Below are 57,671 nucleotides of genomic sequence, written 5' to 3'. Positions count from 1 at the left end.
TAGCAATGGGAGGATCAACTAACACAATTTTACATTTATTAGCAGCAGCCCAAGAAGGAAAAGTCAATTTTAAAATGTCTGATATTAATGATTTATCTAAAAAAATACCTCATATTTGTAAAGTTTCACCAAGTACTTCACTGTATCATATAGAAGATGTTCATCGCGCAGGTGGTGTTATGGGTATTTTAGGAGAATTAAATCGTTCTCATTTATTACATAAAAAAACAAGAAATATTTTACAACTTAATTTAGAAGAAACATTAAATGAATATGATATTTTTTCCACAAAAAATCTTGATGTAATCAATATGTTTCGAGCAGGACCAGGTGGAATTCGTACAATAAAAGCATATTCTCAAGATTTTAGATGGGACGAATTAGATTATGATCGTAAAAAAGGTTGTATTCGTTCTTGTAAATACGCTTATAATCAAGATGGAGGATTAGCTGTTTTATATGGAAATTTAGCAAAAAATGGTTGTATAATAAAAACTGCTGGAATCGATAAAAAAAACCATATCTTTTCTGGAACTGCTAAAGTATATGAGAGTCAAGAAGAAGCAGTACATGCTATTTTAAATAAAAAAATTCTTTCAGGTGATATTATTGTTATTCGCTATGAAGGTCCTAAGGGAGGACCAGGAATGCAAGAAATGTTATATCCAACTACATATTTAAAATCTATGAATTTAGATAAAACATGTGCGTTAATTACTGATGGTAGATTTTCCGGAGGTACATCAGGAATTTCTATAGGACATATTTCACCTGAAGCTGCAAATAAAGGTTTAATTGCTTTAGTAAAAAATGGTGATGTTATTGATATTAATATTCCTCAAAGAACTATTCATTTAAATATTACAGAAAAAGAACTATCTGACCGTATTTTTCACGAAGAATCAAAAGGATCTCTAGCCTATAAACCTTCTAATCGTAAAAGATATGTTTCTTCTGCTTTAAAAGCGTATGCTTTCTTTTGTACTAGTGCCGATAAAGGAGCAGTTAGAGATGATAAAAAAATATCTAATATTTAAAATAGTACTACAAAAATAAAAAATACATATTCAGAATATAGGAATTTTTATTATGAATTATTTTAACACATTAAATTTTAGTCAAAAAATTAATCAAATAAATAAATGTCGTTTTATGAAGAAAGAAGAATTTAATAAAAAAAATGATTTTTTAAAAAATAAAAATATAGTCATTGTTGGTTGTGGTTCTCAAGGATTAAATCAAGGATTGAATATGAGAGATTCAGGATTAAACATTTCTTATGCATTAAAAAAAAATAGTATTTTAAAAAAAAATCAATCTTGGATCAATGCTACTCAAAATAATTTTAAAGTAGATGATTACGAATCACTAATACCGAATGCCGACTTAGTAATTAATTTAACTCCTGATAAACAACATAGCAATGTAATAAAAAAATTACAAAAATTAATGAAAAAAAATTCTTTTTTAGGATATTCACATGGCTTTAATATTGTAGAATTCGGAGAAAAAATAAGAAAAGATATCACTGTTATTATGGTTGCTCCAAAATGTCCTGGAACAGAAGTTCGTGAAGAATATAAACGAGGTTTTGGAGTCCCTACATTAATTGCTGTTCACCATGAAAATGATATTAATAAAATGGGATTAGAAATAGCAAAAGCATGGGCCTTTTCTATTGGGGGACATCGTGCAGGTGTTCTTGAATCATCATTTATTGCTGAAGTTAAATCAGATTTAATGGGTGAACAAACAATTTTATGTGGAATGCTTCAAACTTCTTCATTATTATGTTATGAAAAATTAATTATAGAAAAATGTAATCCAGCATATGCAGCAAAATTAATACAATATGGATGGGAAACTATTACAGAATCTCTTAAACATGGTGGTATTACTTTAATGATGGATCGATTATCTAATTCATCAAAAATCAGAGCTTATAAACTTTCTGAAAAAATTAAAAAAATATTATCACCACTTTTTCAAAAACATATGGACGATATTATTTCAGGAGAATTTTCTAACGAAATGATAAAAGATTGGGAAAATAACGATAAAAAACTATTAAATTGGCGATATAATACAAAAAATACATCTTTTGAAAAAGCTCCTTATTATGAAGGAAAAATATCAGAACAAGAATATTATGATCATGGTATATTAATGATTGCAATATTAAAATCTGGAATTGAATTATCTTTTGAAAAAATGATTCAAACAGGTATTATAGAAGAATCTGCTTATTACGAATCTTTACATGAACTACCTTTAATTGCTAATACTATTGCAAGAAAAAGACTATATGAAATGAATAAAGTTATTTCAGATACTGCTGAATATGGTAGTTATCTTTTTTCTGAGGTTGCATATCCTATTTTACAAAAATTTATATCAACTCTTGAAAAGAACGATCTTGGTTCTTCATTACCAGATCAATCAATAGATAATATTGAACTGTATAAAATAAATCAAAAAATAAGAAATCATCCGATAGAAATTATTGGACATAAGCTAAGAAGTTATATGAGCAAAATGAAAGCTATCACAGTTGCACAATAAAAATTAGAAAATATAATTTTTATTTATAAATTTAAAAAATAACTCATTAATGAAATTCTAATATTTTATGTCTCTAAATCTTACTCAAAAAAATGCTATTGAATTCACTAATGGTCCCTGTTTAATATTAGCAGGGGCTGGTTCTGGAAAAACAAAAGTTATTATCAATAAAATTATATATTTAATTAACGAATGTGAATATGAACCTCAAAATATTGCAGCAGTCACTTTTACTAACAAAGCTGCTTATGAAATGAGAATTCGTTTATCAAAAAATTTAAATGTCTCAAAAATAAAAAAAATAATTATTTCTACTTTTCATTCGTTAGGTTTAGAAATTATCAAAAAAGAAATTAATTCATTAGAATTAAATGATAATTTTACTTTATTAGATGCAAAAGACCAAATAATTTTATTAAAAAAAATATGTAAAAAAGAAATTAAAAACAATACTCAATCATTAAAAAAATTAAATTTTATGATTTCTTATTGGAAAAATAAATTTCTTACTCCTTTAAAAGTTAAATTATCTGTAAAATCTATTGAAGAAAAAGAGTTTGCATCTATTTATGAAGAATATAATAATTATCTTCATCAAGCTAATATATTAGATTTTGACGATTTAATTTGCATACCAACATTACTATTGAGAGAAAATAAAAAAACTAGAATAAATTGGCAAAAAAAAATTTCTTATTTATTAGTAGATGAATATCAAGATACAAATAATAGTCAGTATGAACTCATTAAAATGCTTACTAGTTCTAATTCTAATTTTACATTAGTTGGAGATGATGACCAATCTATTTATTCATGGAGAGGAGCAAGTTCTCAGAATATTTTTTTATTAAAAAAAGATTTTCCTAGTTTAAAGATTATAACAATGGAACATAATTATCGATCCTCAGGTAGAATATTAAAAGCGGCTAATACTCTTATCTCTAACAATATACATTATTTAGAAAAAAAATTATTCTCTAAACTTAAATATGGAAATTTTATCAACGTTTTAATAGGTAGAAATGAAGAAAATGAAGCTGAAAAAATAGCAAAAAAAATCATTTCTCAAAATGCTAAAAAAAAGACAACATACCAAGATTATGCTATTTTATACCGTGGTAATTATCAATCTCGCATCCTTGAAAAAGTGCTAATGAAAGAGAATATACCATATAATATTTCTGAAAAATCATCATTTTTTTCCCATTCTGAAATTAAAGATTTATTAAGTTATCTTCGTGTTATTATTAATCCAGATGATAATTATGCATTTATGAGAATTATTAATGTTCCTTCTCGTCAGATAGGAAAAATTACATTAAAAAAATTAGAAGAATGGGCAATTAAAAAAAATAAAAGTATTTTTCAAATATGCAATGATGTAGAAATAAAAAAATTTTTAAAAGAGAAAACTATAAATAGAATAAAAAATTTTATTTTTAAAATAGAAAAATTTTCTCAATGGTCTTATTTACGACCAGATAATATTTTAGATGATGTTATTTATGATATTAGGTATGAAACATGGTTATCTAAAGTCTTAAAAGAATCTAATAAAATTAAAAATAGTATAAATAATATTCATACTTTATCAAAATGGTTGAAAAATATGATTAAAGGAGATAATTTTGAAAAACCCATGACTTTATCCCAAATTGTTACAAGAATGACAATTTGTGATATTTCAGAAAATAATATAAGAGAAGAAGAAAAAAATCGAGTACAGTTAATGACTTTACACGCTTCTAAAGGATTAGAATTTTCTTCTGTCTTTATCGTTGGTATGTGTGAAGGAATTTTACCTAATCAGAAAAGTATTAATAATAACAATATAGAAGAAGAAAGGCGATTAACTTACGTTGGAATAACCCGTGCAAAAAAACAGTTATTTTTTACTTACTGTGCTAAACGTATTCAATATGGGCAAATATTAAATATGCTACCTAGTAGATTTTTATTTGAATTACCTCAAGAAGATCTAAAATGGGATAAAAATTTTTTTTTAGATCAATCAATTAAAAAAATAGAAGCAATTAAATTTAAAATATATCATTTAAAAAAAATATTAAAAAAAAATAAAAATGAGAATAATTTTAAATAAAATTTTTTAAATTTAGTTTTAAAAAATTCTTAAAAATGATATTATTATGTTATATACTTTAAAATTATAAAAATTTAAATTTTATTTATTTAAAATTTCTTACGACTGAGTAAATATATCAAAATGAATAAAATAATTGAACTAACCGATCAAAATTTTGAAGAAAAAGTTTTAAAATCAAAAAGTTTTGTTTTAGTTGATTTTTGGGCTCAATGGTGTAATCCTTGTAAAATTTTAGCACCGATTTTAGAAGAAATATCAAAAGAATATTCTGATAAAATTATTATTGGTAAATTAAATATTGAAGAAAACCCGAATACGGCTCCAGTATATTCTATCAGAAGTATTCCCACATTATTATTATTTCAAAATAGTGAAGTTCTTGGTACTAAAGTTGGAGCAGTTTCTAAGTTACAACTTAAAGAATTTTTAGATGAAAATATTAACTCAAATTAATAAAATAGTTAATTAAACACACTAAAAATTTAATTCTATTTAAAATTTATTAGTAAATTTTAAAATTCTGTCATAATTTTATTTCGAGATATACCCCGATTTTACTAAGAACCCACCATTATGAACCTTACCGCACTTAAAAATATGCCAGTTTCTGAATTAATTACTCTTGGTGAAAAAATGGGGTTGGAAAATTTAGCGCGTATGCGTAAACAAGATATTATTTTTGCCATCCTTAAACAACATGCAAAAAGTGGAGAAGATATATTTGGAGACGGTGTTTTAGAAATATTACAAGATGGATTTGGCTTTCTACGTTCTGCAGACAGTTCTTATTTAGCTGGTCCTGATGATATTTATGTTTCACCGAGTCAAATTCGTAGATTTAATCTACGTACAGGTGATACTATTGCTGGAAAAATAAGACCTCCTAAAGAAGGAGAAAGATATTTTGCTTTACTTAAAGTCAATGAAGTAAATTATGATAAACCTGAAAATGCTAGAAGCAAAATATTATTTGAAAATCTAACCCCATTACATGCTAATTCTAGACTACGAATGGAACGTGGAAACGGATCCACTGAAGATTTAACAGCAAGAGTGTTAGATTTAGCATCACCTATTGGACGAGGACAAAGAGGGTTAATTGTAGCTCCTCCAAAAGCTGGAAAAACAATATTACTTCAAAATATAGCACAAAGCATTGCTTATAATCATCCAGATTGTGTTTTAATGGTATTATTAATTGATGAAAGACCAGAAGAAGTAACTGAAATGCAAAGATTAGTCAAAGGAGAGGTAGTTGCATCTACCTTTGATGAACCTGCATCAAGACATGTTCAAGTTGCTGAAATGGTTATTGAAAAAGCAAAAAGATTAGTAGAACATAAAAAAGACGTAATTATTTTACTCGACTCTATTACTCGTTTAGCAAGAGCATATAATACAGTGGTACCAGCATCTGGAAAAGTTTTAACAGGAGGTGTTGATGCTAATGCTTTACATAGACCTAAACGATTTTTTGGTGCTGCACGCAATGTAGAAGAAGGAGGAAGTTTAACAATTATTGCAACTGCATTAGTAGATACTGGTTCTAAAATGGATGAAGTAATTTACGAAGAATTCAAAGGAACAGGTAATATGGAACTTCCATTATCTAGAAAAATTGCAGAAAAACGTGTTTTTCCAGCCATTGATTACAATCGATCAGGAACTAGAAAAGAAGAATTATTAACTTTGCCAGATGAACTTCAAAAAATGTGGATTTTAAGAAAAATTATTCACCCTATGAGTGAAATAGATGCAATGGAATTTTTACTTAATAAACTTTCTATGACTAAAACAAATGATGAATTTTTTGATATGATGAAACGTTCTTAAATTTCAAATATTTTAATATAAAAAAATAAAATATTTCACAATAATAATATTCATTATATAAAAATTTTTCAAAAAAAAAGCTGGACAATCAGGATTATTAATTTTAAAATCTAATTTGTTTTTGTATTAATGCGCTCGTAGCTCATTTGGATAGAGCGCTATCTTCCGAAGGTAGAGGTATCAGGTTCAAATCCTGTCGAGCGCACTTATTATTTCTTATAGAGAAAATTTTTAAATTGGTGGCTATAGCTCAGTTGGTAGAGTTCTGGATTGTGATTCCAGTGGTCATGGGTTCGAACCCCATTAGCCACCCCAAAAAAATATAATAAAAATTTTTTATTAAAAACGGCGAATAGCGCAGCTTGGTAGCGCAACTGGTTTGGGACCAGTAGGTCAGAGGTTCAAATCCTCTTTCGCCGACCAAAAATTAAATTACGCAATTTATTTCCTTAATTATTTTAAGAAAACATTCATTATTAGCATATTTTGAAACTATTACATCTTTCCAACCTAATTTTTTTGCTATTTTTAATAATCTTGTACCAACAACAAAAATTTTACATTTAAATAGCCATTTAATTTGATCAATATTAGTGATTGTATTTTTTAATTGATATAAAGATTCACTATTCGTTACTACTAAAGTATCTATTTTATATAAACGCCATTTTTTTACCTCTACATCAATATCTAAATTTTTAAAAACTCTTTTATAGCATTCAATTAAACAAATTTTAAAACCTTCTTTTTTTAATTTTTTTTCTATTAATTTTCGTCCATTTTCTCCTTGTAACAAGACTAATCTATCATTTTTATCTTCGTTTTTATATAATATTTTTAATAAATTTTCACTGTTTTCTATTTTTGTAGGAAAAATAATTTTTTTTTAATATATTTATAAAGAAAAAAAGCAGTACTTTTTCCAATAGCATAATATTTCGCATCTACAGGCCATTTTAAATTATTATTTATTAAATATAAATTTGTATAATAAATAGATTTTTTAGAAAAAATAAGAATAATTTTTGATCGATACAGTTCGTTAATTTTTTTTGATAAACTTCTTGAACTAAAACTTGGATAAAAATCAAATAAAGAAAAATGCCAAGAAGGTATACCAATTTTATTTAAATCATTTACCAATTCTTCTCCTGTAGGAGAGGGGCGTATTACTAATATATTCATATACAATAATATTGTTTAACATGAAGATTACTGAGAATATTTTTAGCTCCGTTATTAATTAACTCATCAGCAAGTGAGTGTCCCATTTTTTCTCCTGTATTATACCAACCTATTCTTTCTCCTTTTAATATTATTTTTCCATTTGGAGAACCTACTAATCCTCTCAACCAAATTTTATTTTTTTTTAAAATAGCATAGCTTCCAATTGGAATTTGACATCCTGATTCTAATTTTCTACAAAAAGCTCGTTCTGCATTTATTTCAATGAAAGTATTTATATGATTAAGGTGAGATAAAAAAAATAAAACTTTTTTATCATGCAATCTAGATTGAATGCCAATAGCACCTTGACCACATGAAGGCAGAGACAATTCTGCAGGTATAATTTGAGTAATTCTATTTTTTAAACTCAATCGATTTAATCCCTCAGTAGCAAGAATAATGGCATCATATTTACCTTGATCTAATTTAGCTATTCTTGTTTCTATATTGCCTCTTAAAGGAGAAATAATTAAATCTGGTCGATAAGTAATTAATTGACATTGTCTTCTTAAACTAGATGTTCCAACTATAGCACCTTTAGGTAATTGATTTATCGATTGATAATTATTAGATACCAGTGAATCTAATGCATTTCCTCTTTTGCATATACTAACTAAACATAATTCTTTTGTAATATTTACTGGAAGATCTTTCATAGAATGAATTGCAATATCTGCTTTATTTTCAAGTAGAGCACGTTCTAATTCTTTAATAAATAATCCCTTTCCTCCAATTTTTGAAAGAGATTTATTTAAAATATTGTCTCCGTGAGTAACAATAGGTACAAGTTTTATATTTAAATCTGGACATAAAGATAGTATTTTTTTTTGAACATATTTAGTTTGCTCTAAAGCTAGGGGGCTTCTTCTAGTAGCAATTCTCAATGTTTTATTTTGCATATCAGGATTCATATTAATATGGATGAATTTTTTACAATTTTATGAAATACAAAATATTATCATTTTTTTTATATTTATATATAAAATTTTTATATTCAACACATATTGTTTTTTGGACAAAATTGTTCTTTATTAAATTGACTAGAAAATGAATTTTCAAATATTTCCCAAAAATTTTTATTAGTACGATTGCAGATCCATTGATCATTTTTATAATTAAAATGATATCCATTTATTGTTGTTGCTAACCAAATTTGTTTTAATAATTCTTGTTTGTTAATTATGATTACATTTTTATTTTCAAAGGTAATAGTCATAACATAATCTTGAATTTCGTAATCAAAATCAATTTTATCATCATATAAATTTAAATTATCTTCTATTTTCAAAAACAAATCATTTACTAATAGATAAAAATTGTTATTCTCTTTTATATCAGTTGTTTTTTTTTTCATAAAAAATCCTTAATTTAATTTTAATTAAAACAAACTATAAAAAATAAAAAAATAAATTTATGTAATATATATTATCTTATTTTTTAATTGAATCATAATATGATATTAAATTACTAATAGATAATATTATAAAAAAGTAAAAATAATTATTAGAGAAAAAAATGAATCTATACTATAAAAATAAAAAAAAAATAAATTTTTCTAAAATGCATGGATTAGGCAATGATTTTATGGTTATTAATTGTATGAAAGAAAATTTTATTTTATCATCATCTATAATAAAAAAGTTGTCTAATCGATATACTGGAATTGGTTTTGATCAATTATTACTTATAGAAAACTCATATAGTTCTCTATGTGATTTTAATTATCGTATTTTTAATTCTAATGGAAATGAAGTTGAACAATGTGGAAATGGTGCTCGATGTTTTGGTCTTTTCCTATTATTAAAGGGTTTAACTAATAAAAATAAAATTTTAGTTAGTACTAAAAACAGACATTTAATTATTGAATTTCTACCTAACAATATGATTAAAGTTAATATGAATCAACCTGATTTTAAATTTTATAATCTATCTACATTCAAAAATATTTTATATAAAAATTTTTCAATAAAACTTCTAAGTGAAAATTTAATCTGTAGCTTAGTATCTATTGGTAATCCTCATTGTATTATTAAAGTACAATCTATTAAAAATGCTCCTGTTAAAATTATTGGTAAAAATATAGGAAAAAATCCGATATTTCCAAAAGGGATAAATGTAAGTTTTATAGAAATTTTAAATAAAAATAATGTGAAATTAAGAGTATATGAACGTGATGTAGGTGAGACAAAAGCTTGTGGCAGTGCTGCTTGCGCTGCAGTTGCAATGGGTATAGCCCAAAAATTGCTTTCTAATATTGTTGAAGTTGAATTATTAGGTGGAAAACTGATTATAATGTGGAAAGGTTTTGGAACTCCTCTTTATATGATAGGACCTGCAGAACATGTTTATGATGGTTGTATATATATATAAAAATTATTTTTTTACTAACTAAAGAGGCTATATTTTGATTTTATTAAAAAATAAAAACGAATTATTTAAAAAACAGTATATAAAAAAAAATACAAAAAAATTTAATCAAGTTATTTTAGCTCTTTTTTCCGGCGGTTTTGCTACTTTTTCGATTTTATATTGTGTACAATCAATTTTACCGATATTTTCTAAACAATTTTATTTAACTCCGGTAGAAAGTAGTTTATCTCTTTCTGCTGCAACTGTAACAATGGCTTTAGGAATGCTGTTTACTGGACCATTATCTGATATCATTGGTAGAAAATCAATTATGTCTGCTTCTTTATTTATAGCAGCAATATTAACTATTATATGTTCAATAATGACTAATTGGACAAGTATCGTATTACTACGTTCATTAACTGGTCTAGCGTTAAGCGGTGTTGTTGCTGTTGCTATGACATATATTAGTGAAGAAATTCATCCTGATTCTTTATCTCTTTGCATGGGCTTATATATTAGTGGAAATACTATAGGTGGTTTTTCGGGAAGATTTTTAAGTAGTGTTTTAGCAGAAAAATTTTCTTGGAACATTTCACTAATGATAATTGGTTTATTTTCTTTCATATCATCTTGTTTTTTTTTATATTTTTTACCTCCTTCTAGAAATTTTTTGTCTATTTCTATTAATTTTTATAAATTTTTAAATCGTTTTTATTTACAATTAAAAAATCCAGTGTTATTAATTCTGTTTATTATAGGTTTTATACTAATGGGTAGTTTTGTTACTATTTTTAATTATATTGCCTATCGTTTAATGTTAGAACCATTTTTTCTATGTCAATCTAGTATAGGATTAATATCTATTATTTATTTAACTGGAGTATATAGTTCTCCTAAAGCTGGTATATTAATTAATAAATATCATCGAAATAATATTCTTATTGCATCATTATTTTTAATGATAATAGGTGTATTTATCACACAATATAATCAATTATTAATTGTAATTTTAGGTTTAATAATATTTTCTAGTGGTTTTTTTGCATCTCATTCTACTGCTAGCAGTTGGGTTGGTTCATATACTAACTTTGCTAAAATTCAAGCGACTTCTTTGTATCTATTTTTTTATTATTTAGGATCTAGTATATTTGGAACATTTGGTGGTTTTTTTTGGTCTCATATGAAATGGCCCGGAATTTCTATTTTTATTATAACAACTTTATTTTTTGCGGTATTTTTATCTTTTCAACTAAAGAAAAAAAAATTTTAAAATAAAAATTATATTTTACTTTCCTCAGACATAGTTTCTCACAGATAATAAACTTAGTTCAATTCATCAAAACGGCTTAAAGATTATGCTATATTTATTTTCTTATTCTGATTTGAATCATAGTTTATTGGTTTTTTTAGCTTTATTTTTTGTTTTATTTTATGAGGCTATTAATGGTTTTCATGATACAGCAAATGCAGTATCTACTTTAATATATACTAGAGCAATGTCTGCAAATATTTCTGTTATAATGTCTGGAATATTTAATTTTCTAGGTGTTTTATTAGGAGGTTTAACTGTTGCTTATGCAATTGTTCATTTACTACCTAATGATTTATTACTAAATGCTACTTCAAAACATGCTCTTGCTATGGTTTTTTCAATATTATTAGCAGCTATACTTTGGAATTTATCTACATGGTACTTTTGTTTACCTGCATCAAGTTCACATTCTTTAATTGGGGCAATTATCGGAATAGGTTTAACAAATGCAATAATTACAAATTCATCTTTAGTAGATGCGCTTAATATCCCTAAAATGACTAGTGTTTTTTTATCTCTTATTTTTTCTCCTATTATTGGATTAATAGTTGCAGGAAGTTTAATTTTTTTATTACGATATTATTTAAATAATAATAAAATTTTTTATCGTATTCATATGACACCATTAGAACGTGAAAAAATAGATGGTAAAAAAACACCACCATTTTTAATCAGAACAGCATTAGTGCTATCTTCTATTGGTGTTAGTTATGCTCATGGTGCAAATGATGGACAAAAGGGTATTGGCTTAATAATGCTTGTACTTATAGGAATTATGCCTTCTTCTTTTTTAGTAAACTTAAATGCTAATAAATATGAAATAAACAATACAAAAGATACACTAAATAATTTAGAAAAATACTATTTAAAAAATACTATTAATACATCAAATACAAAAAAAAATAAAAATATAATAAACAATTCAACTTTAAACTATCAATTTTATGATGCTATAAAAAATATTCGAAATGCTAAATTATTACTAAAAAACATATCTAACTATAATGTATTAAATATTAAAGAAAGATTTCAATTGCGTCATTTGTTACTATACATTTCTGATCTTATTGATAAAAGAATAAATTCTTCTGATATTGATACTAAAGATAAATATTTTTTAACTAAAAGTAAAAAAATAATACTTCAAACAATCGAATATGCCCCTATGTGGATTATATTAATTGTCGCTTTATCTTTATCAATAGGAACAATGATAGGTTGGAAACGTATAGTTGTTACTATTGGTGAAAAAATAGGGAAAAAAAGAATGACATATGCACAAGCTATGTCAGCACAAATAACAGCTTCTTTTTCTATTGGAATAGCGAGTTATACAGGTATACCAGTTTCTACAACACATATTCTTTCATCTTCTGTAGCAGGTACTATGTTAATTGATGGTGATGGAATTCAAATCAAAACTATCAAAAATATTGCTTTAGCATGGATGTTAACGTTACCTATTTCAATTTTATTGTCTAGTTTTTTATATTGGATTACATTATTTATAATATAAAATATTAATTTTTAATATATTAATAGTATTTATTAATTAACAGGAGTACATATAAAAAATATGTACTCTTGTTATTTTGAAAAAGGTTGATATATATCAAAACGATGGTTTTTTGTCGTAATAATAAAATTTACTTTATCGGTAGATAAAGGTTTAGCATAACAAGGACGTTTTACAATAATTCTTTTTTTTGCTAGTGTTCTAGAAATATTTAATAGTTTTTCAGAATCATGATTCTGTCCGATTAATTTTCTAAAAAATTGCATGTTTTTTTTAGGTAGGGATTTTTTACAACAAGAAGGATACATTGGATCTAAATAAATTACATCTGGTTTTAAAATAGGTATTTCTAACATATTAGAACTATCATTTATTATTAAATGTAGTCTTTTTTTTAACCATTGACCTATTCTTTTATCTTTATATCCTCTTTGTAAACCATCTTTTAATAAAGCAGCAACGATTGGATGACGTTCTATCATCATCACCTGACATCCTAAAAAAGAGAACATAAAAGCATCATTACCCAAACCTGCAGTTGCATCCAGTATAAAAGGAAAATAAGATTTTTTTATTCCTGCAACTTTAGATAAAACTTCATTTTTTTTTCTAAAATGGAAACATCTATAATTGTTCTTTTTCGAAGTAAAATCTACTTTTATAGATTTTTGTTTTATATTTTCACGATTATATAACTCTAATGAATCATTTTTTACTATTAAACCCATAGATGAATTTACATCATGTTCTAATTTCAATGAATTAATTAAACTATATATTCTTTTATTATAAGACTGAAATTCTAAGTGTATTTTCATATTTTCTATCTTTTTTTATTTTTCAAAATTAATAATTGACTTTTAAAAAAAAATAATTAAAATGTAAATTAATAATTTTTTTTATATATTTTAATTTTAACAAAAAAAATCAAAATATTATAAAAAATAATTCATAAAAAAGGAAAATACTATGTTATATAATTTTTTATCTAGTATAGATATAGCAAACAATAAACATTCGAATAAAATAGATATTTATGAAGAGACAATAAAAAAAATATTAAAAATAAAAAAAAATACTAATAAATTTAAAGAATCTAATATTAATAATAAAAGTTCTAAAGAACTAAATTATTTTGAAAATAAAAAAAATATGACAAATTTAGAAAATTCATATGAAAATTCTCTAATTTTATTAAATATCATGCAAAAATATATAGAAAAAAAAATACTTGAAAAATATAATATAGAAAAAAATAATCAAAAAATTATTAAAAATGCTAATAATGAAGTAACTACAAATATACTTATGAAAAAAAAATTCCTGAGCAACCCTCTTTAACATTTCTCGAAAATCAAATAGAATCATCTAATAAAGTAGAATCATCTAATAAAGTAGAATCATCTGATACAGTACTTTTAGATTTTGATATTTTAGAAATAACTGAAAACATTCTTGAAACTATAAAAAATACTGTTGTAACAACTTATGAAACTGTTAAAGAAGAAACAATAAATATTTTTAATGGTACAACATTCAAAAAAATCTTTTTTTCATCAGATGATAAAAACATTAAATCAGATTCAGAATCTGGATCTATCGTTTCTTTATCCGAAGAAATTGAAAAACTTAAAAGAACTATTGAATCATCAAAAGTTTATATTAGAGCTATTATTGAAAAAATTAGATATCAAGGTAAAATAAAAATTATTAATAAATTGAATGGTAACCCACTTCATCCTGAGTATCAAAGTTCATTTCCTGATCTTCTTCATGCAACACCTAAACCTAATAATGAAAATGATTTTTATCCTTTTAAAAGACTGGATGAAAATTTTGATTTAGAAGGAAGAAAAAATATATTAAAAACAGATGAAGATTTTCGAAACAGAATGAATAAAAATATTCAAGAATCTTATTATAATGATTTTATTAACGATAGTGTATGGACAGTTGTAGACCAATTAAATTCATTTCATAACATTAAATTAACAATTCAAAATTTTCAAAAAAACTATGAATCTTTAAAATTGTCCAATAATTTAGACAACAATTTTATGACTGATTCTAATCCATTTATTTTTATTGTAAATGATAATTTAATTCCTATTAATAATAGAGATCAAATGTTAGAAGATTTCAAAAAAATAATACCAAATATTGAATCTCAACAATTAATTTCAACATATGCAAATCAAAAATTTTTATATCAATCTTATTTTCAATTAATTTCTGAACATCCAGAGATTAATCAATATCAAGTAAAACATTCACGTAATATTTATAAAATAAATTTTTTAAATGATGGTTCAATTAAATTAGTTGCTACTAATTTATCTAATTTAGATATAAATAACAATAATGATATTCAGAAATACAATTCTTTTGGAATACGTGCAACTATAGTTCTGCCTCCAAATGATTTACCAATAATGAAATATTCATATTTTTTAAAATAAATAATATTGATTTTTAAAACTAATATTTAATTATTAATTAAATAGCAGGGTATATAATATATCCTGCTATTTTTTAATAAATATACTTTTATTTTAAAAAATTATTGTGTAGTTTTTTCAATAATGCAGAATGTGCTTCTTTAGGAAGATAGGGTTTTATATCGCCTTTATATCTTGCTATTTCTTTAACAAAAGATGAAGATATAAAGGAAACATCTTTAGAAGAAAGTAAGAAAACACTATCTAAATCTGGATAAATTTGTTTATTTATAGCAGCTAATTTTATTTCATAATCAAAATCAAATATTGTTCTAACTCCTCTAATTAAAATATTAGCTTTCTCTTTTTTTGCTAAATTAGCAAGTAAATCATTAAATCCAAGTATTTTTTTTATATTTTTTAAGTGAATTGTAACTGTTCGGGTCAGTTCTATTCGTTCTTTTAAATTAAAAATAGGTTTTTTTTTAAAATTATCAGAAATTGCAATAATTATACTATCAAATATTTTTGTCGCACGTATTATAATATCTAAATGTCCGTATGTAATCGGATCGAAAGTACCTGGATATATTGCAGTTTTATTCATATTTTTTTATTCTATTTATCAGTAATTTTCTAATATTTAATAAATTTTAAAATAAAATTGAAAGAGGGAAAAAATTTGAAAACCTAATGTTCTATTTAAAATTTAATTAAAAGATCAAAAATTTTTCTAATATTCATCTATTTTTCCTAAAAAATTTTCATGAAGTAGAAACACTAATTTTATTATATTCAACAGTTACTGATATAAATTCAATATTATTTAAAAATAATTATTTTCCGTTAAATAATATTGAAAAAATTAAAATTATATTTAATAACTAGTCCAGAATATCATATGAAAAATTTATTAGCATCAGAAAGTGGATCTATATATTAAATTTGTCATAGTTTTAAAAATAAAGCATCAGATTGATATCATAATCCAGAATTTACTATGTTTGCATGGCATCTACCTTTTTGTTTAATAAATAATTTTATTAAAAAATAGATAAATTCTTTTAAATTATATTAAATTTCAATCAATCAGACAAAATTTCTTATCAAGATTTATTTATAAATTTTTTGAAAATAGATCTTTTATCCACTAATTTTTTACAATTAGATTAAATATCTAAAAAATTAAAATTAGATTATTTAAATTATCTTAAAAATAATTTAAATAAGTTTATAAAATTATTATTTACTTTAAAATAGAACCTAAAATCAGAAAGATAAACCTGTATTTTTTGTTATTTTTCTGAAAAACAAACAACTCTTGAGGCTATTAATTAAAAAAATTTTCGTATATTAGAAAAATTTAAAATTTTTTTAAAAGAATAAAACTAGGAATGGTTTTTTATAAAATAAGAGATGCTAATGAATAAAAAATGTTTTTATTAGAGATGATTAAAGAACGTTTTTTTATGAATGTGCTAATGTAAAAATGGATTATTTTTATTAAGTATTTTATCTTATGATTTACCTCCTATTTAGAAGTGATAATAGATTCTAATCCATTAATTATGTTAATTTTAAATAAAAAAGTATTAATTAATTTATTTTTATTCATTATATTGTTCCTAAAATAAAAAAAAAATATTTTACCAATAATTTTCCATGGTAATATTACCTTTTTTTCGACGCAGATGTTTATCCATATTTCTATTATTTTTTAAAAATAAAAAAGTATCTTTTACCATCCAAGGATTTCCGCATAACATAACATGTGAATTTTGAGAATTTATTGAAAGACCGATACTTTTTTCTAATACTTTGCTATGTAATAAAAAAGGTATTCTACCAGTCAAAGAACTTTTATTTTTTTCTCTACTAGTAATAGTTTTAATTATTAACTTTCCATTATATTTTTCATGTAGTTCTTTCATAAGTGGTAAATAAGTTAATTCATTTTGATATCGTACTGCATGAATTAAAACAATATGATTAAATCTATTAACATTTTTAGCTTCTTTTAAAATTGAACAATAAGGACCTATTCCTGTACCTGTAGCAAACATCCATAATGTTTCGCAATCTGGTATTTCATCTATTATAAAAAAACCAAATGATTTTTTTTTAATAAATATTTTATCACCACTTTTAAGATTATATAATAAATTGCTAAGTTGTCCATTTATTACACGAACAATATAAATTTCTAAATTTTTTTCACTAGGAGCATTAACATATGAATATGCTCTTTGAATTTTCTTTCGATTTAAAGTATTACTATTATCGTATAAAGCTAATTTAGTAAATTGTCCCGCATGAAAAGGTTCTATAGAAGCATTTAAAATAAGACTAAATAAATTTTTAGTCCATTTTTTTACTATTAAAACATCTGCATTAATCCATGGATTCATTATTTTTTCTCAATAATTTTAATTAAATCACTGTACTTATTTTTATAAGTACAGTGATTTTTTATTTTTTTATTTTTATTTTTTATCAATTTTTTTAGTATCATCAGAAATATTTATCGCAATTTTTTTAGGTTTTTCTTCTTCTGGAATATTACATTCAAAATGTAATTTTAATAAACCTAAAGATAATTCTGCTTTTTTTACTTTTATTTTATGATCTAAATTAAAATTTAAAGAAAAATTATTAAATATTATACCTTTATGTAACCATTTTTTATGTTCTTGATTGTCATATGTTTTTTTATCTTCTTTTTTTCCTTGAATAGATAATTGATTGTTATGTACAGATATATCTAATTCTTCTTCTTTATATCCAGGAATACTAAGTGTTAATTCATATTCAATATCATTTATTTGACATAGATTATATGTTGGTGTATCAGATATTGGTTTTTCTCCTGTTAGAGTACTAAACATTTTATCGATTTGATTAAATCTATTTGAAAAAATATTATTATCATTAAAATTTGGAATAAATGAAAGAGAACGATAAGACATAGAACACTCCTTCTAAATATTTTTTACTATAAAGTTTTTATAATTTAAATATTAATTTACAAAAAATGAATAAATGTTTTTTTTATAGTAAGGTCTTATTTTATTTTTTCAATGGCCATTTTAAATTAATTTAAATTTCTTTTTAATAATATAAAAAATATTAATCTATTTTATAAGAAACAATAATGGATAAATATTTTAAATATAAATTACAATATAAAACGACTAAGATCTTCATTAGATATTAATTGATCTAAATGCTCTCCTACGTAATTCGAATTAATTTCAATTGTATTACCCTTATTATCGCTAGCATTAAAAGATATATCTTCCATTAATTTTTCTAATATAGTATGCAATCGGCGAGCTCCAATATTCTCCATAGATTCATTAACTTTCCAGGCAGCTTCTGCAATATTACGTATTCCCTCTTTAGTAAAATTGATACAAACACCTTCTGTTTTCATAAGTGCTTTATATTGTGCAGTAATAGATGCTGTAGGTTCTGTTAAGATTTTTTCAAAATCATCAATAGTAAGTGCTTGTAGTTCAACTTTAATTGGAAGACGTCCTTGTAATTCAGGAATTAAATCAGATGGTGTAGATGTTTGAAATGCTCCAGATGCAATAAATAAAATATGATCTGTTTTAACCATGCCATATTTAGTAGAGACAGTACATCCTTCAACTAATGGAAGTAAATCTCTTTGAACACCTTCTCGAGAAATATCTGGACCAGAAGAATCACCTCGTTTACATATTTTATCAATTTCATCAATAAAAACTATACCATGTTGTTCAACTGCATTAATAGCTTCTTTTTTAATTTCTTCTTGATTAATTAATTTAGCTGCTTCTTCTTCTGTTAATAGTATAATAGCATCTTTAATTTTAAGACGTCTGTTGTTTTTTTTATGTCCACTTAAATTTTGAAATAAAGATTGTAATTGACTAGTTAATTCTTCCATACCTGGAGGTGCCATAATTTCAACACCCATAGTAGTTGCTAATACATTAATTTCTATTTCTTTTTCATCTAAAACACCTTCTCGTAATTTTTTTCGAAATATTTGAATAGTTTTGGAAAGACTTTCATTTTTTTCACTTTCTGTCCAATTTTTCTTAGGTCTAGGAACAAGAACATCTAAAATTTTTTCTTCTACTATTTCTTCTACTCGAATTTTATTTTTTTCAATGTTTCTAATTCGGATCATTTTTATCGCAGCATCAGTTAAATCACGAATAATAGAATCTACTTCTTTTCCAACATATCCGACTTCAGTAAATTTAGTTGCTTCTACTTTAATAAAAGGAGAATTTGCTAATTTAGCTAATCGTCTTGCTATTTCTGTTTTTCCTACTCCTGTCGGACCAATCATTAAAATATTTTTAGGTGTAATTTCATGACGAAGTTCACTATTTAACTGCATACGACGCCAACGATTTCTTAATGCAATAGACACAGCTCGTTTTGCTTTTTCTTGACCAATAATAAATTTATCAAGTTCAGAAACAATTTGAGGAGGAGTCATTTCAGACATAGAGATAATCCTTATTTTTCTGAAAATAGTTCTTTTATAGTAAAAGTGTGATTTGTATATATACAAATATTAGCAGCAATATTTAATGATTTTTCTACAATTTGATTTGCATCTAAATCAGTGTTATCTATTAATGCTCGAGCAGAAGATTGAGCATAAGAACCCCCTGATCCTATAGCTATTAAATCATCTTCAGGTTGTATTACATCTCCATTTCCTGTAATTATTAAAGAAGTTTCTTTATCAGCAACTGCTAATAAAGCTTCAAGTTTTCGTAACATTCTATCAGATCGCCAATCTTTTGCTAATTCAATAGCTGCACGTTGTAATTGACCTTGATACATAGCTAATTTTTTTTCAAACATTTCAAATAGAGTAAACGCATCTGCGGTTCCTCCTGCAAAACCAGCAATTACTTTTTCATGATATAAAGATCTAATCTTTTTTACATTACTTTTCATAATTGTGTTACCTAAAGTTGCTTGTCCATCACCTCCAATTACTACTTTATTTTTTAATCTTACGCTCAATATTGTAGTCACAAGAAAAGCCTCTTTAAAATAATATTTTTATTTTTTATGTATTTTTTGTTAGTATGAAAAAATTTTTTTATAAGGTTTAATTAGTTATTTTTTTAAAATATTTTTTTAAATAATTGATTTAGTGTCATGAAACGTTAATAATTATTCGTAATTGATTTTAAAAAATATGTATTTATAAATTTTTTAGTTTTTTAATATATTTCCATTTTTCTTTTGGCTTAGGAGGTAATACCTCATCTTTTTGTGTGTTTTTTATAAAATTTTCATTTTTTATTTGAGGAAATTTTTTTGAATTTATATTCAAATAAACAAAAAAAATAAATATAGATATTAAAGCTAAATATATATATATGAATTTATTTTTTTTATTATTTTTTTTTTTAAAATATATAGAATTGATTTTTTTTTATTATAATACATATATTTTCTGCATATTATTTTTTATAAATAAAATTGATAATTTTTTTAGTATTAATATATTAATACTCGTATAATAGACATAGATGTTTCAAATTAATTTAGGAATTCTTTATATGAAAAAAAAAATTCATCCTTGTTATTCTAAGATAACAGCTACTTGTTCTTGTGGGAACATAATTGAAGTTTTTTCTACTATTAATCATAATTTAAATTTAGATATATGTGCAAAATGTCATCCATTTTATACAGGAAAACAAAGAGTTATTGATACTGGAGGCCGTGTTGAAAGATTTAAAAAGCGTTTTAAATTTACAAAGAAAGAATTAAATTAAAATCATTTTTTGAATTAAAATTTTTAAAATTTAAGCATCTTGAATTATATATTTAGATGCTTAATAAAAATATTTTTAATATGTTAAAAAAATTAAAATGAATTATTAAAATAATGCTTCAGAGCTAAATAAATAGAATTAGCAATTTTATTTTGATAATCAGCAGTTCTTAATTTTTTTTGTTCTGAAAAATTTGTAATAAAACCTGTTTCTATTAATATGGAAGGTGTGTTAATAACACTTAATATACCTAAACTAGCATAATTTGGATATTTTTTATTTAATTTTGTATTTTTTTTAAGTTGTTCTAATATTTTTTTAGATAAATCTAATTCTATTTTTTGAAAATTATTAAATTGTAAATCCAGAATAGTTTTTTTTAAAAAAACATCATTTTTATTTTCATTTAAAATGTGTTCAATTTGTTCAGAAAAAAGAATCGTTGTTTTTTTTTTCAAGTAATTATCAATTTCACGATTTATTCTAGTTTTTGAAATTATCCAAACAGATGCTCCTGATACATATTGTTTTCTAGAAGAATCAGCGTGAATAGATATTAATAAATTTACGTGATTTTTTTTGAGAAATTCTTTTCTTGTTCTTAATGAAATATATGAATCATTATTACGAGTTAGAATTGTATAAAACATACTATCATGATTTAGTAATTTTTTAAGTCGAAGTGCAATTTCAATATTTATTTTTTTTTCTTGTAATCCCTTTATTCCAATTGCTCCGGGATCGTGTCCTCCATGTCCAGCATCTATTACTATTATGATTTTTTTTGATGCATTTATATTTTTATTATTATTTTTGTAATTTTTAGATAGTTCTTTTTTAACTTCATAATTCTTTTTTGTATATTTTATTTTTTTAAAAAAAAATTATCTATTTTTTTGGAATAGTTTCTTTTTAAGGAAATATTATTTTTATTATTAGCTTTAATTTGAAATGTGATTAAAAAGATAAAAAATACTATCCATTTATAAAAAGAGAAAATCATAAATTTTCCTTAATTTTGTATTTTTATATGTTTTATTATCTTTCTTAATTCGTAAAAATAGTTTTTTGAATGTTAAAATCAATGTTTTTTTTTGTAATCATTTAATTATATTAATTAATATGATCAGATGATAAAATTGGAGCGGGAAACGAGACTTGAACTCGTGACCCCAACCTTGGCAAGGTTGTGCTCTACCAACTGAGCTATTCCCGCAATAATATATATGTAAATTTTAATAATTTAGATAAAAATTTATTTTATATATATAAAATAAATTTTTCAAGCTTTCTTTTATAAAAAATTATTTTTTATTTAAATTTTAAAAAATTTTTTTTATAAAAATTTAATTCTCTTACAGATTCACGAATATCTTCTAATGCTTTATGATCATTATTTTTTTTGAATTTATTGAACATTAATGGATGCCAACGGCAAGCTAATTCTTTAAGAGTACTGACATCTATATGTCGATAATGAAAATAATTCTCTAATTTTGGCATATATTGAAATAAAAATCTTCGATCTTGTGCAATGCTATTTCCACAGATTGGAGATGATTGAATAGGCACCCATTTTTTTAAAAAAAGTATAGTTTCAAATTCTGCTTTTTTTTCATTATATGAACTCTTTTCAACACGTTTTATTAGTCCATTTTTTTTATGAACAGTAGTGTTCCACTTATCCATAAGTAAAATTTGTTCTTTTTTTTGGTATATAGGAATTACGGGACCTTCTGCAATTATATTTAAGTTAGTATCTGTAATTAATGTCGCAATTTCAATAATACGATGTATTATAGGATTAAGTCCAGTCATTTCTAAATCTATCCAAATTAAATTTTTTTTGTTAATTTTCATATTTTTATAGATTATTAAATATTCTAAATTTTAATATTAAATTTGATTTTAAATAAGAAAATAATAGAATTATTGAGTTAGAAAATTATTATTTTTATACTAACTTTTTTTAATATAGATTTTAATTATATATCAATATTTTAAATTATAAATATATTATTTTAGAATAATTTAAAATCTTGTTTATATTTTTAAATATAAAAATTACTTATCTAAATATAAAATATGTTTCTACATTTTAAGAGAGATAAATTATTTAATGAAAAATATAAATTTGAATAATACTAAATCTTATAAAGATTTAAAAAATCATTTTCAAAAAATAAAAAACATTCACCTAAAAGATCTTTTTTCATCTGATTCAAATCGGTTTAAAAAATTTTCGATTTTATTTGAAAATGAAATTTTAATTGATTTTTCAAAAAATCGTATTAATGATGATACTTTAATATATTTATTAAAATTAGCTGAAGAAACTGATGTAAGATCTGCAATAAAATTAATGTTTTCTGGTGCTAAAATAAATCAAACAGAAGATCGTTCTGTATTGCATATAGCACTACGTAATAGAACTAATCGTCCTATTATGATAGATAATCGCAATATTATGTTAGAAATTAATACTTTACTAGAAAAGATGAAATATTTTTCAGATATTGTTATTAATGGACAATGGAAAGGTTACACAGGAAAACCTATTTCTGACGTTGTAAATATTGGTATTGGTGGATCTGATTTAGGACCATATATGGTGAATGAAGCATTACGTCCATATAAAAATCATTTAAATATACACTATGTTTCGAATATAGATGGTACTCATTTAACTGAAGTTTTAAAAAAAATAAACCCTGAAAAAACTATTTTTTTAATTGCTTCTAAAACATTTACAACAGATGAAACTATAACTAATGCATATAGTGCAAAAAAATGGTTTATAAATTATTCAAAAAACAAAAATACTTTAGATAAGCACTTTTTTGCTTTATCAGCTAATGTAAAAAATGCTTTAAATTTTGGAATTCATATTAATAATATTTTTAAATTTTGGGATTGGGTAGGTGGACGTTTTTCATTATGGTCTTCAGTAGGATTATCTATCATATTATCTATCGGATTTAATAATTTTGAGAAATTTTTAGATGGCGCTCATACTATGGATAATCACTTTTATAATTCTGATTATAATAAAAATATTCCAATATTATTAGCTTTAATTAGTATTTGGTATGCTAATTTTTTTAATTCTGAAACAGAAGCAATATTTCCATATGATCAATATATGCATCGTTTTTCTGCATATTTTCAACAGTCTAATATGGAATCTAATGGTAAATCAATTAATAGAAATGGTGAGAAAATAGATTATCAAACTGGTCCTATTATATGGGGTGAACCTGGTACTAATGGTCAACATGCATTTTATCAATTAATACATCAAGGAACGAAATTAATTCCCTGTGATTTTATTGCTCCAATTTTTTCACATAATGATTTAGATGATCATCATATTAAACTAGTATCTAATTTTTTTGCTCAAACACAAGCACTAGCTTTTGGTAAATCTAGAGATGTTATTTTAGATGAATTAATATTGTCTAAAAAAAATAAGAATGATATAAATAAAATTTTACCTTTTAAAATATGTGAAGGAAACCAACCTACTAATTCGATTTTAATTCGGAAAATTACTCCTTATAATTTAGGAGCATTAATTTCTTTATATGAACATAAAATTTTTGTTCAAGGTTATATATTAAATATTTTTAGTTTTGATCAATGGGGTGTTGAAATAGGAAAAGAACTATCTCATTATATTTATAATGATATAAAACATAATATCAAAAATAAATATTATGATTCTTCAACTGAAGGTCTTATTAATTTTTATAAATCTTTTATGATTTAAAAATATTTTTTCTAAATTTTTTAAATTTTATCTATATATCAGTTAAGTATTTATTTTAGAGAGTTGAATTAATAATTTAATTATTAATTAATTAATTCAAAATTATTTAAAATACTGGTTTTTTTAAGCAAATGAGTGATGATTATGTTGATATTAATTAAATTAAAAATACAAAATTTTGGTCGATTTTTAAGTAATATGATAATGCCTAATATAAGTATTTTTATTGCATGGGGAATGATGACTGCTTTATTTATGCCATTAGGATGGCAACCTAATAAAATTTTAGAACAATTAATATCACCTATTATTTTTTATCTTTTACCTATTTTAATTGCATATACTGGAGGAAGTTTAATTGCAAATTCTAGAGGAGGATTGATTGGTAGTATAAGTACTATAGGATTGATTACTAGTACTAATATACCAATGTTATTAGGTGCGATGATTGTAGGACCTTTATCTGGATGGATTATAAAATATTTTGATAAAAAAATAGAAAATAGAATAAAAAATGGTTTTGAAATGCTAGTGAATAATTTTTCGCTTGCTATATTTGGGATATTATTAGCAATAATTTCATTTTCTACAATTGGTCCATTTATTCAATGGTTTTCACATGTTTTAGGCGAATTGATAAAAATTATTGTATCTTATAATTTATTGCCTCTTACTTCTATAATTATAGAGCCAGCTAAAATATTTTTTTTAAATAACGTTATTAATCATGGAATTTTTTCTCCTTTAGGTATTCAAGATGTATTAGATAAAAATAGTTCTATATTTTTTTTAATTGAATCTAATCCAGGTCCAGGACTTGGTGTATTAATCGCATGGTTTTTTTTCGGAAAAGGTGAATTATCTAAATCTTCTGGAGCAGCCGCAATAATTGAATTTTTAGGTGGAGTCCATGAGATTTATTTTCCTTACGTTTTAATTAAACCAAAACTAATTATTTCTTTAGTTTTAGGTGGTATGAGTGGTATTTTTGCACTTGTTTTATTACATGGTGGTTTAATTTCAGCAGCATCACCAGGTTCTATTTTATCTATTTTAGCTATGACTCCTAAAAGTCTCTATTTTGCTAATATTATTTCTATTTTTTGCTCTTTTATAATTTCTTTTATAAGTGCTGCTATATTATTAAAATTTGATTTTGATAAAATTAACAAAGATGATCAAAAAATTACAAATAAATATAAAGAATGTGTAAATTTAAAAACATTAAAAGATAGTTCTGATGTTTTTCAATTTACTGAAGTTAAAACGATTATCGTTGCTTGTGATGCTGGAATGGGATCTAGTGCAATGGGTGCAAGTATTCTTCGTAAAAAAATTAAAAATGCTAATTTAACTCATATTTCTGTTTCAAATATGGCAATTAGTATGTTACCTAAAAATGCAGACTTAGTAATTACGCATCAGAATTTAACATATCGGGCTCAAAAATACGCACCATATTCTAAACATATATCTTTAAAAAACTTTCTTAATCATAGTTTTTATGATAATTTAGTAAAAAAATTAATAGAAAATGTAATTTATTTAGATAAAAATCACGTTAATTCTTTCAATACAGATAATAAAAAAAAATCACATGATTTATTTCAGTTAAGTGAAAAAAATATTATACTTAATCAGCATGCAAATAATAAAGAAGAAGCAATTAATATTGTTGGTAATAATTTAGTACAACAAGGTTATGTTAAATCTGATTATATTCATTCAATGTTAGAAAGAGAAAAAATAGCTTCTACTTGGTTAGGTGAATCAATAGCATTACCACATGGTACCATTGAATCAAAAGATTCTGTATTAAAAACTGGAATAGTTTTTTGTCAATTTCCACAAGGTGTGCATTTTGGAGAAGATATAGACGATATTGCTTATCTTGTAATTGGAGTTGCAGCTAAAAATAATGAACACATTATGGTAGTAAGTAATATTACTAATGCATTAGATGATAAAGATGTAATTAAAAGATTATCTAATACTACTAGTGTAACAGAAGCGTTATCTCTTTTAACTGTTGAGAAAATTTAATTTTTTTACTAATTTTCACAATAATTTCATTGGATTTTCTTATGAAATCATTACATTTTGGAGCTGGAAATATCGGGCGCGGTTTTATTGGAAAAACATTATCAGAATCTGGTTTTAATGTTATTTTTGCTGATGTTAATCAAGATATAGTCGATGCTATTAATCGTGATAAAAAATATTCTGTTAAAATAATAGGTACAAATCAAGAAAAAATTATCAATGTTACAAACATAAGTGCTATAAATTCTAATAATCCAAATATTATCAAAATAATTGATTCAGTTGATTTAATCACAACTGCAGTAGGTTCTAGTGCACTAGATAAAATTGCTTCAATTATTATACGTGGAATAATATTAAAAATTCAAAACAAATCTGTAAAAATACTCAATATCATCGCTTGTGAAAATAAAATAAAAGCAAGTTCTTTTTTAAAAAAAGAAGTTCTGAAAAAATTACCTATACAATATCATAATTATTTAAATAAATATGTTGGTTTTATAGATTGTAGTATTGATACAATTATACCTTTAGTTAACGATAAAGATAGTTTATTTTTGATTGTTGAAAATTTTAAAGAATGGATTGTTGATCTTGCTCAATTTAAAGGAACAATACCAAAAATCATTGATATGAAAGTAAGTAATAACTTAAATGCTTTTATAGAAAGAAAACTACTTACATTAAATACCGGACATGCTATAGCAGCTTATTTGGGTTTAATTAAAAAATATCAAACTATGCATGAAGCTATATCAGATAAAGAAATACGTATTATTGTAAAATGTGCTATGAAAGAAAGCGGGTTAGTATTAATAAAACGTTATAATTTTAATAAAAATGATCATTTAGCTTATATTAAAAAAATTTTTTTACGTTTTGAAAATCCTTTTTTATCAGATAGACTCGAACGGATAGCGAGAAATCCCTTTCAAAAATTAGGAAAAGAAGAACGTTTGATAAAACCTCTTTTAGGTGCTATTAAGTATCAATTGCCTTATTCTAATTTAGTAAAAGGTATTGCTGCAGCATTTCATTATCAAAATTTAAATGATTTAGAATCAACCAAGATTGCATCTTTAATAAGAAAACAGGGTTTTAAAAAAACTTTAATTGAAATTTGTCATTTACCTATAAATAGTAAAGAAGTAGATTCTATTATTTTAGAATATAATTCAATTATAAAAAAATTAAATAAATTATAACGATTAAAAAAAATTTTATTTTTTATAAAAATTTAAAATGATATTATTTTATCTTTCATAAATAACATTTTAAATGAATTTAGAGAATAAATAATGCCAATTCGTAAATTATCGTCTGATTTATCAAGTCAAATTTCTGCTGGAGAAGTTATTGAACGTCCAGCTTCAGTTATTAAAGAAATTATAGAGAATAGTATAGATGCTGGTGCAACTAATATTGATATTTTAATAGAAAAAAATGGATTTCAATCTATTGTTTTGAGAGATAATGGTTGTGGTATTCATAAAGAAGAGTTGTTTCTTGCAGTATGTCATCATGCTACTAGTAAAATTAATTCTTTATCAGATTTATATGCGCTTACTACATTTGGTTTTCGAGGAGAAGCTTTAGCTAGTATTAGAGCTGTTTCAAGGCTAACTTTAATTTCTTGTACTCAGTTTAATGATATTGCTTGGAAGCTGTACTTAGAAGGATTTTCCAATAATCATATTACTGTACAACCAATAGCACATCCTCAAGGCACTACTGTTATAGTAGAAAACTTATTTTATAATATGCCTGTTCGTCTTAAATTTTTAAAAAATCAAAAATTAGAATTTTTGAAGATTTGTGAAGTAGTGAAAAAAATAGCTTTATCTTGTTTTTATATAAGTTTCTCTCTTAAACATAATAAAAAATTAATTATACAATATAATTCTATAAATAGTAAAAATAAAAAAATTAATAGATTTAAAGATATATTTAAAACAATTGATGTAAATCAATTTATAGAAATAAAAGAAAAAAAATATAACATGTTTTTTTTTGGATGGATATCACATCCATATGATTTTAAAGAATCAAAAAGTATCCAATATTGTTACGTTAATAATCGATATATTTATAATAATATTTTTATTAGTGCTGTTCGTTCTGCTTATTATAAAATATCAGGAAAAAAAAATATATCATTTATTTTGTATTTAAAAATCTCATCTGATAATATTGATATTAATATTCATCCTACTAAAAATGAAATTAAATTTCATAAACCTGATATAGTTTATACATTTATTTATGAAACTATTTTATATAATTTAAAAAAAATTGAAAAAAAATATTTATTCAATGACTCTTTGCGTAACACAAAAAATAACGTGTACAAAAAAAAAATGTCTGATTTATATTTTTTTGATCCTATTTTTTTAACGTTCATATCTTTATTCTTTTTTAACAAGAATATTTCTAAAAATATAAATATAAAAAAAAAGCGTAATAATTTTATTTCAAATACTTATTTAGAAAAATATCAATGTTCTATTGGAAAATTATTAGTTATTGTACGTAAATATTATGGTTTAATTTACAAATCTAATAATTTTTCATTAATTTCTTTCCCTTTAGCTAAGGGCATAGTTAGAAAACAAAAACTAAAAAATAATATTAAAAAAAAAATCATACCTGAATATTTTTCAAGTCATATTAAAATTAATCTTAAATCTCAAGAATATTTTATTTTATCTAATCATAAAGAAATATTATTAAAAATTGGATTTCATTTAATTTTTAAAAAAAATTATGTTATTTTATCAGCTATTCCTATTTTTTTAAAAGATCGAAATTTTCATTTAATAATATCAGAATTTTTCGCATTTTTATTTCTTAAAAAACAAGTCTTAATTTCAGAAATATTAAACTGGTTTTATATTAATGTTTTTATAGAATTAAAAAATTGGACTTGTGCTAATGGAATTGCAGTACTTTTAGAAATAGAATATTATTGTCCTTTATTATTAATGAATCCTCCATCAAAATTGTTACAAAAAATAAATATTAATGCAGCATTATGTACTTTAAAAATATGAAATTTTATAAAAAAAAAAACCTATTGTTATTTTTTTAATGGGACCCACTGCATGTGGAAAAAGTAAACTTGCTATTTGTCTTAGAAAATATTTGCCAATAGAATTAATCAGTGTAGATTCAGCATTAATTTATCGTGGAATGGATATTGGAACAGATAAGCCAAGTGTTTCTGATTTATGTAATCATCCTCATCGTTTATTAAATATTAAAGATCCAATTGAAAATTATTCAGCTGCAGAATTTCAAAGAGATGTTTTAAAAGAAATTGATAATATCATTAAATTAGATAAAATACCTTGTCTTGTTGGTGGAACAATGTTTTATTATAATGTTTTACTACACGGATTGTCTGTTTTACCACCATCTAATATTAAAATTCGTGAATTTTTATTAAAAAATAATAATGAAAAATATTTTTTACATAAAAGATTAGAGGCAATCGATCCTATTTCTGCTAGTCGAATTCATAAAAATGATTTTCAAAGATTACTTAGAGCTTTAGAAATTTTTTATATTTCTGGAAAAAGTTTAACAGAAATAAAAATAAAAAATAACTATAAATTACCATATAATATTTTTCAATTTGCAATTATGCCTCCAAATAAAGAATGGTTAAACAATAAAATTAAACTTCGTGTAAAAAAAATGTTAGTTTTAGGTTTTCAAAAAGAAGTAGAAATTCTTTTTTTAAGAGGAGATTTACATATCAATTTACCATCTATTCGATGTATAGGATATCGTCAAATGTGGGAATATCTGGAGTATAAAAATAGTTATGAAGAAATGTTTAACAAAATAATATATGCTACGAGAAAACTTGCTAAACATCAATTAACATGGCTAAAAAAATGGAAAAATCTTAATAAAATATTATATAATTCTATTCCTAATATTTCAGTGCAAAAAATATTAAATATTCTTCAAAAAAAATGAATTATCTATATAAATTTAATAATTTTTAAAAAATATATTTTTATTCTTAAAGAATAGAAAATGTATCATTTTAATAATATCTTATCATTAAAAAAATTTAATTGTTTACATTTTTTTAAGAATTTATTCTAGAAAAAACTAATAAATGAGGCATAAGATGGTTTGGAATAAACCAAATGATAATAAACCTGAATTTGATCCATGGGGGAACGAGAACAGTAATAATAAAAACTGTTCAGATAATAAACATGAAAAAAAAACTGCTGTATCAGATGTAAAAAATTTTTTATATAGTCTTAAAAATATTATTACTAAAAAAACTAATCCCTCAAGTTCATCCAAAAAAATAATTCATCCCTTTATAATCATAATTATAATAAGTTTTTTTATTTGGTGTGCCAGTGGTTTTTATACTATTAAAGAAGCTGAACGTGGTGTAGTTACTAGTTTTGGTAGGTTTAGTCATTTAGTTCAACCAGGATTAAATTGGAGACCTGTTTTTTTTAATGAAGTTAGAGCTGTAAATGTTGAAACAGTACGTGAATTAGCAACTTCTGGTGTAATGTTAACTTCAGATGAAAATGTAGTACGTGTTGAAATGAATGTACAATATAAAATAACTAATCCTGCTGATTATCTTTTTTCTGTGTGTTATCCAGATGATAGTTTACGTCAAGCAACAGATAGTGCATTAAGAGGTGTTATTGGACATTCAACTATGGATCGAGTGCTAACAGAAGGTCGAACTTTAGTTCGAAGTGATACTCAAAAAGAAATTGAAGAAACAATTAAACCATATAAAATGGGAATTGCAATATTAGATGTTAATTTTCAAACAGCTAGACCTCCTGAAGAAGTAAAAGCTGCTTTTGATGATGCAATTGCAGCACGTGAAAATCGTGAACAATATGTACGTGAAGCTGAAGCTTATTCAAATGAAGTACAGCCTAAAGCTAATGGTAAAGCGCAAAGAATTTTAGAAGAAGCACGGGCATATTCTTCACGTATAATTCTAGAAGCTCAAGGAGAAGTTGCTCGTTTTTCTAAAATTTTACCCCAATATAGAATAGCTAAAAAAATAACTTTACAACGTCTTTATATAGAATCTATGGAAAGATTATTGAGTAAAAATAAAAAAATCTTTATTGATAAGAAAAGCAATTCAGTATTATTTTTATCTTTGAATAAATTTTTTTCTAATATAGGATCACTTGATAAAAATATCAAGAATAATATTAAATCTAATAAAAATAATTCTTCTCTTAATAAAAAAGAAAAAAATATTAATTATTTTTCTTCATTATCTCCTAACAATATTTTAGAAAAACGTCGTATTAATTCTATTCGAAGTGATTTTAAAAATATAGAGAGAGAATGAACATGAATAAAGCTGTTATTTTCCTATCAAGTATTTTATTGCTTTTATTATCTTCTTCCTTCTTTATTGTTAAAGAAGGCGAACGTGGTATTGTTTTACAATTTGGTAAAGTTTTACGCAATAATGAAAAAAAAACAGTAGTATATAGTCCTGGACTACATTTTAAATTACCATTTTTAGAAACAGTTAAAATGTTAGATGGACGAATTCATACTATGGACAATCAAGCAGATCGTTTTGTTACTAAAGAAAAAAAAGATCTTATTGTTGATTCTTATATAAAATGGCGTATTAATGATTTCAGTCGTTACTACCTTGCAACTGGAGGAGGAGATATTTTTCAGGCTGAATTATTACTAAAAAGAAAATTTAGTGATCGATTACGTTCTGAAATAGGTTGTCTTAACGTTAAGGAAATTGTTACTGATTCAAGAGGAAGATTGACAACTGATGTTTTAAATTCATTAAATAAAGGAAGTATTAACTTAGAAAAAAATTCTTTAATTAATGTTAATAGTATGAATGCATTAGGTATTCATGTAGTAGATGTTCGTATTAAACAAATTAATTTACCTATTGAAGTTTCTGATGCTATATATAATCGGATGAGAGCTGAAAGAGAAGCGGTGGCTAGAAGTCAACGTTCTCAAGGACAAGAGAAAGCTGAAAAATTACGTGCGACAGCAGATTATAAAGTATCTATAATATTATCAGAAGCACAAAAAGAAGCTTTAATAATTAAAGGTCAAGGAGAAGCTGAAGTAACAAAGTTATTTGCAGAAAATTTTAGTAAAGAACCAGATTTTTATTTTTTTATTCGTAGCTTACGAGCATATGAAAATAGTTTTAAAAATGATGGCAATATTATATTAATTGATTCAGATAGTGAATTTTTTCAATATATGAATAAAATGATTCAAATTAAAAATTAATAATTTTAAATTTAATAATTAAAAATATTTGATAAAATAGGCATTATAAAGAAATGAATAAAAATATTGTAATATTAGGAACACAATGGGGTGATGAAGGTAAAGGAAAGATAGTAGATTGTTTAAGTTCAGATAGTTCATATGTAGTACGATATCAAGGAGGACATAACGCGGGTCATACTTTAGTTGTTGATGGAAAAAAGATTATTCTTCATTTAATTCCATCAGGATTATTACATGATAATATTATTGGAATAATTTCTAATGGTGTAGTAGTTTCTCCTTCAGAATTAATAAAAGAAATAAAAATGTTAGAAACTCATAATATTTCTGTTAATAAACGTTTATTTATTTCTAATTCTTCTCCTTTAATTTTACAATATCATATTGAAATGGATATAGCACGTGAGAAAAAATTAGGAATCAGTGCATTAGGTACAACAGGAAGAGGTATTGGGCCAGCATATGAAGATAAAATTGCACGACGAGCTTTACGTATTGGGGATTTAAAAGATGAAAAAACTTTATCAATGCGTTTAGAAAAAATAGTTAGTTATTATAATCATCAATTAGTATCTTTTTATAAACATAAACCAGTTGATTACAAAATTATTTTAAGAGATTTACTTCCAACAATAGATATAATTTATGATATGATAAAAGATACTACGAGTATTTTACAAAAAGCTATTAAAGATAAGAAAAAAATAGTTTTTGAAGGAGCTCAAGGTAGTTTTTTAGATATTGATCATGGTACATATCCGTATGTAACTTCTTCTAATAGTACTATTGGGGGAGTTATTACAGGTACAGGAGTAGGTCCTAAGAATTTAGATTATATACTTGGTGTAACGAAAGCATATTCTACACGAGTTGGTTATGGTCCTTTTCCTACTGAATTATTTGATAATATAGATAAACATTTTTCAAATAAAGGACACGAATTTGGTTCGACAACTGGCAGAAAAAGACGTACTGGTTGGTTGGATACAGTATCTTTATGTCGATCAGTATACATTAATTCTTTATCGGGGTTATGTTTAACAAAATTAGATGTATTAGATGGATTAAACGAAATAAAAGTTTGTATAGCTTATAAAAATATCCATACTGCAGAAATTATTTCATATCCTGATATAAATGAATGGGAAAATATAATACCAATATATGAAACTTATCCTGGATGGACTAGAAAAACTCTAGGAATTAAAAAAATAAAAGACTTACCTTATGAAGCACGTAATTACATAAATCGCATAGAAGAAATAACACAAATTCCTATTGATATTATTTCTACTGGTCCCGATCGTTCTGATATTATTTTAGTTAGAGATATTTTTTATTAAAAATAAATTTTTTTAATATTAAAAATTAAACATCAATTTCCATTTTAATTAGAATCTTAATGAGTTAAATAAGAAAAAATTTATCAAAATTTATCAAATCAAAATTTATCAAAATTTATTAAGATTTATTAATATATATAATTATATTATAAAATAATATACATGGAGAAGTAAATATGGTAGTAGATCCCTACCAAAAAAGAGAAGCTAATAAATATAAAAATCCAATTCCTAGTCGAGAATATATTTCATCATGGCTTAGAAAATATTCAGATCTAATAAGTCAAAAAAATTTAGAAAAAAAATTCGGTATTAATAATCAAGAAGGGAAAAAAGCATTACGTCGAAGATTAAGAGCAATGGAACGAGATGGTCAAGTCATATATACTAAAAATCGTTGTTATATTGCTCCTGACAGTCTGAAAGTGGTTACAGGGAAAGTTATAGGGCATAGAGATGGTTATGGTTTTCTTAGAACAGAAACATTAAAAGAAGATCTTTGGCTTTCATCAGAACAAATGAAATCTTGTATTCATGGTGATATTATTCTTGCTCATATTGTTAATACTCATGGAAAAAGAAGGAGTTCAGCAAGATTTTTAAAATTATTACAACCTAATAATGTATTAATTGTTGGTAGATACTATATTAATAATGAAATTAAATTTGTAATTCCAGATGATGCTCGTTTTTGTTTTAAAATTTTTATTTTTTCAACTATTAAAGAAGATATTTCTATAGGATCTATTGTAGTAGTAAAATTAAAGCAGCATCCTATAAGAAATAATAAAATACAGGGATTTATAGTAGAAATTCTTGGAAAAGAAATGAGTACTAATTTAGCTATAGATATAGCATTACGTACATATTCTATTCCCTCTTTATGGTCAGAAGAAATTAAAAAACAATTGTATAAAATTACTAATAAAATAAATCAATGTAACTTCAAAAATCGTATAGATTTAAGAAATCTTCCTTTTTTTACAATTGATGATGAAGATGCTAGGGATTTTGATGATGCTGTTTTTTGTAAAAGAAAAGAAAAATTAGAAGAAGGTTGGAATTTATGGGTAGCTATTGCAGATGTAAGTTTTTATGTTCAACCTGATACTCCTTTAGATAAAGAAGCCTTAAAAAGAGGTACATCTATATATTTTCCTTCATTAGTTATTCCTATGTTACCAGAAAAAATTTCTACGGATTTGTGTTCTTTAAATCCTTATGTAGAACGTTTATGTTTAATATGTGAAATGAGTTTGTCAAATAAAGGAGAACTAATTAGCTATAAACATTATGAAGCAATTATATGTTCTCAAGGACGATTCACATATGACGAGATTTTCAAAATTTGGAATGGTGATTTCTTTTTACGTTCTAAATATAAAAAATTTTTAAAAGATATAGAAAACTTATCATCTTTACAAAAAATATTAAATAAAGACAATATTTCTAAAAAAGGTATTTATTTTGAGACTATAGAACCTAAATTTATTTTAAATTCTAATTCTAGAATTGAAAATATTCATCAAAATATTCGAAATGATGCACATAAATTTATTGAATCATGTATGATTTTAGCAAATATAGCTTCAGCATATTTTGTTGAAAAACATAAGCATCCTGTTTTATTTCGTAATCATGATCATCCTAAAAAAGAAAATGTTGTTAGTTTTCGTTCATTTTTAAATGAACTAGGACTTACATTATCAGGAGGAGATGTTCCAGAATCTTTTCATTATTCAAATTTATTAAGAAATATTTCTAATCGTCCTGAATATGAAATGATTCAAACAATATTGTTACGTTCTATGCAACAAGCTGTATACTCTCCAGAGAATCGCGGTCATTTTGGTTTATCTTTATCTAGTTATGTTCATTTTACTTCACCTATTAGACGTTATCCCGATCTTATACTACATAGAATTATTAAACATTTATTATTAAAGAATAAAAATATGTCTTTCAATAATTATAATTTTTCTAGTCCTGATTTGTATAGTACTAGTGAAATGAAAAAAATAGGAGTACATTGTTCTATAACTGAAAGACGTGCAGATGAAGCAAGTAGAGACGTAATTGATTGGTTAAAATGTGACTTTATGTATAATAAAATAGGTTGTATATTAAATGGTGTCATTTCTAATGTGACTTCATTTGGTTTTTTTGTTCGATTAAATCAGTTTTTTATTGATGGTTTAGTTCATATAGCTTCTTTAAATGATGATTACTATTATTTTGATTCTTTAGCACTTAAATTAATTGGAAAGTCTAGTAAAAACACTTATTGTCTTGGCGATACTTTACAAGTCAAAGTTATTTCTGTTGATTTGAATGAAAGAAAAATAGAATTATCTTTACATAAGTTTTATTAATTTTATTTTCTCAAAATATGAAATAAAATTGATTTATTAGAAAAATTAAAATATTATATAAAATAATTATCTAAAATATTTAAAAACAGTTCCTTGCTTCCTTAGAAAATATTTATCAAAACTATCTTATAAAGAAGCTAAATAAACCGAAAGGAGCATTTTAATGCGTCATTATGAAATAATATTTATGGTTCATTCTGATCAAAGTGAAAAAGTACCGTTATTAATTGAAAAATATAAAAAAATTATCCATGACAACAATGGCGTTATACATCGTTTGGAAGATTGGGGTAGACGTCAACTATCTTATTCGATTAAAAAAATACAAAAAGCACATTATGTTCTAATGAATATAGAGGTTTTTCCTAAAACCATAACACTTTTAGAAACAGAATTTCGTTTTAATAATATAATACTTCGCAATATAATTATGTTAATGAAAAAAGCAGTAGTTGAATCATCACCTATTTTAAAATTAAAAGATGATAAAAAAGAAAAAAAATAATTTTAATATATTTAATTTTTTTGAAAAAAATAATATCGTGAATCTTTTTAAAATATCATAGTATTTATTATGAATAAATGATGTAAAATTTTTAATGATCTATAATAATTTTTGGAGAAAAAATAAATGGCACGTTACTTTCGTCGTAGAAAATTTTGTCGTTTTACTGCAGAGGGAGTTCAAGAAATAGATTATAAAGATATTGCCATTTTAAAAAATTACATTACAGAAAGCGGTAAGATTGTTCCAAGTCGTATTACTGGCACTAGAGCAAAATATCAAAGACAATTATCTAGAGCAATTAAACGAGCACGTTATCTTGCTTTACTACCGTATACTGATCAACATCGTTAAGATTATTTAATTATTATATTACAGAAAAAGAGAACAAGAAATTATGGAAGTTATTCTTTTATCTAAAATTTATAAGTTAGGCGAGTCAGGTGCAATTATAAATGTCAAATCTGGTTATGCGAGGAATTTTTTAATTCCAAAAGGAAAGGCTATTTTAGCTAATAAAAAAAACATCGAATCTTTTGAAGCTCAACGTTTTGCTTTAGAGCAAGAAAAAATTAGCAAATTTCTTATAGCAGAGTCAAGAGCTAAAAAATTAAAAAAAATAAATTCGATCATAATTTCATCTAAAGTTGGTAAAGAAGGTAAGATATTTGGTTCTGTAGGTGTTAGAAATATTATTAAAGCAATTACATTACTAGGTATAAAAATTAATAAAAAAGAAATTCGAATGCCTAATGGTTTACTGCGTCAAGTTGGAGAACATATAGTGATTTTTCAACCCCATAAAAAAATTTCCATCGAGTTTACAGTTAATATAATTGCAAAAAATTAATTTTTAAAATTTTTTTAATATTATTAAATATATGGCGCAAAATGTTAGATAAAATTTGTCAATTAGCTCGCTGTGCTGGTACTTGTGTTATGAAATTTTATGATTCTAAAAAAAAAATTATAAATGTTTCTTATAAATCAGATAAAACTCCTATAACTAATGTTGATTATGCAGCTAATAATATAATTCAAAAAGGGCTACTGTCAATTACTCCCGAAATCCCAATTCTTTCTGAAGAAGCATCATATGATTTTAAAGTTTATAGTAATTGGAAAAAATATTGGTTAATTGATCCATTAGATGGGACTAAAGAATTTTTAAAAAAAAATGGGGAGTTTACAGTCAATATCAGCTTAGTTGAAAATGGAATTCCGATATTAGGAGTAATATATGCTCCATTTTTTGATATTTTATATTCTTCATTTTATAATTATGCTTGGAAAGAAAAAAAAATAGGATTAAAAGAAAAAATTAGTGTTTCTCAGTCAACTGTGCCAGTATTAATTACAAGTCGATCACATCCCGATCAAGAACTAAAAAATTATTTAGAAGAAATAAAAAATTATAAATTAAAAAAACTAGGTTCGTCACTAAAATTTTGTTTAATAGCTGAAGGAACGGCTCAAATTTATCCACGTTTTGGAAATACTCATATATGGGATACTGCTGCTGGCCAGGCCATTGTAATTGCAGCTGGAGGAAAAGTAAAAACATGGACTGGTGAGGATTTGAATTATTCGTTATCTTCTTCTAGTTTTTCTTTTGTTAATTCAGGATTTTATGCATCTGGGTTATAATTTTTCATTTAACGTATATCTTTAAAAAAATATATAATTTTATTATGAATAATATTGAAATAAAAATTTTAGACTCGCGTATAAAAAAAAATTTTTCTTTGCCTTCATATGCAACTTTAGGATCATCTGGTCTAGATCTTAGAGTTTGTTTAGAAAAAAAAATTAGGTTAAAATCTGAGCAAACTATTTTGGTACCGACTGGAATAGCAATATATATTGCGAATCCTAATATTACGGCATTGATTTTGCCTAGATCTGGACTGGGCCACAAAAAAGGTATTGTATTAGGTAATTTAGTTGGGTTAATTGATTCTGATTATCAAGGTGAATTAATGGTATCTCTCTGGAATCGTAGTAAAACAGATTTTTATATTAATCCAGATGATAGAGTAGCACAAATAATCTTTGTTCCAATTATTAGACCATGTTTTTCTTTAGTAAAAGAATTTAATAAAACTTCGCGTTCAAAAAAAGGTTTTGGTCATTCTGGTATGATCTAATAAATAAGTATAATATCATAAAAATTTCTTTAAATTCCATATTTTTCACGATACTTTATTAATTCAGGTATATGTTTTTTTAATTTTTTATCGTCTAATAAATATGATATTAAATCTTCAATAGTGATTATAGAAATGATTTTATAGGTTTTTTGATGTTTAAGATTGTTTATAGTAGATAAATTTCTTTTTCCTTTTTCCTTGCGATCTAACAATACAAAAACCGAAGATATTTCTGCTCCTTGTTTTTCGATAATTTTAATAGAATGATGTATTGCTGTACCTGATGTTATTACATCATCTAAGATAACAATTCTTTTCTTATATATTTTTTTTCCTATTAAATTTCCTTTTTCTCCATATTTCTTATGTTCTTTCCTATTAAATGCATATGAGACGTTTAAATTATAGTGGTTTTTCAATGCTATAGAAGTAGCTACAGCTATAGGAATGCCTTTATATGCAGGACCAAATAAAACATCGAATTCTATCTTTGAATCTATTATAGAATGAGCATAAAATAAACCAATTTTAATAATATCGGTTCCTGTAGAAAGTAATCCTGAATTAAAAAAGTAAGGACTAGTTCGTCCTGATTTTAACTTAAAAGTTCCGAATTTTAATGCTTTTTTTTTAAAAGAGAAATGAATAAATTCTTTTTTCCAGTCCATAAAAATTAAATCCTAATTAATTGTAAAAATTTAGAATAATATTTTACAAATTAATAACTTATATTAAAAATTAGCATGATTTTATTTTTATTTTATAAAATATAGAAAAATTTAATTTTATTTGATGGCCCTTGCTGGATTTGAACCAGCGACCAAGCGATTATGAGTCGCTTGCTCTTACCACTGAGCTAAAGGGCCATATTTTTTTACTCTATTACTATAAATCAATTTTTTCTAATAATCTAGAAATCTTTTAAAAAAATTTTATATTTTTTAAAAATATATATATGTATGTGACATATATAAAATATATTTGACACGTATAGAAAATTTTGGTATATATATTTGTATTCCTCTGTAGTTCAGTTGGTAGAACGGCGGACTGTTAATCCGTATGTCACTGGTTCGAATCCAGTCAGAGGAGAAAAAATTTTATTTTTTAATTAATAATTGATTTTAGTTCTTTTGATAGATTTCTTTTTTCTTTTGATAATTCTGCACTTTTAACAATGTAGTCATCTACTCGATCTTCATAATCGTTTTTCATCATACAAATTATTTTTTTAATTTCTTCATAATTCATATCTAATCTAATATATTGACTAAGATTATCTAAAAGTAATATTCTTTTTTTGTTATCTCTTATTTTTTTTTCAAGGTCATTTATTTCTCTTTTAATTTTATTTTTTCTTCTAAATTTGTGTACAAATTCTAATACATTTTTAAATGATTTTTTTGTATCTGACATTTTAAGAAGCCTTTTTATATTTATATTCAATTTTATTAATTGAATGAATTTTTAGGAGTTTAATATTTTATTATTTTATTAAAATTAAAAATGATGCAATTAAAAAAAACAACACCGACTTTTTTATTTTATGATTATGAAACTTTTGGTATACATCCGTCTTTAGATAAACCCGCTCAATTTGCATGTATCAGAACAGATATGAATTTAAATATTATAGATGATCCACAGTATTTTTATTGTTTCCCATCAGATGATTATTTACCTGACCCCCATTCCGTTTTAATTACTGGTATTACCCCTCAATATACAGAAAAAAATGGAACTAATGAATATATTTTTTCTAAAAAAATATATAATATTTTAAGACAATCTAATACTTGTATTGTAGGTTACAATAATATTAATTTTGATGATGAAATCACAAGAAATATATTTTATCGAAATTTTTTTGATCCTTATGAATGGAGTTGGAAGAATGGAAATTCTCGTTGGGATTTATTGAATTTATTACGAGCATGTTATGTATTAAGGCCTAACGGTATAAAATGGCCTAGAAATAAATTAGGATTGCCAAGTTTTAAACTATCAGATTTAACACAGATGAATAATATTATACATTTAAATGCACATGATGCTATTTCAGATGTATATGCAACTATTGAAATGGCAAAACTTGTTAAAAAAAAACAACCAAAACTTTTTGATTTTTATTTTAAAATAAGAACAAAAAATGAACTATATAAATTCATTAATTTAAAAAATTTTAAACCTGTAATCTATATTTCTAGTTTTTTTGGCGCTGTTCGGCATAATATGAGTGTTATACTTCCGATAATATGGGATGATAATAATAGTAATATATTAATTGCTGTTGATTTATTTAAAGACATTAAAAAATTAATAAATATTTTTAAAAAAATACATTTTGATAATCTTCTTATTAAGAATTTATTTGATTTAGGAATAGTATTATTATATTTAAATCGTTGTCCTATGCTAGCACCAATTCAAACAATGCGAAATGAAGACTATAATCGCTTAAATTTAAATAGAGATATATTTAATAAAAATATTAATTTAATAAAAAAAGATAATTTTTTTATTGAAAATATTAAAATTATTTTTTCTAAAAAAAAACAAAATAATCAATCCTTTAATGTTGATTTAGAAATATATCATTCTTTTTTCAACTCACATGATAAAAAAAGTATAAAAATAATTAGAAATACTCAACCATTTTTTTTAAAAAATATTAATTTTAATTTTCATGATTCGCGTTTAAAAACTCTTCTTTTTCGTTATCGTGCTCGTAATTTTTTTAATTCATTAGATAAAAATGAAAAAGAAATATGGTTAAAACATTGTATGAATATTTTTAATCCACTATCTTTAAAAGAATATCAAAATAAAATTCAATCCTTATTAGAAAAATATTCTAATAATTTAGATAAAGTAATTTTATTAAAAAAATTACTAGATTATGTTTTAAAAAAATATAAAAAATTATTTTTTAAAGATATTAATATAAATTAATATGTTTTATTATTTTAAATTTATATTCTTTCAAAAAAAATAATAGGCTTTTTAAGCTGTCACTTTTTTTTGAATATAAAAAAATATTTTTTTTTATTTTTTGCTCCATTTTTAATTGATTGAAATAATTTTCAATTTGAGACGCAACTATTTCAATTGAATCAATAAAATTAATTGGTGATCTTATGCATAGAATATTTTTTATTTCTTCTTCTAATAATGAGAAATGAGTACATCCTAATATGATGGTATCAGGATATATTGGCAACTTAATCCATGGTTTGAAAATATTTTTTAATTGAATTCTTGAGACTGAATAACCCCGAATTTTTTTTTCAGCTATTAAAGCTAATTTATTTGTACCTATGATTTTTAGAGTATTAGAAGAAGAGTTTTTACATATTATTTTTTTAGTATAAAAAGAATTAATTGTTGCTTTAGTAGCTATTAAACCAATGATTTTATTTTTAGTTATTTTTTTAGCAGATTTTATAGAAGGGAAAATTCCAATAATAGGAAAATTAAATATATTTCTTAAAACAGATAAAGCTACAGTGCTTACTGTATTACAAGCAATTACAACTATACTGATAGGATAAATTTTTTTTATTGTATTAATTATTTTTATGCTTCTTTTGATAATAAATATTTCTGTTTTATTTCCATATGGAAATGCTTCATTATCTAATATATAAATATAATGAATTTTTGGTAGAATTCTTTTTATAGTTTTTAATACAGATAATCCACCGACGCCAGAATCAAATATAAGCATTGTATGAATTTTTTTATAAAGTAAGTAATATTATATGTAGTTAATTTTAAAAAATATTTTAAATTTTATATGAATTTTTTAATGCAATACGATTCTATTTTTTAAATAAAAATTTTTCCATATGTTCTTCAATTTTTTTTCGATCTTTAAAGACTAGCATATTAAGATTATTTTCGTTAATTAAAATAGTTTGTTTAATCAACCATTTTTGCCATGCTTTTTTTGAAATTTGATCATATATTTTTTCACCTAGTTTACCTGGATAAGATTGAAAATCTTGACCTTCCATTTTTTTTTTAAAAAATGTACAAAAAATGATACGGTTCATTATTTTAATAATCCTTTTTTAAAGAATATCTTTTTTAAAATGTTCAAGTATTTTCTCTACTGGTCGGGGTATTCCTATATTTTTGGGTTTTTTTAAGTTATACCAAATATTTGTATTGTTTTCTTTAAAAAATTTTGAAATATAGGGTAATGTAATCAAAATAGGATGAATATGTAAAACAAAATGACTAAATTTATGAAAAAATGATATCATATTTTCACATGTATTTATATGTATTTTTTTTTCTTTTAACCAATTTAAAGCTATTTCTTTATTATTAAATTTTGGAAAATAAAATAAATTTTTCCAAATATCTTCTTCTGTATTCTTTCTTAGCCAAAAATTATTTTTATATTTAATTACAATAAACCAAGATATTTTTTCAGGATATATTTTTTTTATATTTTTTAAAGGGTATTTTTCCCATTTTTTTTCTATTTGAGCAATGCATTCTTGATTTAATGGACAAATCTTACATTTTGGTTTTATAGATGTGCAGATTGATGAACCTATATCCATCATACCTTGATTGAATTTTCCAGTATTATGTATTGGTGTAATTGATTCAATTATATTCCATAATTTTTTTTCTACTTTTTTGTCTTTTAGAAATCCTATAATTCCATAATAACGAATTAAAATTCTTTTTACATTTCCATCTAAAATAGGATAATTAAAATTTAACGATAAAGATAAAATAGCTCCTGCTGTAGATCTTCCTATTCCAGGTAATTGAATAACATCTAAAAATTGATTAGGAAATATTCCTTTATATTTCTTATTAATTATATGTGCAGATTTATAAATATTATGAGCTCTATTATAGTATCCAAGACCACTCCATAAATATAAAATATCATCTAATTTGCTATTATATAAAGATTTTATATTTGGAAAATTTAATATAAATTTTTTAAAATAAGGAATTACAAAATTTACTGTGGTTTGTTGTAACATTATTTCAGATATCCAAACTGTATATAATGTTTTATTTTTTTGCCATGGTAAATTTTTTCTGCCATTTTTATGGTACCAATTTAAAATTAATTGTGAAAAAATATATTTTGTCATTATAATAAAAACCATTTTTTATGAAAAATTATAGATGTATTTTAAAAAAAATATTAATATGTTAGTATTATGAAAGTAAAATATTTTAATTAATTTAAAATAAAAAATTAAATAAAACATGAACAATAATATTCTAACTCCAATATATAATTATAATGGTATTTTTTTACGTCAGATTCGTAGTTTTGTATGTAGAAAAGGTCGAATTACTAGATCTCAATTAAGTGCAATTCAAAAATATTGGTCTTTAATTGGTATTGACTTTCAATTGAGACCATTAAATTTTTTATCTATCTTTAATCGTGATGCTCCAGTTGTATTAGAAATTGGTTTTGGTTCAGGAGAATCTTTAGTTAAAACTGCTATGAATTTTCCCAATAAAAATTTTTTAGGAATAGAAGTATATAAATCAGGAATAGGATCTTGCTTACATTCTGCCTATTCTTATAAAATTAAAAATTTAAGAATTATTTACTATGATGCAATTGAAGTCATTCATAATATGATTATGAATAACTCTTTATCAAGTATACAGATTTTTTTTCCAGATCCTTGGAATAAAAAACGTCATCATAAAAGAAGACTTTTACAAAAAAATTTCTTAAAAATAATTTCAAAAAAATTAATAATTGGTGGTACATTACATATTGCTACGGATTCGGAATCTTATGCGTTTTATATATTAGATGAAATAAAAAATATTGAAAATTATAAAAATTTATCTCAAAAAAATTGCTTCATTGAACGTCCCATCTCCCGTATAATAACTAAATTTGAAAGAAAAGGATTTCTACGAGGTAATAAAATTTTCGATTTAATGTTTAAAATAAAAAAATAGTTTTTTCAAGTTTATTTTAAAAATATTTCTAAGAGTAAATTTAAGAAATTTTTTCCTTTTTTTGTCGTATACCAATAATCTAATTGATTAATTAAAAATCCTTCTCGTATTGCTATTTGAATATTTTTTTTTATAAGACTTTCGTCTATATTAGTTTTTTCTCGAAAATGTTTTTTTAAAATAGGTTGATATAGTCTAAAAATATTCATGAAATATTCAAATATTTTATCTTTTTCAGATACTACTTGTATAGAATTAAGGTAATTTCCAGTTAAAAAATCATTAATATTTTTATTTTTAATAGTTCGAATAATTTTTCCATTTTTTTGAGTAATTTTACCATGCGCACCGCAACCTATTCCTATATAATCCCCAAATTCCCAATAATTAAGATTGTGTTGACATTGATAATTTAACTTTGAATATGAAGATATTTCATATTTTTTATATCCTGATTTTTTTAATAACTTATTTCCTTTAATTAACATATTAAATATTGTTTCTTCATCAGGTAATTTTATTTTTTTTGCATAAAAAATAGTATTAGGTTCTATAGTTAGTTGGTACCATGATATATGAGATGGATTATATTTAATAGCAAACTGTAAATCTGATAACGCATCTTCTAGTAATTGACCTGGTAAACCATACATTAAATCTAAATTTAAGTTGTCACTAATTTTTTTTGATTCTATAATTGCATTTATTACTTCCTTTGAATCATATGTACGTTCTATTTTTTTTAATAAATTTGAATTAAATGTTTGTACACCTAGAGAAAAACGATTAATACCAGAATTTTTATAATGAATAAAACGTTGATATTCTAATGTTTTAGGATTGGCTTCTATAGTAATTTCAGCATTATTAGAAACCATGTATCTTTTTTTTATACCATTGAGTAATTTTTTTATAGAATTGGCTGTTAATAAACTAGGTGTTCCACCTCCAATAAAAATAGTATTTATCTCTCTATTATTAATTAGATATAAATCTTTTTCAAAATCTTTTAATAAATGTTCAATATATTTTTTTTCAGGAATGATTTCTTTACTAACATATGAATGAAAATCACAATATCCACATTTTCTTAAGCACCAAGGAATATGAATATATAGGCTAATAGGTTTTAATTTAAACATAATAGTAATTTCATCTTTTTAGATTAACTTTAAAAAATAAGCTTTTATCTATTTTAAATATTGCTTTTATTTTTAATATATAAAAATTATAATAAGAAATTATTCTTATGTATTAAAGTATGCATTAATACAAACACTTATTGATAAATATTTTTTTATAGCTCTATAGTATTTCTTTTTTTTTAAAATTATTAATTTTTATTAATGTATTTGTTAATAGTAAATTTTCTAAATTTATTTTTTTTAAAAATAACTATTTTTTAACTTTTTAAACGATAAGAAAATTATCAGTAGTTTTTTAGTATTATTAAAATATTATTTACTGATTAAATATTATACAAAAATGTTATTTTTATAATAAAATTTTTTTTTATATAATTTTCTTTAAAATTTCTGATATATTGATGATTTTATTTTTTTTTCAATGTCAATTCTTAAATTTTCACTCACTACTATTATTTTAGATTTGAAAAAAATTGTTATATTTATAATATTTTGTATTAACTTATAATTACAATGGATATTGCAATATTTTTTATTTTAAAATTTTTTACAATGACTATATCGTAAAAAAATATTGATTAAGCCAGCTTTCTAATATAATTTTAGCAGCATAAGAATGAATTTTTTCTTTTTTTAATCCCTTAAATCCATTTTTTTTAAATATAATGGATTTTGCTTCCACAGTAGTCAAGCGTTCATCATGCATTTTAACAACAATATTAAATTTATATTTCAACAAATTCGCAAATTTTTCTGATTCATTGGTTATTTTTTGTTTTGTGCCATTTATATTTAATGGAAGACCAACAATAATAAATTTAGGTTGCCAATATTGTATTAAATTTTTTACAGTATCCCAATTTGGATGTCCGTTATGAGCATTTAAAACGTTTAAAGGTCTACCTTTTTTTGTTATATTTTCTCCTACAGCTACTCCAATTTTTTTTATACCAAAATCAAATGCAATTACTATCATTTTATGATCTCTATCATAATATTTTTTTTTCAATATAATCTAATAACATTCCAGTAATAGAAATGTTTCTTTCTGATTCGATTTCACAAATACATGTTGGACTTGTAACATTTATTTCTGTTAGTTTTTCCCCTATTACATCTAATCCAACGAAAATTAATCCTTTTTTTTTCAAGATAGGAGATAAATAATTTGCTATTTTCCAGTCTGTTTTACTTAATGACTGTATTTTCGCTTTTCCTCCTACAGCTAAATTAGCTCTAGTTTCTCCAATTAGTGGGATTCTAGCTACACACCAAGGTACAGGTTTACCATTGACAATTAAAATTCTTTTATCACCAAGTTTTATTTCTGGTAAATAATTTTGAATCATACAATATTTTTTTTCATGGTTTGTCATTGTTTCAACAATTACTGAAAAATTAGGATCATTTTTTTTAATACGAAAGATATTAGAACCTCCCATTTCATCCAATGGTTTTATTATAATATCTTGATTTTTTTCCCAGAATTGACGTATATCAAAAATATTTCTTGTAACTAAAGTATCAGTAGTTAATTCGGGAAACCATGATATAAACATTTTTTCATTACAATCTCGTAAACTTTGAGGTTTGTTGATTATCAAGACACCTGTTTCTTCTGCACGTTCTAAAATATATGTTGAATAAATAAATTCAGTATTAAATGGAGGATCCTTACGCATTAAAATAACATCTAATTGGCTTAAAGAAATATTTTTTTCTTGAATAAATCGATGCCATTTTTCTGTATTTTTTTTTAATTCTATTAGACGAGTTTTTGCATATGGATGCCCTTTTCTTAAATAAATATCATTCATTTCCATATAGTAGATGATATGATTTCTTTTTTGAGCTTCTAGTAAAATAGCAAAACTTGAATCTTTTTTAATATTAATTAATTCTATAGAATCCATTAATATTCCAATTTTTAAATTTCTTTTTTTACACATATATTCCATCTTAGTAATTAAATATTTTTTAAAAATAGATAATATTTTTGATTTTCATTAAATCAGTAGCATATTTATATTTTTAAATCTAAAATAATATTATTTTAATTATTTTTTTATTTTTTTAAAATATATTGATAAACTTATTTTCATAAAAATTTTAATTTCATAAAATTTAATGATTTTTAATATTTAAATAATTTATTTAAAAAAAGAATTAATTTTTTATTATTAAATAATTAAAAAAATATTTTTTGATAATTATAATTTATATTTCTTTAAATAATTAAAAATTTTTAAAAATATTAATATTTAATCATATTTATGACCAGAATAGTTATCGAATCTAGACCAGTGTCCATTGAAAGTTAAACAGACTGTTCCAATCGGGCCATTTCTTTGTTTTCCTATTATGATTTCTGCTATTCCTTTAAGATCACTATTTTCATTATAGATTTCATCACGATATATAAACATTATTAAATCTGCATCTTGTTCTAAAGATCCTGATTCACGTAAATCTGAATTTACTGGTCTTTTATCAGATCTCTGTTCTAAAGACCTATTCAGTTGTGATAATGCTATTACTGGAACTTGTAGTTCTTTCGCTAGTGCTTTTAGTGTTCTAGATATCTCTGCAATTTCAAGAGTGCGATTTTCAGATAGAGAAGGTACTCTCATGAGTTGTAAATAATCTACCATAATTAAAGTTAATCCATTATTTTCACGATAAATTCGACGCGCCCTTGAACGGACTTCACTTGGAGTTAATGCTGAAGAATCATCAATATAGATATTCTTTTTTTTAAGAAGGATATTAATGGTACCAGATATACGTGCCCAGTCTTCATCATTTAATTGTCCGGTTCGAATTCGTGCTTGATTAACTCTAGATAAAGATGCTAACATGCGCATCATAATTTGTTCTCCAGGCATCTCTAAACTAAATATTAATACAGGTTTTTCATAAAGCATAGCAGCATTTTCACATAGATTCATTGCAAATGTTGTTTTTCCCATTGAAGGTCTTGCTGCAATAATGATAAGTTCAGAACGTTGTAACCCTGATGTTTTTTTATTTAAGTCTTGATATCCTGTATTAATTCCTGTAACACCATCATGAGGTGATAAAAATAATTTTTCAATACTAGCAACAGTTTCATCAAGAATTTGCTCAACGTTTTTTGGTCCTGAGTCTTTTTTAAAACGTTTTTCTGCAATTTTAAATACACTTGATTCTGCATAATCTAATAATTCTTCGCTTTTCCTGCCTTGTGTATCATATCCAGCATTAGCTATTTTATTAGCCACTAATATCATTTCTCTTACTATTGCACGTTCTCGAACTATATCAGCATACGCAGTAATATTTGCTGTACTAGGAGTATTTTTTGATAATTCAGCTAAATAGGAAAATCTACCTACACTTTCTAATTTTCCTTTTTGTTCTAAAGATTCAGATAAAGTAATTAAATCTATTGGATATCCTAGATCAAGAAGTTTTTGCATTTCTTGAAATATTAAACGATGAGGTTTACTGAAGAAATCATCAGCAACTACATGTTCTGAAACGCTATCCCATTGTTCATTATCTAACATTAATCCACCTAATACTGACTGTTCTGCTTCTAAAGAATGTGGTGGAATTTTTAATCTATTAATTTGATTTAAATATAATTTATTTTTAGCCATATTTATTGCATATACCATTATTTAGTGAATCTATGTGAAATTATATCGTAATATTGCAATAATACACTACCTATGGACTAATCTATTTGAGTCATTTTTTTTAAAATATTTTTTATTTTTTATCTATCTTACGAAACCAAAAATTATAAATATTTTTGATATATACTCTTAATATTTTTTACTTTAATTTTAATTGTTATATTTTTATATATGAAAAATAAAATTTTTTTTGTATACAATATTTGTATAAGAAAAATATTTACTTTTTTTATATCATTTTTATTTTGAAAAATATTTTTGATATTTTGTAATTATATAACTTTTTTTATTAAAATATTGTATCTATATTTTGAGATATTTTAGAAAATTATATTTAATAATATTAGAGATTTTTATAAATTTAAAAAATATAAATATTTTAATAAAATTTATAGATAATTTTTTAGTACTATAAAAGATAGAATATGTGACTATTTTTTTAATTTTGAATATGCATATTAGTTTTAAATTAATGATATGAAAATTACAATATTTTTATTTCTAAAATAATTTTTTAAAAGTAACAAACAGTTAATATTTAATATATTTTAAAAGTTTTAAAAAATAATATAGCATTTTTATAGATTTGATTATACTAAATAAAATATTTAACATGTATAATTCAAATTTATACATTTAAGTGTATTTTTTTAAATCAAATTTAAAAAATGGAGTTTTTATTATGGCAAGTAGAGGTGTAAATAAAGTTATTCTTATTGGGCATTTAGGCCAAGATCCTGAAGTTCGTTATATGCCAAATGGAAATGCAGTAGTGAATATGACATTAGCTACTTCAGAAAATTGGAAAGACAAAAATACTGGTGAAAATAAGGAAAAAACAGAATGGCATCGAATAGTTTTATTTGGTAAATTAGCAGAAATTGCAGGTGAATATCTTCGAAAAGGTTCTCAAGTATATATTGAAGGATCATTACAAACTAGAAAATGGCAAGATCAAAATGGACTTGAACGTTATACTACAGAAATTGTTGTTAATATTGGAGGTACAATGCAAATGCTAGGCAATCGTAATTCTAATTTGCAAACAATGTCAATAAATGATAATAATAACACTATAACCAAAATAAAAAAAACAGATAAAGTAGATTTTAATAAAAATATAGAAATAGATAAATCTAGTAAAAATTTAATTGATTCTTCTTCAGAAATAGATTTTGATGATGAAATTCCTTTTTAATAAAAAAATTTTAAACATTAAAAAATACAAGCCCCGATTTTTTTTGGGGCCATTTATTTTCTACATTTAGAATAATTTTTTTAAGTTCTAATAAGATAGAAAAAATTCATTTTTATGTAAAAAAAGGAATATGAATAGTTTTTTCATAATAATTTGAATTTTTTTACGATTTTTGATTAAGTATTTTTTCTGTTGTTAGGTGCTGAATTATCTAGTGCATTAAATATTCTTAATATAATAAATTTAATGTAAGCAATATCTAAATAAAAATCAATTAAAAAATTATTTCTAAACTATTTTTTAAAATTTTTATACTTAGTTTAGATTGAAAAAATAATATTTTTTTAATATATTTATATCTTGAAGATATTTTTTTAACTTAATATTTTATAAATTTGAAAATTTATTTATTATTTTATAGTGTTGTGTTTTAAGATTAATAAAAGAATTGTACTATATTTATTTTCATTTTTAACCAGTTATTTTCTATAAAATATAAAGAAAGAGTCATATTAATTACACTTAAAATATTTTTAAGATACGATAAAAAAATAACTATAAATTCATCTACCTATATTATATATTATGCGAGTCAAATATAATTTTTAGGAATATTATAGTATAACATTTAAATTATTTAATTTATTTTTATTGAAGATAAATTTTTTTTAGAATTAGGTAGATCAATTCAGTAAATTTTAAAAATAAATTTAAATTTTTAAATAATAATAAAACCACATTTTTTAAATGTGTTCTCCATCTACTTAATGTAACAACATTTATTTATCTTTTTATTATAGTATTGGAGAAAAAATTTTTATTATTTTCTTTATTTTGTAATTATATTTGTATTTCTTAAAAAATATTCATTGAAAATTAAATATTTTTGTATTTTTTTTAATAAATTAGTGATATTATTTATCAATAAAAATTTATTTTAAAAACTCTTATGATTAAAATTTCTAAAAATGCGCAAAAACATTTTATATCGCTTTTATTAAATGAACCTACTGGTACTCAAATACGTATTTTTATTACAAATCCAGGCACATCTAATGCAGAATGTGGCGTTGCATTTTGTCCTGAAAACGAGATAGAAAAGTCAGATATTGAATTAAAATATGATAAATTTTTTGTTTATATCGATAAAGACATTTTATCTTATTTAAAAAATGCAGAAATTGATCTTGTTGTTGATAAACTCGGTTCTCAATTAACATTAAAAGCACCATATGCTAAAAATAATTTTTCTAAAAAAGAATCTTCATCATTAGAAGAAAGAATAAAATATTTTTTAAGATCAGAAATTAATACTAAATTATCTGCACATGGAGGACAAGTAAATTTAATAAAAATAGATCAAAATGGAATGGCTGTAATACAATTTAGTGGAGGTTGCAATGGGTGCTCAATGATCGGATTAACTTTAAAAGAAACGGTTGAGAAAAAATTATTAGCTTCTTTTCCTGAAATAAAAAAAGTATATGATAGAACTAACCATTTACATGGAAAACATTCATTTTATTAATTTTATTTAATAAGGAATTAATTCACCACGTAATTTTTTTTACATTAAAAAAAAATTTTTATCTTGATATATTTTAAATAAGTAAAAAACCTAACTTAGTTAAATTTGATTCTATTTTTAAATCATAACCACTAATAACGCTAACTTTTATAAGCGAATGACCTCTCTTTTGTATATCCATTCACATTTACTCTTCCAGATACGCATTGTGTTAAACTAAAAACCATAATATTTTTTCATATTTAAGATATAAATATTTTGAAATTCCTTTAAATTGAGGTGTTTTTTTATTCTATAGGTGGATAAAATTAATATTTTTACTAGATAAAATAAAAAATTTTTTTTTTAAATAACTTTAATAGAAATTACTAGAAAATAGTAATTATACTAATGAGTTGAGGTTCTATTTGATAAACTTTTATTTTTTTTTATGAAGAAAACGAATATTTACTTTAACTTCTAGTCATAATTTAAAATTAGGAAAAGAAAAAGCATCAAAATTATCTACATGTGATATAGTTTTTCTGTTTTCTCTATAAAGTCTATAATGAAAAAATAATGTAATTTCATTAATAGGATGATTTATTGCTATAAGAAGAGAATATAATAAATTTTGACGATCATTAGTATATATTTTAATAAATAAATTTGAGTATCTTTTATAATTATTTTATCTAATTTTTTTTAATATAAATGACAAGTAGAAAGTCTATACGACATTGTATCAGTTTTATGGAAAAATAATAAATCCATCATATTGGTGACATTTTTTTCTATATCATCAGGAATAAATTACCATTTTATTATTTTCATATTAGAAGTATCAATTAATTATTCATATGATTTTATAATGAAGTTGAACATTTTTTAACTATAAAATTATGGTATTTTTACAAGTTTTTTAAAAAATATCCAGAAACAAGAATATGTCTATATTTTATTTTTTTATCTTGATAGTTTTATTTATCTATGCAATATATAAATTTTTTCTTCATATATAGTTTTTTAGAATTTTCTTAAAATAATTTATATTAAAATTATATTTTAAAGATTATGAAATCGCAGATTATTTTAAAATAATAATTTAAGAGTATATAAACATAATTTGTATTATAAATTATATGTAATTTTACTATTTTTTTTAAATAAATCAAGTAAGTTAATATGAAATCTTTAAATTAGATTCTAATAATTATTTTATTAAATAGATAATGTTTTTTATGTATTATATTTTCTTATATAAATCTTTAATAACGTATTTCAAACGAGTGTATATATATGTTTAATTCGAATCATGAACAGGAATTAATCAAAAGAAGAACTTTTGCTATTATTTCTCATCCTGATGCTGGAAAAACTACTATTACTGAAAAAATGTTATTATTTGGGAAAGCGATTCGTATTTCTGGAACAATTAAAGGAAGAGGAAATACAAAATATGCTAAATCAGATTGGATGAACATTGAAAAAGAACGTGGAATTTCTGTAACTACTTCAGTTATGCAATTCACGTATAAAAATATTTTAATGAATTTATTAGATACTCCTGGTCATCAAGATTTTTCAGAAGATACATATCGTATTCTTACTGCTGTAGATTTTTGTTTAGTAGTAATTGATGCTGCTAAAGGTATAGAGGAACGAACTAAAAAATTAATAGATGTTACACGTATTCATCATACTCCTATTATTACTTTTATTAATAAGTTAGATCGTGATAGTCGAGAACCAATAGAAATTTTAGATCAAATTGAAAAAGAATTAAAATTCAATTGTATTCCTATTAATTGGCCCATTAGTTGTGGAAAAAATTTCAAAGGAGTTTATCATATTTATGATAAAATAATTTATTTCTATAAAAATAAACTATTTAAAAAAAAATTTTTAAATTTAAAAAATTTTTTTAATTTTTCTGATGGTTCACTAGATAAATATATTGGAAAAGATTTAGCTATACATATTGGTCAAGAATTAGAACTAATTACTAATGTATATTCAGAATTTAATAAAGAAAATTTTTTGAAAAGTATTATCACACCTGTTTTTTTTGGTAGTGCACTTAGTAATTTTGGAATTGACTATTTGTTAGATAGTTTAATAGAATGGGCTCCTTCTCCGTTGTACCGTCAAAGTAATAAACGTAAAGTACATCCTCAAGAAAAAAAATTTACAGGTTTTATATTTAAAATTCAAGCTAATATGGACTTAAAACATCGAGATAGAATAGCATTTATGAGGATAGTTTCAGGGCAATATACAAAAGGTATGAAATTAAAACATGTACGAGTTAAAAAAAATATAACTGTTTCTGATGCTTTTATTTTTTTAGCTGGTGATAGAATATCAATAAATAAAGCTTATCCTGGTGATGTGATAGGACTTCATAATCATGGAACAATTAAAATTGGAGACACCTTTACAGAAGGAGAAGAAATTCAGTTTGTTGGAATACCTAGTTTTGCACCAGAAATTTTTCGTCTTATTTACTTAAAAAATCCCCTGAAACAAAAACAATTAAAAAAAGGTTTAGTACAGTTGTCTGAAGAAGGAACTGTTCAAATATTTCGTCCTATTCTTAATAATAATTTAATTTTAGGCGCTATTGGAATATTACAATTCGATGTCGTAATCGAACGTTTAAGATTAGAGTATAATATAGATGCAATATATAAAAAAGTTAATATTGTTCTTGCTCGTTGGATTAAGTCTGAAAATAATCATAGTATTTATAAATTTAAAAAAAAATATAGTACTTATTTAGCATATGATACTTCTAATAGTTTGATATATTTAGCACCGAGTACTGCTAATTTAAACATAGTTATGACTCAGAATTCTGATATTATTTTTAACAAAATACGAGAACAGTAAAATTTAAAACGATCAAATAATAATTATTTGTTTTAATGAATTTTAGGAAGTTTAATTATGAAAAGAGTTTTTTTAATTGTTTTAGATTCTTTTGGAATCGGTTTTAGTTCTGATGCTAATAAATTTAATGATGTTGGTTCGGATACATTTGGACATATAGCAGAAAAATGTTTTTTAGGTAAAGCAGACATAGGAAGAAAAGGATCCTTATACATTCCTAATTTAGTAAAATTAGGAATAATAAATGCATATAAAGAATCCACAGGAAAATATCCTTTAGGATTCGATAATAGTTCAAATATTATTGCTAGTTATGGTTTTGCTAGTGAGATTTCTTCTGGAAAAGATACTACTTCAGGACATTGGGAAATTGCAGGGGTTCCAGTTTTAGATGATTGGTTTTATTTTAAAGAAAAAAAAAATAGCTTTCCTAAAAATTTATTAGAAGAAATAATAAATATATCGAAATTAACAGGTTTTATTGGCAATTGTCATGCTTCAGGAACTGATGTTATAAAAAATTTGGGTGAAGAACATATTAAAACAAGCAAACCTATTATATATACTTCATCAGATTCTGTTTTTCAAATAGCATGCCATGAAGATTTTTTCGGTTTATCAAGTCTTTATGAGTTATGTAAAACTGTTCGTTTTATTTTAGATAAATACAAATATAAAGTTGCAAGAGTAATTGCAAGACCTTTTATTGGAAATAAAAAATCAAACTTTCAACGCACAGGTAATAGACGTGATTTTTCAATTAAACCTTTCTCTACAACAGTGATTCAAAAATTAATAGATGAAAAAAAAGGACAAGTAATTGCGATTGGAAAAGTTTCTGATATTTATAGTGGAGTAGGAATAAGTAAGAAAATTAAATCTACTGGTCTTGATGAATTATGTAATACAACAATTAATGAAATGAAAGTTGCCATTAATAATACTATTGTTTTTACTAATTTAGTAGATTTCGATTCAAATTGGGGTCATCGTCGTGATGTTTCTGGATACGCTAAAGGTTTAGAATTTTTTGATTCTAGATTATCTGAAATGATAAATTTAGTGAAAAAAGATGATTTATTAATTTTAACTGCAGATCATGGATGTGATCCAACATGGAAGGGAACAGATCATACTCGAGAAAACGTTCCTATATTAATTTATTCACCAGGTATTAAAAAATATTTTTTAGGTCACCGTAAAACTTTTTCTGATATAGGGCAAACTATTGCAAAATATTTTTTATTAACTGATATGCATTATGGTCAAAACATGCTTGAAAATTTTAAAGTATAATTTTTATGTGTTAAAAAGGAAAAAATTAGTGTCTACTCCTCATATTAATAGTAAAAAAAATGATTTTTCAGAGATAGTTCTTATGCCGGGAGATCCATTACGAGCAAAATATATTGCTGAAAAATATTTAAAAAATTATATTCAAGTAAATAATACTCGTTTAATGTTAGCCTATACTGGATTTTACAAAAATAAAAAAATTTCAATTATGAGTCATGGTATAGGAATACCATCAGCTTCTCTTTATACAAGAGAATTAATTGTTGAATTTAATGTAAAAAAAATTATTCGCATAGGTACGTGTGGTTCTGTACGAGATGATATTAAATTACGTGATATAGTAATTAGCATGGGTGCTTGTACTG

The 57,671-nt window shown here is 23.5% G+C and carries 54 protein-coding genes and 6 tRNA genes (2 of these 60 only partly in view); 36 read left to right on the top strand and 24 right to left on the bottom strand.

Annotated elements, in window-relative coordinates; all coding sequences use genetic code 11:
* The 8 genes from ilvD to D9V61_RS03010 form a co-directional block, all read left to right on the top strand.
* A protein-coding gene (gene ilvD, locus D9V61_RS03045) for a dihydroxy-acid dehydratase (RefSeq protein WP_158339746.1) crosses the window boundary here: on the top strand, nt 1-1,037 show its 3' portion. The gene continues 817 nt to the left of window position 1, outside the view; the window shows 1,037 of its 1,854 coding nt (coding positions 818-1,854); its start codon lies off the left edge, out of view; the stop codon is at nt 1,035-1,037.
* A 52-nt stretch (nt 1,038-1,089) separates the two neighbouring features.
* Nucleotides 1,090-2,562 carry a ketol-acid reductoisomerase gene (gene ilvC / locus D9V61_RS03040; RefSeq protein WP_158339745.1) on the top strand — a complete coding sequence of 491 codons (1,473 nt, stop codon included), beginning with the start codon at nt 1,090-1,092 and terminating at the stop codon, nt 2,560-2,562.
* Between the two features lie 67 nt (nt 2,563-2,629).
* Nucleotides 2,630-4,663, top strand: coding sequence for a DNA helicase Rep (rep, locus tag D9V61_RS03035; RefSeq protein ID WP_158339744.1), 2,034 nt, complete (start codon nt 2,630-2,632; stop codon nt 4,661-4,663).
* A 123-nt stretch (nt 4,664-4,786) separates the two neighbouring features.
* Nucleotides 4,787-5,119 (top strand): thioredoxin TrxA, encoded by a 333-nt coding sequence (gene trxA, locus D9V61_RS03030; RefSeq protein WP_158339743.1) that lies wholly within the window; start codon nt 4,787-4,789, stop codon nt 5,117-5,119.
* 120 nt (nt 5,120-5,239) lie between these two features.
* Nucleotides 5,240-6,499, top strand: a complete 1,260-nt coding sequence (gene rho / locus D9V61_RS03025; protein ID WP_158338928.1) for a transcription termination factor Rho — start codon at nt 5,240-5,242, stop codon at nt 6,497-6,499.
* Nucleotides 6,500-6,630: 131 nt separating this feature from the next.
* Nucleotides 6,631-6,704, top strand: a tRNA-Arg gene (locus tag D9V61_RS03020).
* A gap of 34 nt (nt 6,705-6,738) precedes the next feature.
* A tRNA-His gene (locus D9V61_RS03015) sits at nt 6,739-6,814 on the top strand.
* 31 nt (nt 6,815-6,845) lie between these two features.
* Nucleotides 6,846-6,922, top strand: a tRNA-Pro gene (locus D9V61_RS03010).
* A gap of 4 nt (nt 6,923-6,926) precedes the next feature.
* Here D9V61_RS03010 and D9V61_RS03005 read toward each other — a convergent pair.
* The 4 genes from D9V61_RS03005 to cyaY all read right to left on the bottom strand — a co-directional run bounded on the left by D9V61_RS03005 (nt 6,927) and on the right by cyaY (nt 9,080).
* Nucleotides 6,927-7,334, bottom strand: coding sequence for a uroporphyrinogen-III synthase (locus D9V61_RS03005; RefSeq protein ID WP_261979475.1), 408 nt, complete (start codon nt 7,332-7,334; stop codon nt 6,927-6,929).
* A gap of 23 nt (nt 7,335-7,357) precedes the next feature.
* Nucleotides 7,358-7,684 (bottom strand): uroporphyrinogen-III synthase, encoded by a 327-nt coding sequence (locus D9V61_RS03000; RefSeq protein ID WP_158339741.1) that lies wholly within the window; start codon nt 7,682-7,684, stop codon nt 7,358-7,360.
* Nucleotides 7,681-8,625: a hydroxymethylbilane synthase gene (gene hemC / locus D9V61_RS02995; RefSeq protein ID WP_158339740.1), complete on the bottom strand. Its 945-nt coding sequence runs from the start codon at nt 8,623-8,625 to the stop codon at nt 7,681-7,683. Before hemC ends, D9V61_RS03000 begins: the two co-directional genes overlap by 4 nt.
* Nucleotides 8,626-8,720: 95 nt before the next feature.
* Complete coding sequence (gene cyaY, locus D9V61_RS02990; protein ID WP_158339739.1) at nt 8,721-9,080, bottom strand: iron donor protein CyaY; 360 nt, start codon at nt 9,078-9,080, stop codon at nt 8,721-8,723.
* 161 nt (nt 9,081-9,241) lie between these two features.
* On the opposite strand from cyaY, the gene dapF reads away from it, so the two are divergent.
* The 3 genes from dapF to D9V61_RS02975 all read left to right on the top strand — a co-directional run bounded on the left by dapF (nt 9,242) and on the right by D9V61_RS02975 (nt 12,906).
* The gene (dapF, locus tag D9V61_RS02985; RefSeq protein WP_158339738.1) at nt 9,242-10,096 is read left to right on the top strand and encodes a diaminopimelate epimerase; all 855 of its coding nucleotides are present in this window, start codon (nt 9,242-9,244) and stop codon (nt 10,094-10,096) included.
* A gap of 34 nt (nt 10,097-10,130) precedes the next feature.
* Nucleotides 10,131-11,348, top strand: a complete 1,218-nt coding sequence (locus tag D9V61_RS02980) for an MFS transporter (RefSeq protein ID WP_158339737.1) — start codon at nt 10,131-10,133, stop codon at nt 11,346-11,348.
* Nucleotides 11,349-11,433: 85 nt separating this feature from the next.
* The gene (locus D9V61_RS02975) at nt 11,434-12,906 is read left to right on the top strand and encodes an inorganic phosphate transporter (RefSeq protein WP_158339736.1); all 1,473 of its coding nucleotides are present in this window, start codon (nt 11,434-11,436) and stop codon (nt 12,904-12,906) included.
* A gap of 71 nt (nt 12,907-12,977) precedes the next feature.
* Here D9V61_RS02975 and D9V61_RS02970 read toward each other — a convergent pair whose 3' ends face one another.
* The gene (locus D9V61_RS02970; RefSeq protein WP_158339735.1) at nt 12,978-13,724 is read right to left on the bottom strand and encodes a class I SAM-dependent methyltransferase; all 747 of its coding nucleotides are present in this window, start codon (nt 13,722-13,724) and stop codon (nt 12,978-12,980) included.
* 151 nt (nt 13,725-13,875) lie between these two features.
* Here D9V61_RS02970 and D9V61_RS02965 point away from each other — a divergent pair, with 151 nt between their 5' ends.
* Both D9V61_RS02965 and D9V61_RS03145 read left to right on the top strand, forming a co-directional pair.
* Nucleotides 13,876-14,247 carry a hypothetical protein gene (locus D9V61_RS02965; RefSeq protein ID WP_158339734.1) on the top strand — a complete coding sequence of 124 codons (372 nt, stop codon included), beginning with the start codon at nt 13,876-13,878 and terminating at the stop codon, nt 14,245-14,247.
* Nucleotides 14,226-15,365, top strand: a complete 1,140-nt coding sequence (locus D9V61_RS03145; RefSeq protein ID WP_187308789.1) for a hypothetical protein — start codon at nt 14,226-14,228, stop codon at nt 15,363-15,365. Before D9V61_RS02965 ends, D9V61_RS03145 begins: the two co-directional genes overlap by 22 nt.
* An 88-nt stretch (nt 15,366-15,453) precedes the next feature.
* On the opposite strand, the gene coaD is transcribed toward D9V61_RS03145, so the two are convergent.
* The 5 genes from coaD to hslV form a co-directional block, all read right to left on the bottom strand.
* Nucleotides 15,454-15,951 carry a pantetheine-phosphate adenylyltransferase gene (gene coaD / locus D9V61_RS02955; RefSeq protein WP_158339733.1) on the bottom strand — a complete coding sequence of 166 codons (498 nt, stop codon included), beginning with the start codon at nt 15,949-15,951 and terminating at the stop codon, nt 15,454-15,456.
* Between the two features lie 1,039 nt (nt 15,952-16,990).
* Nucleotides 16,991-17,752, bottom strand: coding sequence for an FAD-binding oxidoreductase (locus D9V61_RS02950; protein ID WP_158339732.1), 762 nt, complete (start codon nt 17,750-17,752; stop codon nt 16,991-16,993).
* A 75-nt stretch (nt 17,753-17,827) separates the two neighbouring features.
* Entirely contained in the window at nt 17,828-18,310 is a 483-nt protein-coding gene (locus tag D9V61_RS02945) for an Hsp20 family protein (protein ID WP_158339731.1), read from the bottom strand.
* A 209-nt stretch (nt 18,311-18,519) separates the two neighbouring features.
* Nucleotides 18,520-19,851, bottom strand: coding sequence for an HslU--HslV peptidase ATPase subunit (gene hslU / locus D9V61_RS02940; RefSeq protein ID WP_158339730.1), 1,332 nt, complete (start codon nt 19,849-19,851; stop codon nt 18,520-18,522).
* A gap of 11 nt (nt 19,852-19,862) precedes the next feature.
* On the bottom strand, nt 19,863-20,393 hold the full coding sequence (gene hslV, locus D9V61_RS02935) for an ATP-dependent protease subunit HslV (protein ID WP_158339729.1): 531 nt from the start codon (nt 20,391-20,393) through the stop codon (nt 19,863-19,865).
* 533 nt (nt 20,394-20,926) lie between these two features.
* On the opposite strand from hslV, the gene rpmE reads away from it, so the two are divergent.
* Nucleotides 20,927-21,145, top strand: a complete 219-nt coding sequence (gene rpmE / locus D9V61_RS02930; protein ID WP_014499704.1) for a 50S ribosomal protein L31 — start codon at nt 20,927-20,929, stop codon at nt 21,143-21,145.
* 92 nt (nt 21,146-21,237) lie between these two features.
* Here the strand turns inward: rpmE and D9V61_RS02925 are convergent, their stop codons facing one another.
* From D9V61_RS02925 to orn, 3 genes are all read right to left on the bottom strand, one after another.
* Entirely contained in the window at nt 21,238-21,942 is a 705-nt protein-coding gene (locus D9V61_RS02925; RefSeq protein ID WP_158339728.1) for an N-acetylmuramoyl-L-alanine amidase, read from the bottom strand.
* A 343-nt stretch (nt 21,943-22,285) separates the two neighbouring features.
* Nucleotides 22,286-22,361, bottom strand: a tRNA-Gly gene (locus tag D9V61_RS02920).
* A 95-nt stretch (nt 22,362-22,456) separates the two neighbouring features.
* Nucleotides 22,457-23,005 carry an oligoribonuclease gene (gene orn, locus D9V61_RS02915; RefSeq protein ID WP_158339727.1) on the bottom strand — a complete coding sequence of 183 codons (549 nt, stop codon included), beginning with the start codon at nt 23,003-23,005 and terminating at the stop codon, nt 22,457-22,459.
* 259 nt (nt 23,006-23,264) lie between these two features.
* Here orn and pgi point away from each other — a divergent pair, with 259 nt between their 5' ends.
* The 14 genes from pgi to dut all read left to right on the top strand — a co-directional run bounded on the left by pgi (nt 23,265) and on the right by dut (nt 39,621).
* On the top strand, nt 23,265-24,914 hold the full coding sequence (gene pgi / locus D9V61_RS02910) for a glucose-6-phosphate isomerase (RefSeq protein ID WP_158339726.1): 1,650 nt from the start codon (nt 23,265-23,267) through the stop codon (nt 24,912-24,914).
* Nucleotides 24,915-25,058: 144 nt separating this feature from the next.
* Nucleotides 25,059-26,957, top strand: a complete 1,899-nt coding sequence (locus D9V61_RS02905; RefSeq protein ID WP_158339725.1) for a PTS mannitol transporter subunit IICBA — start codon at nt 25,059-25,061, stop codon at nt 26,955-26,957.
* A gap of 41 nt (nt 26,958-26,998) precedes the next feature.
* On the top strand, nt 26,999-28,162 hold the full coding sequence (locus D9V61_RS02900) for a mannitol-1-phosphate 5-dehydrogenase (RefSeq protein ID WP_158339724.1): 1,164 nt from the start codon (nt 26,999-27,001) through the stop codon (nt 28,160-28,162).
* A gap of 93 nt (nt 28,163-28,255) precedes the next feature.
* The gene (gene mutL, locus D9V61_RS02895; protein ID WP_158339723.1) at nt 28,256-30,007 is read left to right on the top strand and encodes a DNA mismatch repair endonuclease MutL; all 1,752 of its coding nucleotides are present in this window, start codon (nt 28,256-28,258) and stop codon (nt 30,005-30,007) included.
* Between the two features lie 37 nt (nt 30,008-30,044).
* Nucleotides 30,045-30,941, top strand: coding sequence for a tRNA (adenosine(37)-N6)-dimethylallyltransferase MiaA (miaA, locus tag D9V61_RS02890; RefSeq protein WP_158339722.1), 897 nt, complete (start codon nt 30,045-30,047; stop codon nt 30,939-30,941).
* Between the two features lie 157 nt (nt 30,942-31,098).
* On the top strand, nt 31,099-32,319 hold the full coding sequence (gene hflK / locus D9V61_RS02885) for an FtsH protease activity modulator HflK (protein WP_158339721.1): 1,221 nt from the start codon (nt 31,099-31,101) through the stop codon (nt 32,317-32,319).
* A 2-nt stretch (nt 32,320-32,321) separates the two neighbouring features.
* Complete coding sequence (gene hflC / locus D9V61_RS02880; RefSeq protein ID WP_158339720.1) at nt 32,322-33,251, top strand: protease modulator HflC; 930 nt, start codon at nt 32,322-32,324, stop codon at nt 33,249-33,251.
* Nucleotides 33,252-33,304: 53 nt separating this feature from the next.
* The gene (locus D9V61_RS02875; protein WP_158339719.1) at nt 33,305-34,597 is read left to right on the top strand and encodes an adenylosuccinate synthase; all 1,293 of its coding nucleotides are present in this window, start codon (nt 33,305-33,307) and stop codon (nt 34,595-34,597) included.
* A 176-nt stretch (nt 34,598-34,773) separates the two neighbouring features.
* Nucleotides 34,774-36,969, top strand: coding sequence for a ribonuclease R (gene rnr, locus D9V61_RS02870; protein WP_158339718.1), 2,196 nt, complete (start codon nt 34,774-34,776; stop codon nt 36,967-36,969).
* 163 nt (nt 36,970-37,132) lie between these two features.
* Complete coding sequence (rpsF, locus tag D9V61_RS02865) at nt 37,133-37,474, top strand: 30S ribosomal protein S6 (protein WP_158339717.1); 342 nt, start codon at nt 37,133-37,135, stop codon at nt 37,472-37,474.
* Between the two features lie 126 nt (nt 37,475-37,600).
* Complete coding sequence (rpsR, locus tag D9V61_RS02860) at nt 37,601-37,828, top strand: 30S ribosomal protein S18 (RefSeq protein ID WP_158339716.1); 228 nt, start codon at nt 37,601-37,603, stop codon at nt 37,826-37,828.
* Nucleotides 37,829-37,871: 43 nt separating this feature from the next.
* Nucleotides 37,872-38,324, top strand: coding sequence for a 50S ribosomal protein L9 (rplI, locus tag D9V61_RS02855; protein ID WP_158339715.1), 453 nt, complete (start codon nt 37,872-37,874; stop codon nt 38,322-38,324).
* 41 nt (nt 38,325-38,365) lie between these two features.
* Entirely contained in the window at nt 38,366-39,121 is a 756-nt protein-coding gene (gene cysQ / locus D9V61_RS02850) for a 3'(2'),5'-bisphosphate nucleotidase CysQ (RefSeq protein ID WP_158339714.1), read from the top strand.
* 44 nt (nt 39,122-39,165) lie between these two features.
* On the top strand, nt 39,166-39,621 hold the full coding sequence (dut, locus tag D9V61_RS02845; protein WP_158339713.1) for a dUTP diphosphatase: 456 nt from the start codon (nt 39,166-39,168) through the stop codon (nt 39,619-39,621).
* A 29-nt stretch (nt 39,622-39,650) separates the two neighbouring features.
* Here dut and pyrE read toward each other — a convergent pair whose 3' ends face one another.
* Nucleotides 39,651-40,292: an orotate phosphoribosyltransferase gene (gene pyrE, locus D9V61_RS02840; protein WP_158339712.1), complete on the bottom strand. Its 642-nt coding sequence runs from the start codon at nt 40,290-40,292 to the stop codon at nt 39,651-39,653.
* Nucleotides 40,293-40,417: 125 nt separating this feature from the next.
* Nucleotides 40,418-40,490 (bottom strand) — tRNA-Ile (locus tag D9V61_RS02835).
* 153 nt (nt 40,491-40,643) lie between these two features.
* Between D9V61_RS02835 and D9V61_RS02830 the strand changes: the two genes are divergently transcribed.
* Nucleotides 40,644-40,716: transfer RNA gene (locus tag D9V61_RS02830), tRNA-Asn, on the top strand.
* Between the two features lie 15 nt (nt 40,717-40,731).
* On the opposite strand, the gene D9V61_RS02825 is transcribed toward D9V61_RS02830, so the two are convergent.
* Nucleotides 40,732-41,040: a DUF496 family protein gene (locus D9V61_RS02825; protein WP_158339711.1), complete on the bottom strand. Its 309-nt coding sequence runs from the start codon at nt 41,038-41,040 to the stop codon at nt 40,732-40,734.
* Between the two features lie 90 nt (nt 41,041-41,130).
* On the opposite strand from D9V61_RS02825, the gene sbcB reads away from it, so the two are divergent.
* On the top strand, nt 41,131-42,576 hold the full coding sequence (gene sbcB, locus D9V61_RS02820) for an exodeoxyribonuclease I (RefSeq protein WP_158339710.1): 1,446 nt from the start codon (nt 41,131-41,133) through the stop codon (nt 42,574-42,576).
* Here sbcB and murI read toward each other — a convergent pair.
* The 3 genes from murI to mutY form a co-directional block, all read right to left on the bottom strand.
* Nucleotides 42,563-43,351, bottom strand: coding sequence for a glutamate racemase (gene murI, locus D9V61_RS02815; RefSeq protein WP_158339709.1), 789 nt, complete (start codon nt 43,349-43,351; stop codon nt 42,563-42,565). The genes sbcB and murI overlap by 14 nt on opposite strands.
* A 94-nt stretch (nt 43,352-43,445) precedes the next feature.
* Nucleotides 43,446-43,679: an oxidative damage protection protein gene (locus D9V61_RS02810; protein ID WP_158339708.1), complete on the bottom strand. Its 234-nt coding sequence runs from the start codon at nt 43,677-43,679 to the stop codon at nt 43,446-43,448.
* An 18-nt stretch (nt 43,680-43,697) separates the two neighbouring features.
* Complete coding sequence (gene mutY, locus D9V61_RS02805; protein WP_158339707.1) at nt 43,698-44,750, bottom strand: A/G-specific adenine glycosylase; 1,053 nt, start codon at nt 44,748-44,750, stop codon at nt 43,698-43,700.
* 118 nt (nt 44,751-44,868) lie between these two features.
* Between mutY and trmB the strand changes: the two genes are divergently transcribed.
* Nucleotides 44,869-45,588, top strand: a complete 720-nt coding sequence (gene trmB, locus D9V61_RS02800; protein ID WP_158339706.1) for a tRNA (guanosine(46)-N7)-methyltransferase TrmB — start codon at nt 44,869-44,871, stop codon at nt 45,586-45,588.
* An 11-nt stretch (nt 45,589-45,599) separates the two neighbouring features.
* Here the strand turns inward: trmB and hemW are convergent, their stop codons facing one another.
* From hemW to dnaB, 4 genes are all read right to left on the bottom strand, one after another.
* The gene (gene hemW, locus D9V61_RS02795; RefSeq protein ID WP_158339705.1) at nt 45,600-46,730 is read right to left on the bottom strand and encodes a radical SAM family heme chaperone HemW; all 1,131 of its coding nucleotides are present in this window, start codon (nt 46,728-46,730) and stop codon (nt 45,600-45,602) included.
* 559 nt (nt 46,731-47,289) lie between these two features.
* On the bottom strand, nt 47,290-47,709 hold the full coding sequence (gene ruvX / locus D9V61_RS02790) for a Holliday junction resolvase RuvX (RefSeq protein WP_158339704.1): 420 nt from the start codon (nt 47,707-47,709) through the stop codon (nt 47,290-47,292).
* 13 nt (nt 47,710-47,722) lie between these two features.
* Nucleotides 47,723-48,682 (bottom strand): glutathione synthase, encoded by a 960-nt coding sequence (gshB, locus tag D9V61_RS02785; RefSeq protein ID WP_158339703.1) that lies wholly within the window; start codon nt 48,680-48,682, stop codon nt 47,723-47,725.
* A gap of 312 nt (nt 48,683-48,994) precedes the next feature.
* Nucleotides 48,995-50,392, bottom strand: a complete 1,398-nt coding sequence (dnaB, locus tag D9V61_RS02780; RefSeq protein WP_158339702.1) for a replicative DNA helicase — start codon at nt 50,390-50,392, stop codon at nt 48,995-48,997.
* Nucleotides 50,393-51,095: 703 nt separating this feature from the next.
* Between dnaB and D9V61_RS02775 the strand changes: the two genes are divergently transcribed.
* Together D9V61_RS02775 and D9V61_RS02770 are read left to right on the top strand one after the other, a co-directional pair.
* Complete coding sequence (locus tag D9V61_RS02775; RefSeq protein ID WP_158339701.1) at nt 51,096-51,611, top strand: single-stranded DNA-binding protein; 516 nt, start codon at nt 51,096-51,098, stop codon at nt 51,609-51,611.
* A gap of 949 nt (nt 51,612-52,560) precedes the next feature.
* Nucleotides 52,561-53,139, top strand: a complete 579-nt coding sequence (locus D9V61_RS02770) for an NfuA family Fe-S biogenesis protein (RefSeq protein WP_158339700.1) — start codon at nt 52,561-52,563, stop codon at nt 53,137-53,139.
* A 463-nt stretch (nt 53,140-53,602) separates the two neighbouring features.
* On the opposite strand, the gene D9V61_RS03210 is transcribed toward D9V61_RS02770, so the two are convergent.
* Nucleotides 53,603-53,773 (bottom strand): asparaginase domain-containing protein, encoded by a 171-nt coding sequence (locus D9V61_RS03210; protein WP_410049994.1) that lies wholly within the window; start codon nt 53,771-53,773, stop codon nt 53,603-53,605.
* A 644-nt stretch (nt 53,774-54,417) separates the two neighbouring features.
* Between D9V61_RS03210 and D9V61_RS02760 the strand changes: the two genes are divergently transcribed.
* The 3 genes in view from D9V61_RS02760 to deoD are tightly spaced (at most 57 nt apart) and all read left to right on the top strand, a layout consistent with a single transcriptional unit that may run on beyond the window.
* Entirely contained in the window at nt 54,418-56,010 is a 1,593-nt protein-coding gene (locus D9V61_RS02760) for a peptide chain release factor 3 (protein ID WP_158339699.1), read from the top strand.
* A gap of 57 nt (nt 56,011-56,067) precedes the next feature.
* On the top strand, nt 56,068-57,306 hold the full coding sequence (locus D9V61_RS02755) for a phosphopentomutase (RefSeq protein ID WP_158339698.1): 1,239 nt from the start codon (nt 56,068-56,070) through the stop codon (nt 57,304-57,306).
* 28 nt (nt 57,307-57,334) lie between these two features.
* On the top strand, nt 57,335-57,671 hold the 5' portion of the coding sequence (gene deoD / locus D9V61_RS02750; RefSeq protein WP_158339697.1) for a purine-nucleoside phosphorylase. It continues 368 nt past the right edge of the window; the window shows 337 of its 705 coding nt (coding positions 1-337); its start codon is at nt 57,335-57,337; its stop codon lies off the right edge, out of view.

The sequence above is a fragment of the Buchnera aphidicola (Acyrthosiphon lactucae) genome (assembly GCF_005083565.1).
Lineage (GTDB): Bacteria > Pseudomonadota > Gammaproteobacteria > Enterobacterales > Enterobacteriaceae > Buchnera > Buchnera aphidicola_AH.
This window is presented reverse-complemented; position numbering and strand designations above follow the sequence as displayed.

What these genes read in the sequence shown, in the direction of transcription:
- ilvC (WP_158339745.1), top strand. Translation starts at nt 1,090, where the DNA reads ATGAATTATTTTAACACATTAAATTTTAGTCAAAAAATTAATCAAATA.
- rep (WP_158339744.1), top strand. Translation starts at nt 2,630, where the DNA reads ATGTCTCTAAATCTTACTCAAAAAAATGCTATTGAATTCACTAATGGT.
- trxA (WP_158339743.1), top strand. Translation starts at nt 4,787, where the DNA reads ATGAATAAAATAATTGAACTAACCGATCAAAATTTTGAAGAAAAAGTT.
- rho (WP_158338928.1), top strand. Translation starts at nt 5,240, where the DNA reads ATGAACCTTACCGCACTTAAAAATATGCCAGTTTCTGAATTAATTACT.
- D9V61_RS03000 (WP_158339741.1), bottom strand. Translation starts at nt 7,684, where the DNA reads ATGAATATATTAGTAATACGCCCCTCTCCTACAGGAGAAGAATTGGTA.
- hemC (WP_158339740.1), bottom strand. Translation starts at nt 8,625, where the DNA reads ATGCAAAATAAAACATTGAGAATTGCTACTAGAAGAAGCCCCCTAGCT.
- cyaY (WP_158339739.1), bottom strand. Translation starts at nt 9,080, where the DNA reads ATGAAAAAAAAAACAACTGATATAAAAGAGAATAACAATTTTTATCTA.
- dapF (WP_158339738.1), top strand. Translation starts at nt 9,242, where the DNA reads ATGAATCTATACTATAAAAATAAAAAAAAAATAAATTTTTCTAAAATG.
- D9V61_RS02975 (WP_158339736.1), top strand. Translation starts at nt 11,434, where the DNA reads ATGCTATATTTATTTTCTTATTCTGATTTGAATCATAGTTTATTGGTT.
- D9V61_RS02970 (WP_158339735.1), bottom strand. Translation starts at nt 13,724, where the DNA reads ATGAAAATACACTTAGAATTTCAGTCTTATAATAAAAGAATATATAGT.
- D9V61_RS02965 (WP_158339734.1), top strand. Translation starts at nt 13,876, where the DNA reads ATGTTATATAATTTTTTATCTAGTATAGATATAGCAAACAATAAACAT.
- coaD (WP_158339733.1), bottom strand. Translation starts at nt 15,951, where the DNA reads ATGAATAAAACTGCAATATATCCAGGTACTTTCGATCCGATTACATAC.
- D9V61_RS02950 (WP_158339732.1), bottom strand. Translation starts at nt 17,752, where the DNA reads ATGAATCCATGGATTAATGCAGATGTTTTAATAGTAAAAAAATGGACT.
- D9V61_RS02945 (WP_158339731.1), bottom strand. Translation starts at nt 18,310, where the DNA reads ATGTCTTATCGTTCTCTTTCATTTATTCCAAATTTTAATGATAATAAT.
- hslU (WP_158339730.1), bottom strand. Translation starts at nt 19,851, where the DNA reads ATGTCTGAAATGACTCCTCCTCAAATTGTTTCTGAACTTGATAAATTT.
- rpmE (WP_014499704.1), top strand. Translation starts at nt 20,927, where the DNA reads ATGAAAAAAAAAATTCATCCTTGTTATTCTAAGATAACAGCTACTTGT.
- orn (WP_158339727.1), bottom strand. Translation starts at nt 23,005, where the DNA reads ATGAAAATTAACAAAAAAAATTTAATTTGGATAGATTTAGAAATGACT.
- pgi (WP_158339726.1), top strand. Translation starts at nt 23,265, where the DNA reads ATGAAAAATATAAATTTGAATAATACTAAATCTTATAAAGATTTAAAA.
- D9V61_RS02905 (WP_158339725.1), top strand. Translation starts at nt 25,059, where the DNA reads ATGTTGATATTAATTAAATTAAAAATACAAAATTTTGGTCGATTTTTA.
- D9V61_RS02900 (WP_158339724.1), top strand. Translation starts at nt 26,999, where the DNA reads ATGAAATCATTACATTTTGGAGCTGGAAATATCGGGCGCGGTTTTATT.
- mutL (WP_158339723.1), top strand. Translation starts at nt 28,256, where the DNA reads ATGCCAATTCGTAAATTATCGTCTGATTTATCAAGTCAAATTTCTGCT.
- miaA (WP_158339722.1), top strand. Translation starts at nt 30,045, where the DNA reads ATGGGACCCACTGCATGTGGAAAAAGTAAACTTGCTATTTGTCTTAGA.
- hflK (WP_158339721.1), top strand. Translation starts at nt 31,099, where the DNA reads ATGGTTTGGAATAAACCAAATGATAATAAACCTGAATTTGATCCATGG.
- hflC (WP_158339720.1), top strand. Translation starts at nt 32,322, where the DNA reads ATGAATAAAGCTGTTATTTTCCTATCAAGTATTTTATTGCTTTTATTA.
- D9V61_RS02875 (WP_158339719.1), top strand. Translation starts at nt 33,305, where the DNA reads ATGAATAAAAATATTGTAATATTAGGAACACAATGGGGTGATGAAGGT.
- rnr (WP_158339718.1), top strand. Translation starts at nt 34,774, where the DNA reads ATGGTAGTAGATCCCTACCAAAAAAGAGAAGCTAATAAATATAAAAAT.
- rpsF (WP_158339717.1), top strand. Translation starts at nt 37,133, where the DNA reads ATGCGTCATTATGAAATAATATTTATGGTTCATTCTGATCAAAGTGAA.
- rpsR (WP_158339716.1), top strand. Translation starts at nt 37,601, where the DNA reads ATGGCACGTTACTTTCGTCGTAGAAAATTTTGTCGTTTTACTGCAGAG.
- rplI (WP_158339715.1), top strand. Translation starts at nt 37,872, where the DNA reads ATGGAAGTTATTCTTTTATCTAAAATTTATAAGTTAGGCGAGTCAGGT.
- cysQ (WP_158339714.1), top strand. Translation starts at nt 38,366, where the DNA reads ATGTTAGATAAAATTTGTCAATTAGCTCGCTGTGCTGGTACTTGTGTT.
- dut (WP_158339713.1), top strand. Translation starts at nt 39,166, where the DNA reads ATGAATAATATTGAAATAAAAATTTTAGACTCGCGTATAAAAAAAAAT.
- pyrE (WP_158339712.1), bottom strand. Translation starts at nt 40,292, where the DNA reads ATGGACTGGAAAAAAGAATTTATTCATTTCTCTTTTAAAAAAAAAGCA.
- D9V61_RS02825 (WP_158339711.1), bottom strand. Translation starts at nt 41,040, where the DNA reads ATGTCAGATACAAAAAAATCATTTAAAAATGTATTAGAATTTGTACAC.
- sbcB (WP_158339710.1), top strand. Translation starts at nt 41,131, where the DNA reads ATGATGCAATTAAAAAAAACAACACCGACTTTTTTATTTTATGATTAT.
- murI (WP_158339709.1), bottom strand. Translation starts at nt 43,351, where the DNA reads ATGCTTATATTTGATTCTGGCGTCGGTGGATTATCTGTATTAAAAACT.
- D9V61_RS02810 (WP_158339708.1), bottom strand. Translation starts at nt 43,679, where the DNA reads ATGAACCGTATCATTTTTTGTACATTTTTTAAAAAAAAAATGGAAGGT.
- mutY (WP_158339707.1), bottom strand. Translation starts at nt 44,750, where the DNA reads ATGACAAAATATATTTTTTCACAATTAATTTTAAATTGGTACCATAAA.
- trmB (WP_158339706.1), top strand. Translation starts at nt 44,869, where the DNA reads ATGAACAATAATATTCTAACTCCAATATATAATTATAATGGTATTTTT.
- hemW (WP_158339705.1), bottom strand. Translation starts at nt 46,730, where the DNA reads ATGTTTAAATTAAAACCTATTAGCCTATATATTCATATTCCTTGGTGC.
- ruvX (WP_158339704.1), bottom strand. Translation starts at nt 47,709, where the DNA reads ATGATAGTAATTGCATTTGATTTTGGTATAAAAAAAATTGGAGTAGCT.
- gshB (WP_158339703.1), bottom strand. Translation starts at nt 48,682, where the DNA reads ATGTGTAAAAAAAGAAATTTAAAAATTGGAATATTAATGGATTCTATA.
- dnaB (WP_158339702.1), bottom strand. Translation starts at nt 50,392, where the DNA reads ATGGTATATGCAATAAATATGGCTAAAAATAAATTATATTTAAATCAA.
- D9V61_RS02775 (WP_158339701.1), top strand. Translation starts at nt 51,096, where the DNA reads ATGGCAAGTAGAGGTGTAAATAAAGTTATTCTTATTGGGCATTTAGGC.
- D9V61_RS02770 (WP_158339700.1), top strand. Translation starts at nt 52,561, where the DNA reads ATGATTAAAATTTCTAAAAATGCGCAAAAACATTTTATATCGCTTTTA.
- D9V61_RS02760 (WP_158339699.1), top strand. Translation starts at nt 54,418, where the DNA reads ATGTTTAATTCGAATCATGAACAGGAATTAATCAAAAGAAGAACTTTT.
- D9V61_RS02755 (WP_158339698.1), top strand. Translation starts at nt 56,068, where the DNA reads ATGAAAAGAGTTTTTTTAATTGTTTTAGATTCTTTTGGAATCGGTTTT.